This is a genomic window from Lactiplantibacillus sp. C232 (genome assembly GCF_023806725.1).
Classification (GTDB): domain Bacteria; phylum Bacillota; class Bacilli; order Lactobacillales; family Lactobacillaceae; genus Lactiplantibacillus; species Lactiplantibacillus plantarum.
Map to the genome: position 1 here is coordinate 115,343 of NZ_JAMSKZ010000005.1, position 57,671 is coordinate 173,013.

The window sequence follows — 57,671 nt, forward strand, 5'->3', positions numbered from 1 at the left end:
TTTTGATCCAAAGTTAAAAATCTTTGCTTTGAATTCAAATAAACCATTGGCAGAAAAAATCGCGGACGCCGTTGGGGTTAAGTTGGGTAAGACTTCGGTCGATCGCTTTAGTGATGGCGAAATTCGCATTAACATTGAGGAAAGTATTCGTGGTGACCAAGTTTATATCATTCAATCAACTTCCGCTCCCGTTAATGACAATTTGATGGAACTATTGATCATGATTGACGCCCTACGTCGCGCGAGTGCTAAGACCATTAACGTGGTTATTCCTTATTACGGATATGCGCGTCAAGATCGGAAAGCACGTTCTCGCGAACCAATTACCGCTAAGTTAGTTGCAAATATGCTGGAAACAGCCGGTGCAACACGGATTTTGGCACTCGATCTTCATGCTGCCCAAATTCAAGGCTTCTTCGATATTCCGTTGGATCACTTGATGGGTGCGCCGCTGTTAGCTGACTACTTCCTGAACCACCACTTGGATGAAAATGCTGTGGTTGTTTCACCTGACCATGGTGGTGTGACTCGGGCACGTAAATTAGCTGAATTCTTGAAGGCACCAATCGCGATTATTGATAAGCGTCGACCACGGGCCAACGTTGCCGAAGTTATGAATATTATCGGTGATGTCAAGGGTAAGCGGGCCATCATGATCGATGATATGATCGATACGGCTGGGACGATTACTTTAGGTGCACAGGCACTGGTTGATGCGGGCGCAACTGAAGTTTACGCCAGTTGTACGCATCCAGTTCTGTCTGGTCCTGCCATCGAACGGATTGAAAAGTCACCAATTAAGAAATTAGTTGTGACGGATTCAATTGAATTACCAGCTGCTAAGCGAATCGATAAGATCGAACAAGTTTCAGTTGGTCAATTAATGGGTCAAGCAATCAAGTTTATCCATGAAAATAAACCAGTTAGTCCATTATTTAAGAATCGTTTCCATAACGAAGAAAATTAATTGACGAAGCGTCAAATTGGCAATTGCTGATTTGACGCTTTTTAAGTTGCAGTAATTTCTAAAAGTGATAGAGTAAAGGTGTTGTTTGGTGGGCATTGTGACCTAGTCAAAGTTGGACTGGACGCTGTATATCAACGAATCTTTCGTTTTGGCGTGCTTCAACATTAATTAGGTGATGGCGCGGAACGGATAACGGACCAACGTCGGGCTACCGGCGTCCTTTTTTTATCCATAAACACTAGCACGAATCCTTAAAATGATTACAATATAAGTTAAGGGGGTGTTGCGATGACACCGTTTTATTGGGGTAGTTTGGCCCTTGCTAGTGCGTTGACCTTGCAATTGACGGACCGGCGGCATTGGTTAACGGGACATCTTTTTTTGATTGCAGTCATTGGCATTTTGTTAAGCGCTTACCATCGATTCAGTGCGCAGGCAAGTCCTACTTGGCAATTCATGTTGGTCGGTGCAAAAATCTTGGCTTATACGTTGTTGCCAATTGTAATTTTGATTGTGGGCATTAGTTTTGTCAGGTATAGTTACCGATTGATTCGCAAGGAGGGCTGGGCGTTTCATTACAGCTTGCTAGCAATCGTCGGTGGTGTATTAGTCATAATGCTGGTCTTATCAGTAATCAACTTAGGAGTTTGGCATTCGCGACGCTTGTGGCAGTTATTAGGCCTAGCGTTATTATTGACGGCGTATTTTGCGTTCAGCTTTATCGCGTATCTATTAGCTTGCGTCATGACCCGACTAGGACGTCATCGACAGATCGATTATATGATCGTCTTAGGAGCAGGGTTGATGCCAAATGGGCAGCCAACGCGAACACTGGCATATCGGCTTCAGACGGCAGCGAAGTACTACCGGGTGCAACGGGCGCGTTATCATCAACCAATCACGATCGTTGTTTCTGGTGGTCAGGGGCCGGATGAGGTTATGGCGGAGAGTACCGCAATGCGGCAGTACTTAGTGGATCAAGGGGTCCCCCGTGATGCCATTCAAGAAGAAAATCGGTCAACGTCGACAATTGAAAATCTAAAATTTTCGCACGCATTAATTGTGCGGCAACAACCGTTTTATCGCGCCGTGATTGTCACGAGTGGCTATCACGTTTTACGGGCTAATATTTTTGCTCGGCAACTGCACCTGAACCTAACGGGAATCGGGGCGCATACGCCACTGTATTATTTACCGTTTGCTATGTTTCGGGAATACTTGGCCTTAATTGTGATGTATCGCTGGGCCAACTTAGTGGTGGTACTTGGTTTAGCGGCTTATTATGTCGCAGCGTTAGTTAGGTTAATTTAACAAAGCCGCTACTCAGAGCTTTGAAAAAAATGACATTGCGATTAATGGTATAATGGAGAATGATAAAAAGGAGGGGTTTGCCGTGGATCATGCCTATCGATCATCTTGGCCACTGATTGTAATCGTCCTACTCGGATTGATTACACTTTCAGGCTGTGCCAAAAATACCGGAGGCGTAACCGCAAGTTCGGCAACGACCGCAACTGGTAACAGTACAACGGCCGTTTTAACCAAAGCTGATCAGCAAATTTCGCAACAAAAAATTGCCGCTGCCCAGAAGACTTTAGCGGGTGCTTCTGAATCAACTCCAGCGATCAAAAAGTTAGCCCTTGGGTTAAAGTATTATCAGGAAGCTGAAGAAGCACTTGATAATAATCAGCTCAGTCTAGCAAAGGGTTATTTTGACACGTTAAGTAGTTATGATGGCACGACTGACGCCAGTTTTATTGCTGCTCGGCAAAAGCTCGTCAAGCAGTACCAGGCGGTCAAGCTAGCCAATGGTTACTATAACGCTGCCCGTGATGAATTAAGTATTCATGATTTGGCCACTGCGAAGGCCAATATTGATAAGTTGGACGATGTGCAAGCCACACATCCGGTTATCAAAAAATTACAGAAAAAAGCTTTGGCAATGAAACAAGCCATTATGAATTATGAGGCGTCGCAATCAACTAGTTCTGGTAGTGATAGCTCAACGGTTGTCAGTTCGAGTTCTGCGGCTAGTGCGAGTGATAGTAGGACGTCTTCAAGCAGTACGAGTAGTACTAGTGCCGATAGTTCAACGATGACGAGTTCGTCGAATAGCAGCGCGTCTGCCAGCAGTAGTTCTTCAGAGCTGACAACTTCGGCGATCATCAAACAGTTTCAGGATGCGTCCGGTGTTACGTTTACTTCGGATACCGAATTTAATATTACTAAGGAGACCAGTGCTTATTATCAGATTACCGCAATCTATGCGACGAATGAGTCTAGTTCTTCTGCTTCCAAGACAGTAACGGATACTTATCGTTATTATCCGGATAGTGGTAGTGTTACTAAGGAAAATAGTGCAACTGGTAGTTTCGAATAACCAGCATTAAAAAGTGACGATCAGGTAATGACTGATCGTCACTTTTTTGTTTGACTGGATTGTTTAGAAAACGCTGGGTAACGGTCATAACAGTGATAAAAAAGCAACGCTCACGGCACGTTAAAAACGAGCCATTAGCGTTGCTTGAATTAGTTTGAAAAATAGTAGCTTAGGCGAGTGCCCAAGTGTTAATGGCGTGTGCGACCCCGTCTTCAACGTTAGTCTTGGTTTCATAACGGGCAATTTGCTTGGCCTCATCAATGGCGTTACCCATCGCAACACTGTTGGTTGCGTAACGCAGCATACTCAAATCGTTACCTTGATCACCAATCGCCATGACTTCATCAGCAGTTAAGTTCAGATGGTCGGTCAACGTGGCTAGGGCGTTACCCTTGCTAGCGGCGGGATTCATGAATTCTAGGAAATACGCTTCTGAGCGAACAATGGTAAAGCGCTTGGAGAATGACGCTGGTAATTGCTTGATGGCTGCATCCAGTAGTGGGCCGTGATCGATGAACATGCACTTGACGATTGGTAAGTCTGGGCGCATTTCTTCCGGTGTCCGGAACCGAATCGGCATATTGACGAGTGCACTTTCGCCGACCGTATAAGGGCTGATATTTCGATTGGCGGTGTAGATATGGTCTTCACTTTCAACGTGACAATGGATATTGAGTCTTCGGCTGAGCGTTTCAATGTCGATGTAATCGTCATGTGACAGGGTAAGTCCTGTGATGATCTTACCGGTAATTGTCTGAACCATTGAGCCATTAAAAGTAATGACGTAATTATCTTCACCAGCGATTCCAAGTTGCTTTAAAAAGGGCGTGACGCCACTTAATGGCCGTCCCGTACAAATGACGACTTTGATTCCTTGCGCGTTAGCGGCGTTAATCGCTTGAACGGTTGCGGGATTTAGTTCGCTGTGCTCATTGAGTAAGGTGCCGTCCATATCGATGGCGATAAGCTTGACTGACATAATAATAATTCCTCCAAAATTAGTGTGGTACGACCAGACGATCGTTTAAAATATATTGCTGGAATTCTTGGTAAATTGGTTTAAATAAATCGTTTTCGGCGTTTTTGCTGAGCATTTCTTTTGGAAAGAAAAACCGCTGATCGCCAGAGACTTTCCCGGTGATGGCTCGCACTAGGTCACTGACGGTGGATAGTTCTAGTAAGGAACCGTCTTTTTGTTGCAGTTCAATCTGGGTACGCGGCTTCTTCATCTTAGGATCATAGGCGTCGTAAGGAAGATCGTAACTGTCGTTGATGTCAGTGTAGTAGTGCGTATCAAAGCCGGCTTGTTCAATTAATTTTTGTAACGTTGGAATTAGCGGTTGAGTCGTTGCATCGACTCGTGCTGATTTTAAGGGACGCCGGTCTAAGAAACGGGTTGCTAGGTCAGCGAGAATTTGATCACGGCTATCACGCCAATGGCTAAAATAAGTGTTTAAGACGCCATCGTCTAACCGTAAATAATCGTGTAACGTAAAGTTATTATTGAAAAACGGCAATAACATCACTGGTGTGGCTTCAGCGTCGACCGCGTGGCTTTGATAAAGATCGTTAGCCCGCTCCAGTAGGCGATCTAGGATGACTTCCATGGAACGTGATACTGGATGGAAATAGACTTGCATGTACATCTGGAAGCGACTGACAATGTAATCTTCGACCGCGTGCATGCCTTCCATTGCAAATGTAATGCCGCCTTGATACGGCTTCATAACGCGCAAAATACGGGTCAAATCAAAATTGCCGTAATTCGTACCCGTGAAGTACGAATCTCGCAGTAGGTAGTCCATCCGATCGGCATCGATTTGACTAGAAATCATCTGGACGACTTGGGGATTCGGGTACGTTTTTTGAATGACGGCCGCAACTTGGGCCGGGAAGTCAGGTGAGACTTGCTGTAAGACCTGATTGACCTCGGTTTCAGGTGATGTCAAAATCTGAACAGTTAGGGCTTCATGGTCGGTGTGAAAGATGTGCTCGAATGTGTGTGAGTATGGCCCGTGACCGATATCGTGTAACAGGGCGGCGCATAGTGCGACCAATCGCTCGTGATCATCCCAACCACCGTCACCAGGGGCCTGGGTCGGGTAGTTACGTTCGAAGTTATCGCAAATACGGCGTGTAATCTCATAAACACCGAGGCAATGTCCAAAGCGGGAGTGTTCTGCACCGTGGAAGGTCAGCGAGGTCGTACCGAGTTGCTTAATACGGCGCAGTCGTTGAAATTCCGAGGTGTTGATCAAATCGAGAATGACTTGATGTTGGATATAAATGTAATCATGGACCGGGTCACGAAAGACTTTCTCCATGGGTAATAGTTGCTGGCGATAGGCCAAATTAATTCCTTCTTTCAGTGATGCAAGCGTTGTTGTCGGCGTTGCATTTGTTGATAGGCTTGATTTAAGTGTGCTTGAAATTCAGGTTCTTCGGTGACTAACGGCAAACTTGTTGTGTCGACCGTCCCATGTTGAGCTAGGATGGCTATAAAACGAGCTTGTGTAGCGGTAGTGTCAGTCGGCGCTGCCAAAGCGTCAGCAACGGTCGTCATGACTTGTGGATCAACATCTGGAAACCGCGCGTCATGGTGACCGGCTAAGCTGACTTGGTAAAAACGCTGAATGAGTTGACTACGGGCCATCTGATCGCCATCAACGCTGACATACAGCATGATGACCAGCGCTTCGGCAGTGCGCCGTTGCGACATTCCGGCAATTTTACGACCGGCAATACTCAAATCATAATCACCAGGACAATAGGAGCGTGTAATCTCACCAGTCGTGATATTTAATTGTGGCCAAACTGCCTGAACGTAGTCGACCATCAATTGATATGCCGCTGTAATTGAATAGCGTTCGCGAGTTGCTGGAAGAAATAAGGAGACGTTTAGTACACCAGGGTCAGCAACTACGGCTAGCCCACCTGAATTACGGAGCATGACCTGATAACCGGCAGCGTGTAGATGTGCTAAGCCAGCAGTTAGCCGTGGCAAGCGTTGGTCTAATAAGCCGAGAATGACGGTTGGCTGTAACTGCCAGAAATGAACGATTGGTTGCTGACGAGCCGCCGTTAACCACAGCAAGGCGTTCGTATACGCAAAACTATCCAGCATCGCTGCCGGTTCGTATTTTTGACTCAAAGTTGCAATTGTTGATTCCGTCAAGAAAGCCACCCCGTTATCCGCTATTATCGGGCACGAGGGATGTCTCATGATGAAACCGCCACCGTTGTCCGTATCATCACTAATTATACTAGAAAAATGGTACTGTTGCATTGGCTTAGACAAATCAACTTAATCTGTAGCATACCATCATAGGATAATGAAACGTGCAAGTTAGTTGGCTTTTTGTTCGTCAGCAACGTGCGGCCTATTTCGACCTCCGGGGCTGGGGGACAATTGTTGGAACACAGCCGACTCAAAAAGTTTACGCGTGTTCGAACTTTTCCCAGCAGATCTAAGCTGACCGCTTTTAGTCCTATTTTTAGTTATTTTGGCATGAATGGCTTATAATTAAACAGGAAGTTTTACGATGGGCGTGATGGGAGTCGCGCGGTCGTGAACGCTGAAAAGGATATAGCGAGTGTGGTAACACGGTGATCGTAGACGGGCGTTCAGCGTGTGATTTTGAAATATTAGGAGGTCCAAATATGGATGATTTAACAACTGGTGTGCCAGTGGCGATTCATTTAGAGACGCAGGCGCGGCAAGATGACGATACGGCGAACTATGCACTGGATGTCGATGGTCAATTGGTTCAGATGGGTGACGCGTTTTATTTACGGTATAAGGAAGTTAACGATGATGCGCCAGAACCGATTCCAGTGACGATTAAGCTGGCAGCTAATGGGGACGTCGTGTTGACGCGGAGTGCGGAGAACCGACTTCGGTTGCACTTTTCCAATGGTAAACGGGTGCGTGCTCATTATCAAACGCCTATGGGGATGCTACCTGTTGAAACGGTGACGCCGATGTTACGAGTACGGCTACGTGAACGGCCATTTTCAGGTGAGGTGAACGTTGATTACGATTTATACGCGGGTGAGCAGCTACTTGGTAACTACAAGTTGCGATTGCAATTCACGGCCTAATTTGGTATTATGTACTATAAACTGTGGAAAGGACGTGCACCAGTTTGGAACTAAAACAATTTGATGGACAAAAAAAGTCCGAATTATCTTTAATCGAGGTTGCTCACGCGATCTTATCACAACATGGTGATGTGATGGCTTTTGCCGACTTGACCAACGCTGTGCAATCATATTTAGGTAAAAGCGACGAAGAAATTCGGGAGCGTTTATCACAATTTTATACCGATCTTAATATCGATGGTAGTTTCATTTCGCTCGGTGACAATATGTGGGGCCTGCGTGCATGGTACCCATTTGAATCCATTGACGAAGCCGTTATTCATACGGACGATGACGAAGATGAGGATCGGCCAAAGCGCAAGAAGCGTAAGAAGGTTAACGCCTTCTTGGCCGATGCCGGGGATGATGACGACGTGATCGATTACGATGACGATGATCCCGAAGATGACGATAACTACGATGACGATGATGATCAGGACGACGATACTGATGATTCAGCAAGCAGCAAGTACGATGAACTTGCGGGTGTTGATGACACAGACGACGATGTTGCTGATGAAACGTTGCCAGACGGTATCGAGGGTCAATTATCAGAGTTAAATGATGACGATGATGATGACGACTACGATGACGAAGACGACGAATCGAAATAAGCTTTTCAAGATTTTTCCTTGACGAAAAGGGAATCTCCTTGTATTATCTTATTTGGGCTCTCTGGTAGAAATACCTGAGACAAACGATCGTATTAGCTCCCTATTTCTGTTGAAATAGGGAGCTTTCTTTATTTATACCACCCCACGAAATAAATCTTTAAGGAGTTATCACATGACCAAATATATTTTTGTAACTGGTGGCGTTGTGTCATCCATTGGTAAAGGTATCGTCGCTGCTTCGCTAGGGCGTTTATTGAAGAACCGGGGCTTAAAGGTCACGATTCAAAAGTTTGATCCCTATATCAACGTTGATCCTGGTACGATGAGTCCTTATCAACACGGTGAAGTCTTCGTGACCGATGATGGGACCGAAACTGACTTAGACCTTGGACATTATGAACGTTTTATCGACATTAACCTTAATAAATATTCAAATGTTACCACCGGTAAGATTTATTCAGAAGTTCTGCAAAAGGAACGGCGGGGCGATTATTTAGGCGCCACGGTGCAAGTGATTCCGCATATCACGAACGCTATCAAGGAAAAAATCATGCGTGCGGGTACGACGACGGATTCCGATATCGTGATTACTGAAATCGGTGGGACGGTCGGTGATATCGAATCCTTGCCATTTATTGAAGCGCTACGGCAAATGAAGAGTGATTTAGGTTCCGACAATGTTTTCTATATCCATACCACATTGATCCCATATTTACGGGCAGCTGGTGAAATGAAGACGAAGCCAACGCAACATTCTGTTAAGGAATTGCGGAGTTATGGGATTCAGCCGAACATGTTAGTTGTCCGGACTGAACAACCAATTACGCGGGAAATGCGGAATAAGATTGCGTCCTTCTGTGACGTGGAACCAGAAGCAGTCATTGAATCCTTAGACGTTAAGACGATTTATTCAATTCCGTTGAATGTTCAGAAACAAAACATGGACCAAATCGTCCTTGACCATTTTGATGTACAGGCACCTAAGGCCGACATGAGTGAATGGATTGACTTAGAACATCATGTTCAGAACTTATCACGGACCATCAAGATTGCGCTAGTCGGAAAATACGTCGCTTTACAGGATGCTTATATCTCAGTGACGGAAGCATTGAAGCATGCTGGCTATACGGATGATGCCGACATTGATTTGAAGAAGATTTCTGCTGAAGATGTTACGCCAGAAAATGTCGAAGAACTACTCGGCGATGCTGACGGAATCTTAGTTCCTGGTGGCTTTGGTGATCGGGGAATTGAAGGTAAGATTACGGCAATCAAGTATGCCCGTGAAAACGACGTGCCATTCTTAGGTATCTGCTTGGGAATGCAAATGGCCAGTGTCGAATTTGCACGTAACGTACTTGGATTGAAGGATGCTAACTCTGCTGAAATCGATCCGAAGACGCCGGACAATATTATTGATTTGATGGCCGACCAAGAAGACGTTGAAGACATGGGTGGAACGCAACGTTTAGGCGCTTACCCTTGCAAGCTGAAGCCGGGAACTGTGGCGGCTAAAGCCTACCACAATGAAGAAGTTGTGATGGAACGTCATCGCCACCGTTATGAATTCAATAATAAGTATCGTGAAGCAATGGCTGCTAAGGGCATGGTCTTCTCCGGAACTTCGCCTGACAACCGGCTCGTCGAAGTGATTGAATTACCAAAGAAGCGCTTCTTCGTGGCCTCACAATACCATCCAGAATTCTTATCACGGCCTAACCGTCCAGAAGGGTTATTCAAGGCATTCATCGATGCCGCTAACCAGACTGGTAAAGTGAAGGCATAAATTTAGTACGGTAGAATTAAGAGTAAAGCACGCCAGCGAATTGTTGGTGTGCTTTTTTTGTTGGGCGGCCACGGGCTTGATTAGGTCACCGATATTCACAGTGACAACTGGTGTTGCGAAAATACATGGTAACAATAAATGGTTCTCTTGATAATAGAAAAATAAAATGATAATAAAAAACTATTGACAATAATTGGCAGGAGGTCTAGATTATAAGTGTAAATTGAAAGCGCAAACATAATGGGCTAGTAGTTAATCTGATTATTTAGAAAGCCAACGGTTGCTGAAAGTTGGTTGATTGGACTGATGAATCCGCCATTTAGCGTTTGGCCTCGTTTTTAAGAGGTCGCGGTGAGACGATATACTCGTAGAGCAGTAAATTGGGTGGTACCACGTTGGTAAAAAAACGTCCCATAGTCTTTTAGGCGAAGACTATGGGACGTTTTAATTTTAAGGAGGTTTTTCGTATGTTAAATCCAAAGTTTGTTCGTAATAACTCAGAACTTGTTAAGGCTAAGCTCCAGACACGGAAAGTCGATCCGGCTGAGGTTGATGAATACTTACAGTTAGACCAACAAAATCGGGATGCAATTACTAAGGTTGAAGGCTTGAAGAAACAGAAAAACCAGTTGACAGAGCAAATTGGGCAAAGTGATCCGCAATCGGAAGCGGGTCAAGCCCTCATTCAACAAGTCAAACAGCTGAACGGTGATATTAAGAGTACGGAAGCGGCCCAAACGGAAGTAAACGATCGGCTTCATTACTTAGCGATTCGCTTCCCGAACTTACCTGCTGATGATGTACCAGTCGGTCCTGACGAAGATAGCAACGTTGAGATGCGTAAGCACGGTGATATTCCAACGTTTGAGTTTAAACCTAAGGCGCACTGGGAATTGGGTGAGAGCTTAGGAATCTTGGATTTTGACCGGGCAGCAAAAGTCGCGGGCGCGCGCTTTGTTTATTATAAGGATGCGGGTGCACTCTTAGAACGGGCGGTTTACAGCTTTATGCTAGATCTGCACATACAAAAGCAAGGGTACCATGAAATTATTCCGCCATACTTGGTGAACGCTCAGACAATGTATGGAACTGGGCAATTTCCGAAGTTCAAAGAAGACGTCTACACGGTTGAATCTTCAGGAATGACGTTGATCCCGACGGCTGAAGTACCGCTGACCAATTACTATGCGAATGAAATCTTATCTGAAGATCAATTGCCAACGTACTTCACGGCGATGACGCCTTGTTATCGCTCCGAAGCTGGGAGTGCGGGGCGTGATACCCGGGGCTTGATTCGTATGCACCAATTTCACAAAGTCGAGATGGTCAAGTACTGTAAACCTGAGAATTCATACGATGAGCTCGAAAAATTAACGGATAATGCCGAAGAAGTGTTGCGCGAATTAGGGCTTGCATACCATGTTATTAAGCTTTCAACGGGGGATACTGGTTTCTCATCAGCCAAGACCTACGATGTGGAAGTATGGATGCCAGAACAAGGCGTTTATCGGGAAATCAGTTCATGCTCTAACTGCTTGGACTTCCAAGCACGGCGGGCGATGATTCGTTACCGGAAAGCTGATGGGACGGTCGATTACGTCCACACGTTGAATGGTTCTGGACTTGCTGTTGGCCGGACGGTAGCTGCGATTTTGGAAAATTATCAACAAGCCGATGGCACGGTTAAGATTCCTAAGGTGCTCCAACCTTACATGCATGGTATGACAGAGATAAAATAAAATTATTATGAGAATAAATTATCATTCAAATAATTCAGTTGAATGTTAAACTTAATATCACTAGGATTGAGATGGATACAGGCTAGATCTGTTATGATAATCTCAGTCCTTTTTAATTTGGTGTTAAAAATGCTTAATTTTTATAATTGAAATCACATGAACGGTAATTGTCACCATGATAATATTTTATCATGAAGAAAAGGTTTTCACGGCACTAAAGTGATGTTTATCACAAAGTGGCGTTTTACAACGAGTCGAGACGTTAAATCTAATGGGAGGGTTATTCATGCAGGTTATGTTAGCACATTCTCTGGTGTGACCAGAACAACGTTATAAAAAGGAGATTTAAAAATGACAAATATATTTAAGGGTTGGAGAAAAAATGATACTTTTTGGATGCTAAGTTTGTTCGGAACCGCGATTGGGGCCGGCGTGCTATTCTTACCGATTGGAGTTGGCACGGCAGGTATTCTTGGTATCATCATGATACTTATTTTGGCTTTGCCAACCACATTTTTTGCTCACAGGGGCCTGAGTAGGTTTGTCTTGTCGGCTAAAAATGATGGTGATGACATTACTGATGTTGTTGAACAACATTTTGGCTTTAAGATTGGATTGCTTTTTACCATTATTTATTTCTTCTCCATTTATCCAATCTTATTAGTTTATTCTGTTTCTATTACGAATACTGTATCGAAATTTATTAGCGACCAAATGCACATGCAAACACCACCTCGTTGGCTGTTGTCGCTAGTACTTGTTGGGATTCTCATTGGAATTGCTCGCTTTGGTACCTCTTTGATTACCAAAGTTATGAGTGGCCTGGCCTTTCCATTTATTATTGTAATCGTTCTGTTTTCCTTTTATCTTATTCCACATTGGAACGGCGCAATCCTCTCAACATTTTCCAGTTCCGTATCTGGGGGACATTTGGTTGGCACTTTAGGAAACTTGTGGTTACTTATTCCCGTTATGATCTTTTCGTTTAACCATTCTCCGATTATCTCTTCATTTTCCGTTGCCGAACGTAAAGAATATAGTGGGGAAGGTAAGGACAAAGTCGATAAAAAGATTTCGACAATTCTATTGTCGGCCGAAACGTTGATGGTCATTGTCGCAATGTTCTTTGTTATTAGTTGTACATTGGCGTTGACTCCAGACCAAATCCTTGAAGCTAAAAATGAAAATGTTTCAATCCTTGATTACGTTGCGACTGCTTTCAATAATCCAATTATTAAATATGTTTCTCCCGTAATTGCCTTTATTGCAATTGCTAAGTCCTTTTTAGGACATTATCTAGGAACGAGTGAAGGCTTACGTGGGATTATTCGTAAGATGGAAGAAAAATCTAACAAGACGCTTTCAAGTCGAACTGTTTCGACAATTGTTGATCTTGTTCTGCTACTAAGTGCCTGGATAGTTGCCTGGGTCAATCCTTCCATTATGGGAATGATTGAAACCATCATTGGACCAATCATTGCGTTTATCTTGTTCTTGATGCCAATGTATGCCATTCATAAAAGTCCTAAGTTACAGCAATATGCCGGCAAACACAGCAATGTCTTTGTTGTGGTAATTGGATTAATCGCAGTTAGTGGTATCCTGTTCAATATCATCAAATTGTTTATTTAGTAATCTGACTAAAATACGAGATGAATTCACATTGGTTAATATTATTGAAGCCAATTTTTGTCATAAATCTCGTTGCTAGTGCTATTGACGAGATTCGCATGACGGTGTTGGGGTTCGTGAGGGTCGCGAATCGAATGACCATACTGGAGGCTGGATTAATCACAACGGCGGGGTTAATTCAGAAATGAAAGCTTTGATGCAACGGCTTTATGTTTTCTCATCAGTACAACTGTGGTGCTTGCTTGTACCGTAACTTCAAGATTCATAAAGTTTCGAAACGATGTACTAACGATGAATGCGCCAAGAAGCGCTAGTTGCCCGTGCCAAAGCTTAATTTAACGTGATGATTCAAATAGGAGGATGACTAAAATGACGGTGAATTACAAGAGTGTTTTTGATATTATTGGCCCGATTATGATTGGACCTTCCAGTTCCCATACTGCGGGGGCGTGTGCGATTGGTCGAGCAGCGAATAGCATTTTTCAGGAGAAACCGACAGATATTGTCATTCATTACTATGAATCATTTGCGCAAACCCACAAGGGCCACGGAACGGACTATGCGATTATCAGTGGCATTCTTGGTTTTGATCCTGATGATAGCCGGGTTCCATATGCCATTGGTTTGGCCCGAGATCAGGGGATAAATATTACCTTTATCGAAGAGCCTGGTGATAGCCCAATCAACCACCCGAACACTGCCATCATTGACTTAAAAAATGATGATAAGCAAGTGACGGTCGCTGGATGTTCAATCGGGGGTGGAACCATCGAAATTCGTGAAATCAAGATGGATGGTTTTGATGTTAAACCCAAAGGGCCACTTCCTATCTTGTTAGTTCAAGGTGGTGAGAATGACCATCAGCACGTGACCAAACAGTTGGCTGATCTGACTAAAGTAAACGACCAGCAGCAGTACAAGACGGCTTGGGGCAATTTATATGAATATGATTTGGATCGCCGCCTCAAACAGGATGAAATCAAAAAATTAGCACAGGGACACGCAAATTTAGTTTACTTATAATCAGGGAGGTCAGTTATGATGTACATGAGCGTAGCAGAACTGGTAACAGCGGCCAAGGAGACCAAGAAGCCGATCTACGAATTAATGATTGAACAAGAGGTGGAAACATCGCAAACGAGTCGCGAAGAAATCTGGCACACGATGGGCCGGAATCTAGACGTCATGGAAGCAGCTGTTAATAAAGGGGCTGCAGGCGACGGGGTCTATTCAACAACTGGTTTAACTGGTGGTGAAGCTGTTCTCTTGAAAAAGTATCGTCAAAAAGGGCACACTTTATCCGGCGATACGATGATGCAAGCTGTTCAGAACGCAATCTCAACCAATGAAGTTAATGCTTCGATGGGAGTCGTTTGTGCGACACCAACGGCTGGATCGACGGGGACACTACCTGGTGTGATTTTCACGCTGAAGGACCGAATGAACCTCAACCGTGACCAGATGATCCAATTTCTATTTACCGCTGGCGCTTTTGGGATGGTCATAGCTAATAATGCTGGGATTGCTGGTGCGACTGGCGGTTGCCAAGCTGAAGTTGGTAGCGCTTCTGCGATGGGCGCTGCGGCCGCGGTTGAAGTTGCTGGTGGGACGCCTGAACAAAGTGCTGAGGCTTTGGCGATGGCAATCAGTAACTTGATGGGATTAGTGTGTGATCCCGTTGCTGGGTTAGTTGAACTACCGTGTGTTAAACGGAATGCGATTGGGGTCGGTAATGCGTTGATTGCGGCTGACATGGCTTTGGCTGGCTGCACGAACAAGATTCCAGCGGATGAAGTCATTGCAGCGATGGATAAAGTCGGTAAGGGCTTGCCAAAGGCACTTCGGGAAACTGGACTGGGTGGCTTAGCGGCGACGCCAACCGGTATTCGGATGAAGGAAAAGATTTTTGGACGATCGACTAATTCACAAGTTCATGCATAAAAATGTCGCAGAAAGATGATGAGCTGACTAAAGGCGGTATCATCTTTTTTAATTAGATGTTTATATCGTTACATGTATTAACATTTTATCAGTGTGATAAAATAATATTAAGTCATAACGTTGTAAAAAAATAGTGAGGTGAGTGCCGTTATGCAAAAACCATTAACAGCTGAGCAAGAATACGTGCGCGAGTTTATTCCGTTTGTTGATTTTTTAGCAGATATCTTAGGCCCCAGTAGTGAAGTTGTCCTGAACGACTTGTTGGATTTAAACCACTCCGTTGTGGCAATTCGTAATTCCCACATATCACATCGACAAGTTGGCGATCCTGCAACTGACTTAGCGTTGCGAACGATGAAGGCCGGTAAAGCTGAAAAGCGTGATTATCTAGCCAACTACAAGGGTGTTTCGCAAGGAAAGCACTCACTACGATCATCAACTTATTTTTTGCGATTAGATGGTGAAATCGTCGGGATGATTTGTATTAATACGGATGATAGTGCCCTAGACGATCTGCAGGAACAAGTATTGAAGGTAATGGCGAGTTACAAACATTTGAACTCACCAACGATTAATCAACTCAAAGGAACACCAGCTAACGAGAAGGCCCATGACACGCCGGTCGCGCCGGAACATCTAACCACTTCTATCACTGATTTAGCTCGGGAAGTGACCCAGGCTGTCTGTGCTAAGTATGGCGTTTCTGTTGAATATTTAAAGCAAAATGAAAAATTAGAAATCGTTCGTAGCTTATACCACCAAGGTTACTTCCTATTGAAGGATTCAGTTAGTGAAGCCGCCAAAGTGCTCAAAGTCTCTGATCCGAGTGTTTATCGTTATTTGCAGACCGTCAAAGATGAGGATCTCCAGCAGGATTAAACGATGTAATTGTAAGCGATTAACGTCATGAAACCCTGTCAAAATTTAGTTCAGCCATAGTGGCGAAACTGTGAGGAAGCTACTCTGAGTTCCTGGACAGGTAAGAATCATGGTCACCACCGTAAAAATGCGGCAGCCAACACAACCAGTTTGTGTGCGGGCTGCCGCATTTTAAGTAGTTAAATAAACTGAGCAATCAAATCCCCCGTTGTTCAGTGGTGGCTGGTCGCAATTGGTGTGGCGATTAGTGCCAGGGGAGCGTGTGTTTTTATGTGATTCAGGTTGGAACGTAGCCCCTTTTTATGATAATTTGGTTAGAATGACATCTTTGAGGATGTCAGTGGGAATTTTCTAGGTCTTATCAAAAGGGGGATTAAAGATTTTATTAATTTGGTTATCAACTGATTATCATCATAATAAATCTCATGCAATTTTCATTAGCTGACAGCGAGTTGAAAGGCTGATGTAGCGGGGGTCAATTGCGATTATTATCAATTATCAAAGATTATCAAATCGTATCATGGACCGTTGATTGGCGCATTATATGGTATTATGGTGAATAATAAATGGAGGTGATGCCAATGTTGACACCGAACGAAATTCGACGCCGGTTACGACGCGATTTGGTTACAATTGCCGAAGCTTATCAGATTGGCGTTGAGAGCCGTTTATACACGGAAGCCGAGTATGAAAACTTAAAGCAGACGTTATTGCAGTTGCGTGAACTTAATATGAAACCCCAACATATGGAACAGCTACTTGCGATTAACGGGTAACGGAAGGTTATTAATTAAATAAGGAAGTGATTAGTCATGAATACTGATAGTCCATCAGGTTCAATTCAGTCCAGAGAGTGCTAATGCCAGTGAAATTTATCACGCGCATTAGCACTTTTCTATTTTTCTATCGGGCATTGTGCTAATAGTCGTTCTGGGCGGGGCATGATTAAAGTGGAACGTTTAATTGAATTATTATTCGGCATCATCGCGCTCCCAATCATCGTATGGGGTACATAGTATGACAGCAGCAAAATTAGTGAGGAATAGTGACAATAATCATGTGACCATGTTAACTGTTAATATCAGAATAAACTGTGTGATATCGGCGACTTTGACGGCACCTTAAATTGTGCAGATTTAGCTTAATTATCTTACCAAATCATTCATGAAAGCGTTTGAATTAGTCGAGTTGATGATTTTATTGCGTAAAAAGATTACAGTTTCCTGATATTGGTTGTATTTTTGACAGACATTCTTTATTATGGTTAATGATTGTATGATACAGTGTGACACTTATTTAGCGAGGAAAGTTATGTTATGAAAAAAATGATAATCCATGGCGGAAAACGACTTTCTGGGGAATTAACGATCGGTGGCGCAAAAAATAGTACCGTCGCACTGATTCCTGCTGCGATTCTTGCAGACACTCCGGTCCAATTCGATACGGTTCCGCACATCTTAGACGTTCACAACTTACGGCTCATCTTAGAGTCGATGAACGTCCATTCCACTTTTGAAAACGATGTTCTAACAATTGATCCAACAAATATTGAAGAATCTGAATTACCAAGTCATGCCATTAAAAGCTTGCGGGCTTCTTACTACTTTATGGGGGCCTTACTCGGTCGTTTTAACCGTGCAACGGTGACTTTCCCTGGTGGTGATAATATTGGTCCGCGGCCAATTGATCAGCATATCAAGGGTTTTAAGGCGCTCGGCGCTAACGTCGTTGAAGAGAATGACTCTGTCTTTATCTCAACGGGCACAGAGGGCCTTCACGGAGCGCGCATCTTTTTAGACGTGGTTTCCGTTGGGGCGACGATCAACATTATTTTGGCTGCCGTCAAAGCTCATGGTACGACCACGATTGAAAATGCGGCTAAAGAGCCTGAAATCATTGATTTAGCGACTTTTTTGAATAATATGGGCGCTAAAATTCGGGGTGCTGGTACCGACGTAATTCGAATCGAAGGCGTTCCGGCACTGCATTCGCGGGCAACCCATACGATTATTCCTGATCGGATTGAGACGGGAACGTATCTATCCCTGGCTGCTTCGATTGGGGACGGTATTTTGCTAAAGAATGTGATCCCTGAACATATGGAGTCATTCACGGCAAAACTAGTCGAAATGGGTGTCGATTTACAGATTAATGAAGATAGTATTTACGTCCCACGGTCCAATGATTTGGACCCAATTCGGGTTAAAACAATGACTTACCCAGGCTTTGCCACTGATTTGCAACAACCAATCACCCCATTATTATTGCGTGCTAACGGTAGTAGCGTGGTGATTGATACGATTTATCCGCAACGCACGCAACACGTTGAACAGTTACGTAAGATGGGGGCGGACATTCGCGTTCAAGATAACTTGATTGTCGTGGGTCATTCTTCCCACTTACAAGGTGCACATGTCGAGGCCGGTGAGATTCGGTCTGGGGCGGCACTAATGATTGCTGGTCTCGCGGCTAGTGGCGTTACGGAAATTAGTCGCGCTGACAATATTCTACGTGGCTATGATCGGGTCATCGATAAATTGCATACACTTGGTGCGGATGTGGAAATTGCAGCCGACGAAGAAGTTCCCGAAAACTAACGATGTACAGCTAAGAAAGAACAGTGGTTATGGAAAAAATTTTAACAATGCACGATCTCGAGCAGAAAACGTTAAAAGAAATTTATAACTATGCTCGTGAGTATAAAATTTCTTATTATTCGCAAATGAATAAAAAGGAACTCTCATTAGCCGTTCTCCGTGAGCAGGATAAAAAGCGGGGCTTTGTACAAATGGAAGGCGTCTTGGAAATTATTAGCCAAGAGGGCTATGGCTTTTTGCGGCCAATTAATTATGGGCCTTCGCAGGAAGATATTTATATTTCTCAGTCGCAGATTCATCGCTTTGGTCTTCGTAACGGAGACTATGTGGCTGGTCAAGCCCGGCCACCGCGACCTAACGAACGGTATTACGGTTTAATGCGGGTAGGGACGGTTAACGGTAAGGATCCTAATGAGGCCAAGCAACGGCCCCATTTTCCAGCGTTAACACCACTTTATCCACAAAAACAAATTAAGTTATCGACAACGGCCGCCGTTTTAGCGACCCGTTTGATTGATACTTTTGTCCCGATTGGCTTCGGTCAACGGGGCTTAATTGTCGCACCTCCTAAAGCCGGTAAGACGACGCTGTTAAAGAATATTGCAAATGGCATCGTCGCCAATTATCCAGACGCTAAGCTGATTATGTTACTGATTGATGAACGGCCCGAAGAAGTGACTGATTTAGAGCGGTCAATCAAGGGAGAAGTGGTGAGTTCTACTTTTGATCAACAACCACAAAATCACGTGCGTGTTGCGGAATTGGTGCTTGAACGTGCGCGGCGCCTAGTTGAAGACAAACAGGATGTGATTATCTTATTGGATTCGATTACCCGGCTTACGCGGGCATATAATTTGGTCATCCCGTCTAGCGGGCGGACGTTGTCTGGTGGGGTCGATCCCACGGCGTTTTACAAGCCCAAGCGATTCTTCGGTTCCGCGCGCAATATCGAGGAAGGTGGTAGCCTAACGATTTTAGGCACCGCGTTAGTCGATACGGGTAGCCGGATGGACGACATGATTTATGAAGAATTCAAAGGAACTGGCAACTCAGAATTACAGCTATCCCGCGAGTTAGCTGAACGGCGGGTCTTCCCGGCGCTAGACTTGAAGCAATCCAGTACGCGTAAAGAGGAATTGTTGGTTAGTCGTAAGAATTTGGAGCCAGTCTGGCAGATTCGGCGATCAATGACTGGCAACGCGTTAGAGTACACCGAACAGCTTTTACAATTTTTAAAACACACGAAGACCAACACTGAGTTTGTTCGTGATCTAGCTAGCTTAAAGTTCACTGGTCAATCAACCCGGCGGTCGCGTCGTTAATACTGGCAGGCAGGCTACTTTGTAGGTTGACGGGAAGCTGTGATTCGTGATAACATGTTTATCGTTGGTTAAAACTATGATAATCTCTGTTTCAGCAAATGATTCAGGGCAAAGGAGCGAAATACAATGCAAAAAGGAATTCATCCAGATTACCATTTAGTTGTGTTCCAAGACTCAACTACTGGTTTTAAGTTTATCTCTGGTTCAACAGCAACTTCAGCAGAAACTGTTGAATGGGAAGATGGTAATACTTACCCATTGATCCGTGTTGAAATTACGTCAGATTCACATCCATTCTACACTGGTAAGCAAAAGTTTACCAAGGCCGATGGTGCGGTCGATCGTTTCAACAAGAAATACGGTCTCAAATAAGCAGACAATTAAACGGCGTTCCGGCTTCGGCTGGGGCGTCTTTTTTGTATGTGCAAATCATCGACACTCACAAACAAAGCCGCACCAGTTCGAGTAATGAACTGATGCGGCTTTGTCTCACTTACGATATGATTAGTAGCGCATAATCGCGAGAGCAGCGGTTTCTACGGGCATCCGGTCTGCGGGGATGATTCGGATTTGCCCGTTCATGGCAATCACGACATCGACCAGGTCGTCAATTAAATTATCAGGAGCAGCAATTGGATCATTTAATTGAACATCGGCCGCTGGTAAGGAGCCGGCAACATTCGCGTCTGCGGCGACAATCAAGGTGTCGATCCGCCCACTTAATGCTGGCTTGATCATGTCAAAAGGATCGGTCAATGCTAACTGGCGGGACTTAGCCTGATCATAACGTTCTAGTAAAATGTCGGCTAATTGGGTATGCCACATCGTCTGAACGGGTTCTGTGGCTGTTTGCATTGCGCCCACCGTTAAGTTTTTCGGTGACTTATTGATCATGAGGTGTTGTGACAAGTACGGATTCTTGTTGACGGCACGGAAGACTGCCTGGTTATGTGGTAGTCCCATTAAGATCAATGGCCGTCGCGTCTTTTGTGAATGGGCCTGAACGTACTGCGCCACTTGTTGGTAATAATTTCGTTGGTCAATATCGCGTTCTTCGGCCTTCGCATTATGACCATGATAGTTGGCACCGTGAACGGGGCTGGCGTTGAAATTCAGGTCACCGCCACGTTTTTCAGTGCCCAATGCTTCTGTCAGGGTGCGGGGGGCCTCAGCTGGCAAATCAAGTTCGACGAAACTGCCATCACGTTGGACGTAGAGCGCCATGCTATCTTCATTGAGTGCTAGCAAGTCGAAGTCGAATTGATGCTGGCGGTCGGCTAGTACTGGGCGAATAGCTGGCATGCTATTGACGCTGACATGGTTGTCAGTGGGATATTGTAAGTCGAAAATGTGTAGGTCACGACTGTTAGTGATGATGCCTGTCTGAGGGCCAGTGTGCTGTAACCAGAAGGCGTTGTCATTAATTAATTGCTCTAGTTGCGTCGCGTATGGCGCAAATTCGGTTTTCGGAAAGTGGTGGGCCATCTGGGTTTCAGCTTCATTAACTAATTGTTTGAATTGTAAGCGGCGGCGATTGAGGTCGTTGAGCACAACGGCCGTGTTGAGGTAAATTGCAATGTATGGGCCATCCTCACGTTGTTGCATTAGTTGATTGAGATCGTTTTTTACCATCGTTTCCATAGGTCCAACCTGCTTTCTGTTTTTGATACAATTAGCATAACAAGAATCTGATTACGGACGCAAATATAATGATTATGATAAGCTATAGATAATTCTAACGAACTAAACGAATTCGGGGCTTTATTATGCGAACTAATTAAGGTATATTTACCGTAGAACCTTTGATAAAGGGCGTAAACAAATTAGGAGGCGGGATTAATGAAGTCCAAGCAACATCCCGGGTTAAAGTGGTTAGGTCGGGGCGTTTTTGTCCTGCTGGTGCTAGTATCATTGGCATTAATTTTCAATGAACAGATCAAGAGCTGGTTAGTGAGTTCATACTCGCCGACCGTTACGGCTAAGACGGTTAAGCAGAATACGAAGAAGAAGAGCGATTTTAACTTCTCAAAGGTCAAGTCACTTGACTTTCAGACCGTTGCCAAGGCCCGCATGAATAAGAATGCAATCAACGTGATTGGCTCGATTGCGATTCCGTCCGTTGATTTGTACCTGCCAATTGGTAATGGTGTCAGCAATGAAACGTTAGCATTGGCGGCTGGCACGATGAAAGCTAATCAGAAGATGGGGCAGGGTAACTACGCGTTGGCTGGTCACCATATGATCAAGCATGGCGCACTATTCAGTCCGTTGTACTATAAGAGCAAGGTTGGCCAAATGATTTATGTGAGTGATGCCAAAAAGATTTATGCGTATAAGACGAGTCAGCGAACATTCATTAAAGCAACTGATGTCCAAGTAATTGATGATGTTCCTGGTCAGAAGCTGATTACCCTAATTACCTGTGATAAGACCGGGGCGGGTCGCTTAATGATTCGCGGTAAGTACGAACAGCAATGGTCGTTTAAGTCGGCGCCAACTCAGGTTCAGAAGGCCTTTACAAGTCATTTTAATAACAAATATTAACAATTATTACATTCTAGGGGTATCGATATCTTCTAACGGAATTTCACGGTACAATATAACTTAAGGTCACATGTCTCAGATAAGACATAATTTAGAGGGGGTCTATTGATGATAGCTTTAATTATCGTTGCGGTCGTATTGGTTTTGATCGCAATTTACGTGGTAATTTATAACGGTTTAGTTAAGTCACGGATGTATACGCAGGAAGCGTGGAGCCAAATCGATGTTCAGCTAAAACGGCGGACTGATTTGATTCCTAATCTGGTCAATACGGTCAAAGGTTACGCGAAACATGAAAAGAGTACCTTAGCGGAAGTGATTTCATTACGGAATCAATTAACGCAAGTGCCGAGCGGTGATCACCAACAGGCTATGGCAGTTTCTGATCAATTGACAAATTCGTTGAAGAGCATTTTTGCGTTAGCTGAAAGCTACCCTGATTTGAAGGCGAATCAAGAATTCGGTAAGCTGATGGAAGAGTTGACCAATACAGAAAACAAGATTGCTTATTCACGGCAACTGTTCAACTCTAGCGCTGCCAGCTATAACATGAAGTTACAACAATTCCCGTCAAATATTATTGCTGGCATTCATCACTTCAAGAACGTTGAATTCTTAACTGTTCCTGAAGCAGAAAAAGCAGCACCCACGGTTTCATTTGAAGATTAGAGGTTATGCCCATGTTATTTGAGCAAATTGCCCGCAACAAGCGGCACACGTTATACGTGATGGCCGCTTTTGTCATATTACTTGCAGTGATTGGTTTAGCAGTTGGCTACGTGTTTTTTAATAGTGCGATTGCAGGGTTACTAGTAGCCTTGATTGCAGCGGTATTTTATATGGTATTAATGATTAGTCAGTCGACTGACATTGTCATGAGCATGAATCATGGACGTGAGCTGCATCAAGCTGACGATGATCCAGAGCTCTGGCACATTGTGGAAGACATGGCGTTGGTTGCTAAAGTACCGATGCCACGTGTCTTTATTATTGATGATGAGAGCCCCAATGCGTTTGCGACAGGAAATGACCCTGAGCATGCGGCAGTTGCAGTGACAACTGGTATTCAGGCACGATTAACGCGTGAAGAGATGGAAGGCGTCATTGGTCACGAGATGAGTCATGTGCGTAACTATGATATTCGGTTACAGACCATTGCCTTGGCTCTGACAGCGGCCATCAGTTTGTTAGTCAATTGGGGTATGAACGCCTTTTGGTGGGGCGGTGGCCGGCGCAGTCGGGATAATGATCGTGACGGCAACGGTGCCCAGGTCTTACTAATGATCCTAGCGATTGTTGTCATTATTTTAGCGCCGCTAGCAGCTAGTTTAGTGCAGATGGCGCTATCTCGTAATCGCGAATACTTAGCGGATGCCGGCAGTGTGGAACTGACTCGTAATCCGTTGGGCTTAATCAGTGCCCTTGAAAAAATCGATGACAGCCAACCCATGCAAGCGGCGGATCCTAGTAGCGCGGCCCTTTATATTTCTGATCCGTTTAAGGCGAAGAAATCATGGATGCACTTATTCGATACCCACCCACCGATGGCTGATCGCATCACTCGTTTAAAAAACATGTAATAAAAAAATGCGTTTAGGTTAATAACGGATTATAATGAAAACAAATAGAAAGTTGAAAGAGTGAGACGGTTGCAACGCAAATATATTTACGCCAATTTGGAAAAACTGGATAACCTTGTCTTTGCTTACGGGATCGACCAGAGCGACTTTGTGCATGGTATCAAGCGCTTGCCAGCTAACTTGGTCTCGTTAGTCGGTGTTGATGATAACGAGCATGCGGTAAATGCTCACACGGGTCTGAACGTCATTAATGATGAAAATGAAATTCGGCGATATTTGTTACAGAGTCACGCGTTACCCGTTAAGTGGCTTGATTATGATGAGGTTGGCGATTTGGATTTTCTAACCGCGACTGAGATTGCCGAGCTATTGTATCTCGGACATATGGATCGTCCAATTCGATCACCGTTTAATTACAAACTGCGCAACCACTACGTTTTCTTGGAACAACGCAATGGTGGCATCAAAGTGTACTTCTATTATATTTCCGCATTTAGCCATATTTTAAGTGCTGCCATTGTGCGGCACACTTTGGCAGCTTACCGTGGTCGGCGTATGTTTATGCGTTCACTGAGTGTTCCACGAGTACCTGAAGCGATTCTCAAGCAACTCGTTCAATTGATGCCAGATGGTTTGTTCATTTACTTTGATCAGTCAATGGTTCGGCAACGCCAATTATTGGTGCCGGTGCACACGGAGACGACAGGCAATGAAATCGAAGTTTTTGATCCCGCTCGTGGTGGAGAGAATCGGCGAACCCACCATGTCGCGACCCTTACTTTTAACTTGAATTCAGGCGTGTGGGACTTGCAAGTGCAGGACCAGGCTGCGTTCGAAGAACATTTATAGTATTATCATCTTAACGCTTGGCTGATCATTCAGCGGGCGTTTTTAAGTCGTTTGGGGCGGGATTTAGGGGCTAAATTGGTCTAGCCATAGAGTCCCTGGGGTCAAAGTGGTATAATTTTTATGCGCGTAGCTTGAATTGGGCTACGATTCGAGAAAGTGGAACCTTAGTCAGAACTTGGCTGACCGACAAGTGGTCGCCATGAATGGAGAGTTTAATCGATATGAAGATGCAAGTTGCCGAAATTGCTAAGGCCGTTCAAGCGGTCAATGCCGAACAGGCGTGGCCCGATGTTAATGTAACGGGTGTGGCGTTTGATAGCCGAAAGCTCCAAGCAGGGGATCTATTTATTCCGCTGATGGGCGCTAATGATGGTCATCAATATATTCAAAGTGCAATCGAGCACGGGGCCGTTGCTACCTTATGGGCCAGCGACCATGCCGACGACGTTCCAGAAGACTTACCTGTCATTATGGTTGCTGATACATTGACGGCACTACAGCAGCTGGGGCAATACTATTTACAAAAAATTAATCCGAAAGTCGTGGCTGTTACGGGTAGTAATGGTAAAACAACGACGAAGGATATGATTGCGAGTGTTTTGGGCACTCAGTTTAACGTGACAAAGACGCACGCCAACTTTAACAATCAGATTGGTGTGCCAGTGACGTTACTCAGTATGGAACCGAATACAGAAGTGGTCGTCGTTGAAATGGGGATGGACCATTTTGGCGAGTTGGATTTCTTGAGCCGTCTCGTTCAGCCGGACGTTGCGGTGATTACCATGATTGGGGAAGCCCACATTGAGTTCTTTGGTACACGGGATCGAATTGCCGATGCCAAAATGGAAATTGTCCACGGCTTAAAAGAAGATGGCACGTTCATTTTTAATGGTGATGAACCACTGCTACAAGAACGTGCTAAGGAAGTCAGTCAGCATCAACGGACGTTTGGGTTGGATGATACGAACACCTTAGCAGGCAGTGATATCACGACTAGTCGGGCTCAAACGCAATTTAAGACGAGTCTGTGGCCGGACAACACGTACACAATTCCGATGATGGGTGCGTACAATGTCAATAATGCATTGGCGGCGCTCTTGGTAGCTGATACTTTTCACATTCGACCAGCCGCTGCGCAACAAGCAATCGCCAGTTTTGTGCCGACGGAGAACCGGACAGAATGGTTAACTGGTTACCGTGGAGAAGCCATCTTAAGTGATGTTTATAACTCTAATCCAACGGCAGCTCGACGGGTCCTAGCCGCTTTTGCGGCGGTACCTACTAAGGGTCAGCGAATCGCTGTACTCGGTGATATGCTTGAGTTGGGTGACCAGTCGGATGCACTACACATGAGTTTAGCCAGTGAATTGGATCCAGCCACGATTGCCAGCGTCTATTTGAATGGTGAACATATGCGAGCGTTGGCAGAAGTGCTACAAGAAAAGTACCCAGCCGGTGCAGTCCACTATTATCAAACGGATCAACAACCCCAATTGATTGCCGACTTAACGGCGACGGTTAGTGCGGATGATCAGGTCTTATTGAAGGGGAGTCACGGGATTCACCTTGAAAAGGTTCTGACGGCGCTGGAAGCTGCTCCTGAAAAATAAAATTTAAGTGATTCGATTAAGCAGGCCCCTCGCAATGACTGGGTAATGGTGACGCTAACATTAGACTGATAATGTTGTTTCCCTTCCGGTATTGCTAGGGGCTTTGCTTGCTTATTTAGAATAACCGGTGTATGATAATTCAGTTGTACCATATGAAAGTCAGACCGTTGGCTTACATGACAGCGTCTTACGGGAAACGGATTTTTTCCTAGCTGGCAGTAATCCCATGGTGTCATCCTTAGGAGGAAACATATTTGAAGTTTACAGAACTAGGCTTATCCGATAGCCTACTTAAAGCAGTTAATCGGGCCGGATACGAAGAAGCGACCCCGATTCAAGCCGAAACCATTCCAATGGTTCTAGAAGGCAAAGATGTGATTGGTCAAGCACAAACCGGTACTGGGAAGACCGCCGCGTTTGCATTACCAATCTTACAACGCTTGGATTTTGATAACCATAACATTCAAGCATTAGTTGTTTCACCAACGCGTGAATTAGCAATCCAAACTCAGGAAGAAATCTTCCGCTTAGGTAAAGACGAACGGGCGAAAGTCCAAGTCGTTTACGGTGGTGCTGATATTCGGCGCCAAATCAGAAATCTGAAGCAAAACCCACAAGTAATCGTCGGAACTCCCGGTCGGTTGCTTGACCACATTCGCCGGGGCACGGTCAAGTTAGACCACGTCAAGATGTTAGTTCTTGATGAAGCTGACGAAATGTTAAACATGGGTTTCTTGGAAGATATTGAATCAATTATCAAACAAGTGCCGGATGAACGCCAAACTATGTTGTTCTCCGCAACGATGCCACCTGAAATCAAACGCATTGGTGTGCAGTTCATGAAGGAACCGCATCACGTTAAGATCAAATCAAAAGAAATGACTGCTGATACGGTCGATCAATATTACGTTAAAGCCAAAGAATTTGAAAAGTTCGATATTATGACCCGGTTGTTTGATGTTCAGGCACCTGAACTCACAATCGTGTTTGGTCGAACGAAACGTCGAGTTGACGAATTATCAAAGGGTCTCGAAGCACGTGGTTATAATGCCGCTGGGATTCATGGTGATTTGAGCCAACAACGTCGGACGCAAATCATGCGTCAATTCAAGGCTGGTAAATTGGATATTCTGGTTGCAACCGATGTGGCTGCTCGGGGACTTGATGTTTCTGGTGTGACCCACGTTTACAATTATGATATTCCACAGGATCCGGACAGTTATGTTCACCGGATTGGCCGTACTGGCCGTGCCGGACACAAGGGTGTTTCATTAACTTTTGTAACACCAAACGAAATGGAATATTTGCGGGTCATCGAAAAGTTGACCAAGAAGCGGATGTTACCATTGAAGCCACCAACTGAATCTGAAGCTTTTGCTGGCCAATTAGCTGCTGCAGAAGCCAATGTTGATTCGTTAGTTGCTAAGACTTCGACTGAAAAGTATGCTGATCAAGCTGCTGAATTATTACAAAAATACGATGCTACTGATCTAGTTGCTGCCTTGTTAAATGACTTAACTAAGGACGACGCCTCAGCCGTACCCGTTAAGATTACGCCAGAACGCCCATTACCTCGTCACAAAGGTGGCGGCGGTAACAACCGGCGTGGCGGATATCGTGGCGGTAATCGCAACCGCAATAACAGTCATGGCAATGGTCGTGGCGGTTATTCTCACAATGGTCGCAATCGCGACCGTGATCGTAACGGTGGCCGTGGCGATCGGAAGAGCAATGGTTATAAAGGTCGCAGTCGCGATGATAACCGGAGCAGCAACCGCAACCATGATGAAGGTCGCAAGCAAAGCAGCAAGCGGAGCTATACGATCCGCACCAATGATTAAAGTCAACGCACAAATTAAGTTGAATTAAATTAACTTTGCACAAAAGCCGAGCGCATGCTCGGCTTTTTTTATGCCCTACAATGTTAGAATACAAGTAGTCGGCAGATGTTCGTATGAATTATTGTTAAAACGTTCCAATTTAATTGGTTTGTTGTTCGTCAGCACTTGCACGTCTTATTCCGACCTCCGGGGCTGGGTGCCAATTGCTGGAACGCAGCCGACGTCGATTTGAGCTAACGCCCAACCCGCGTCATCTCAAATACGAGTCTTATTCTAAGCCGGAAGCAACCCACTTCCGCCTAAGAATAACTTGGCTACTGAGCATTGTCACCCAGCCCCTCCAGTCTCAAGCCTGTGAGAGGCCACGGGTTGAAGCCGAGCATTGCCTAGCCAACGGATTAATGCGGTTTTGACATTAGTCCGTTGGCGTAGCAAGCACAGGCTTTAGCGGTACCGAACACGTTTCAGGAACCCGCTCGAATGGCAGATGAACGGCCACTTAACTCGGCACAATTGGTCGCTGACTATTTTGACACCGGAACCTTAAACGAAACGTTAGGGTGACATTAACCGCCTTGTTGAGACGTTCGATTATTATAGTGATTCGGGAATAGTGAGCTATCACAATGTCATTTTCTGTCTGACAGTTGATTGACAAAATTATGGTTTATGAAAAACAATGACGAATTTACTAAAAGTTGGGTACACACATGTCCGCCACTCGAACACTGTCCCGACTGGAAGGCGTTTCGGCCAATGCTCAGCGGTGAAATTCCACTTAGCAAGCGTCCTTTGCTTGGTTAGTGGAAGACCAGTATTTAAGACGTGGTCTTCGGCTTAAATCTGTGTCCACCGCGTTCCAGCAATTGGCCGAAATGCCTGGAGGTCGGTGTTAGGACGCGCTAACAAAACATGTTTACACTCACTCGACTTTTTTCCAGCGGTCTAAGCTGGCCGACTTTGACTTGACGCGTTTGGAACGTTTTAACAATAATTCATGCTGACATGAAAAGATTGCGTGTATGGGCCCTTTTATCGCGGCGGTAGCTGTGGTAAATTGGAAACATCAGCCTAAGTTGACGTGATAATAATGAGATAGAGGGGGTCACAGCGTGATTTATGGTACCGGCATTGATTTAACTGAGCTTAGTCGGATTGAAGCGATTCTAGCGAAGGGACTGAGATTGCCTGAAAAGATCTTAACACCGGCTGAGTTGGCGGTGTTTTCACGTTACCCGGTTAAACGCCAGATCGAGTTTATGGCAGGGCGTTTTTCAGCTAAGGAAGCATATAGTAAGGCATATGGCACGGGAATTGGTGCGGCAGTTGGATTTCAAGATATCGAAATTTTAGACAACGCCCAGGGTAAACCGGAAGTTACGCGCCACCCGTTTGATGGTCCAGCGTGGATTTCAATTTCACACACGGATACGTTAGTAATGACACAAGTTATATTGGAAAGAGGCAATTTGTGATGGTTGTAATTGGGGAGCACCGCCACACACAAGTCACAGTCGACTTGCAGGCAATTAAGACAAATATTAGTAATGAAATGGCGCAAAAGGATGAGTTGACCGAGTTATGGGCAGTCGTTAAAGCGAATGGTTATGGACATGGAATTATCCAAGTTGCTCAGGCTGCCAAAGAAGCCGGGGCGACCGGCTTTTGTGTTGCAATCCTGGATGAGGCATTAGCGTTGCGGGCCGCTGGCTTTGCGGAACCCATCCTAGTACTTGGAATTACGGAACCGGAATACGCCCCGCTGGTAGCTGAAAAGGATATTTCACTAGCTGTTGGAACGCAAGATTGGCTGACTACGGCCGCAGCAATTTTAGCGGCTAACCAAGTGACGACACCACTTCACGTTCATCTTGCATTAGATACGGGTATGGGACGAATCGGGTTTCAGACGCCCGAAGAATTGGCAACGGCGGTTACGACTTTGCGTCAACCGCAGTCACCATTTGACTTTGAAGGGATTTTTACGCATTTTGCAACGGCTGACCAGGCAGATGATACGTATTTTACTCATCAATTAAATAATTGGAAACACTTGATTGCAGTGGTGGATGAGCTACCACGCTATGTCCACGTGTCCAATTCGGCCACCAGTCTCTGGCATCAAGCTTGCAATGGCAACATGGTGCGCTTTGGGGTTGCACTCTATGGTCTAAATCCTTCTGGTCGCGAACTCAGCGCACCATACCCCTTGCAACCCGCGTTGTCGCTAACGGCACGCTTGACGTTTGTTAAACGCTTGGCTCGGGGCAAATCGGTCAGCTATGGTGCCACGTATACGGCCGCACAGGATGAATGGATTGGCACGGTGCCGATTGGGTATGCGGACGGCTATGAACGCCGATTACAAGGCTTCCATGTACTTGTTGATGGTGAGTTTTGCGAAATCGTCGGACGGGTCTGCATGGACCAGCTGATGGTTCGTCTGCCACATGAAGTACCGGTTGGAGCTAAGGTAACTTTGGTTGGCACGGACGGTGCTCGTACCATTTCGTTGCAAGATATTGCTGACTATTGTGGGACAATTCATTATGAGATTGCTTGTGGGTTAGCACCACGAGTGCCGAGAGTTTATATAGATTAAGTTTTATCAGACGATAGGTTTGCGAAGATTGTCTCGTACAGGCTATGGTTACATGGTTGGTTATTGAGATTAAGCCAATAAAATGAGTGCCAGAGAAATTCTGGCGCTCATTTTTTAGAGTCTCCTATTTTATTGATGAGGGCTGTTAAGTTTATTTCAGTGATTCGAGTGATTTATCGGCATCTAATTATAAGTTCGTTTATTTTTAAACATTGATGAAATCATCATTGGGCAGTCTTAATTAATCGGTCTGAAGTATTAGTTTTAACGGTGCTTAGCGATTAGTTCTTTGGATTAAATTGGTAAACGGTTGCTAAAAGTGAATGGTTCATGCTATTATGAGTAGCAAGATGGTTATATTGGGGTACTATCAGATACATTGGGTATCGAATAAAGGGAGATGAGGCGATGGCCGCAGCTGACATTAAGCGTGGTGACATCTTTTATGCAGATTTATCACCAGTCGTAGGCTCCGAACAAGGAGGCATGCGTCCAGTACTAATCGTGCAAAATAATGTCGGTAACCATTACAGTCCCACAGTGATTGTCGCGGCAATCACTGCTAAGGTTCAAAAAGCGAAGATGCCAACACATGTTAACATCAACGCTGCCCATACGGGGATTGAAAAAAATTCGGTTGTGTTGTTGGAGCAGATACGAACGATTGATAAGCAACGGCTTAAAGATCGCGTCACTCATTTGGATGATCAGACGATGCGCCGAGTTGATAATGCGTTACAGATTAGTATTGGGTTAGCTGATCGAACACGACGTCGGCCACAACGCACGTTTCAATCATAGTCAATCGATGGGGATTAATTATTTACATAATTGAACTATTTCGGTGCGATGACCGAGTATGGATAATCAGCGGGTTTCAATTCAGTTAATGACTGGATTGAAACCCGCTTTTAGTTTCTAAATTGGCTATCGGTAAATGTTACAGGGCCTGTTGGAGCATTTAGTGATGAGCTAACGTTATTGTGCATTATGATTGTCTTTCTGATGACGATTAGGTAAGCTAGTTGAACCCATTATAACGAGGGACGATTGGCTGTAAATCGTGAATATCGGTGAAAGGATGGGGGCATAATGAGTAAACAGGCTCAGTTCAATAAGCATCGGGTGGCAGGATTGTTAGTCGCGATGGGCGTCGTATATGGTGATATTGGAACCAGTCCGTTATACGTGATGAAGGCCATCATTACCGGTCAAGGTGGGATGCAGGCCGTTGATGAGAAGTTTATGTTGGGGGCCGTCTCGCTAGTTTTTTGGACAATGACGTTGCTCACGACCGTTAAGTACGTTCTGATTGCGTTAAACGCGGATAATCATGGCGAAGGCGGTATCTTTTCACTATTCGCATTGGTGCGTCATCGTGCGCGCTGGTTAGTCATTCCGGCCATGATTGGTGGGGCTGCGTTACTGGCGGATGGGGCGCTAACCCCCGCAGTGACAGTTACGACTGCCATTGAAGGCTTACGCGATGTACCAGCATATGTTCAACTGTTTGGTGCCGGCCAAAATACGATTATACTGATTACACTTGGAATTATCACCCTATTATTTATGCTACAACGTTTTGGAACGAACACGATTGGTAAGTTATTCGGTCCCATCATGTTGGGCTGGTTCACGTTTTTGGGAGTCAGTGGCTTCGTTAATCTGGTGAAGGATTGGACGATCCTGCGTGCACTGAATCCCTATTATGCGTGGTTACTCTTGATCAGCCCGGCGAACAAAGTGGGAATCTTGATTCTAGGGAGCGTCTTTCTGGCAACGACCGGTGCTGAGGCCCTATACAGTGACCTTGGGCACGTCGGCAAAACGAATATTCGGTTGAGCTGGCCGTATGTCAAAGTTTGTCTACTACTCAGCTATTTCGGTCAGGCCGCATGGATTTTAGGTCCCGGCCAAGCGATTCAGGGCCATGTGAATCCCTTTTTTGCAATGTTACCTGCTAGCCTGACGATGGCGGCAGTGATTTTTGCGACGCTCGCGGCCATTATCGCGTCACAGTCGCTGATCAGTGGGTCGTTTACGTTAGTTAGTGAAGCGATTCGACTGAAACTATTCCCCCGATTACTGACTACTTACCCCGGTAAAGCAGTGGGCCAAATGTATTTACCGGTCGTTAACTGGGGGCTGTGGGGCGTGACGAGTATGCTGGTGATTTTCTTTCAAACTAGTGAAAGAATGGAAGCTGCATACGGGTTAGCCATCACACTGACAATGCTGATGACGACCACTTTGATCTACGCGTTTTTACGGCAAAAGCGCTTACCATTAATCGGTGCGGGACTACTGACCGGTTTCTTCGCGACCATCGAAGTAATTTTCCTGATTGCCAGCGCAGCCAAGTTCTGGCACGGCGGCTACGTAGCGGTCGGACTTGCTTTACTAATTTTCCTAGTGATGGCTGTGTGGTATCGTGGCGAACAAATTGTCAGACAACATAACCACCCGCTTAGTTTACGACAATATCAGGACCAGCTTGCTAAGTTACGTAACGATCAGACGGTGGACAAGTTCCAGACGAACGTGGTCTTCCTAACAAGCCGAATGGATGGCGACCAAGTGGAGCGAAAGGTATTATATTCGATTTTAGACAAGTGGCCGAAACGTGCCGACGTCTACTGGTTTGTTAATGTGACAATCACGGATGAACCGTATACCGCGGAGTATACTGTCGACACGTTAGCAACGGACTATTTGGTAACTGTTAAGTTATACCTGGGCTTTCGTGTCCGCCAAGATATTAACCGCTATTTACGGACGATTGTCCGCGACTTAATGGCTACGGGACGTTTAGCGGCGCAAAAGCAGACATATTCAGTCACTTCTGGCCGCGATGTCGGTGACTTCCGCTTCGTTATCATCGAGGAGAAGTTAGAAAATGGTAGTCGGTTATCCCGCTTGGATCGATTAGTGATCGAGACGAAATTAATGATTAAAAAATACGCGACAACGCCTGCCAAATGGTTCGGCCTAGAATTCTCCGAGGTGACTCTTGAAACCGTTCCAATTCTATTCAACGAGATCCCGGCGTTACCGATCACTGAAAGACAGTAATGCCATGCAGATTTCTGGGGGTCAGAATCAGCCAGCTTAGATTTGCTTGAAAAAGTTCAGCGTAGTGTAAACACGCTCTACGACATCTAATTGTAAGGCGCTTCACGTCGGCTACGTTCCAGCAATTGGCAACTAGCCCCGAAATCCGGAATAGGACGAACAAGTGCTGAAAAATAGAAAACTAACTGTCGGCTTGCTTAACAACTCATCTAATTTTAATTTTTGCTTGAGCAACTGATAACTCAAAACTAATTTCAATAGCTGATACTGGACGCAAAACGTTGATTTGACAGCGATAAAAGAACGACTGAATTCAAATCAAAAATTAGAAACATTAAATTTTGTGTTGACAAGTGTGAACTTAGAACTATAATCTAATTATATTCTAATTATTCAAATGCGGTGATGAGATAAGTAAATCAATCGTGGGTTTTTCAGAGAGCCGGGTCAGGTGCAAGCCGGTATTCCCGCATGGTTGAAAATGGTCTTGGAGCATTCAGTGCCGAATGATTAAGCGCTGACGGTGGTCCCCGATAAACGGACAAAGGTATCTCAATTCAGTGAGATTGACGTACCTGCTGAGGACTATTTTGCGAAAAATAGTCGAATTAAAGGTGGTAACACGAGTCATCGTCCTTCTGTCATAACGACAGTGGGGCGATTTTTTATTATATATTTTTGGGGAGGCTTCGCGTATGCGAAAAAAGGAAATTATTTTTGGATTATTAAGTTTTATTGCACTGGGAACAGTATTAGCTGGCTGCGGCAGTAGCAGTGCTAGTAGTAAGGATACATCTAAAACCTATAAGTATGGTGAAGTAACGATACCAGCTAAGGACGGTTCTATTTGTAATGCGCCAAATTATATCGCGTATGAGAAGGGGTTCTTTAAGAAAAATGGTATCAAGGCCAAACTAGTAGCGAACCCGCGGGATATCAGTGACCTAGAAGCGGGTTTTGCGAGTGGCAAATATGACGCGCAAAATGGTGATTTTCAATACTTACCTGCGATTCAAAACGGGGCGCAAATCAAAGCTGTTGGTGGAATCCACCAAGGCTGTATCAAGTTGCTGGTTCCGAAAAACTCAAGCATTAAGAGTGTTAAGGACTTAAAAGGCAAGACGATTGGGATTCCGGCTCAGGGTTCAACACCACAATACGTGACGTCCATTGCACTTCAACATGCGGGTATTGATCCGAAGACGGGAGTAACGTGGAAGGTTTACAGCACTGATTTATTGGCAAAGGCGGCTGAAAAAGGGCAGGTCGATGCAATTGGGACGGTCGATCCGTATGCTTACCAAGCACAAAAGGAATCTGGGTTTAAGACCATTATTGATAATAATAACAATAGTGGCAATGCTAAGATGGCTGCAATGGGAATGAAATCAAAGGGTGCTTGCTGTTACTTGTACGTTTCGAGCAAGTTAGTCAAAGAGAATCCAGCGAAGGCTAAGGCCATTGTCCGTTCATACAAACAAGCCGCTGCTTGGATCAATAACCATCCTGAAGAGACAGCAAAGATTGAATTAAATAAGGGGTATGTCTCCAAGACGAAGTTTATCAATGTGAAGAATGTGACCCAGATCTTGAAAGATGAACATTTTGAACTAAATCTTAAGACAGGTAAAGAAGATTTAAGTTATTATATCAAGCAATTGAAGCAAGCAGGATATTTGAAGAAGAATACGAATAACAAGCAATTGTTGAAGCAAGCTTATTGGTATCCAGATTTATCTAAGAACTAAGTTCAAGGAGGTAGAATAGTATGCAAATAACAGCAGTCCAATTGAGTCGAAAAAAAGCTGTGCAGGCAGCTAAGACAACTGGCCGTTATTGGAAGCCCTGGCACTTAACCTGGAACATTGTTAGTTTAGTCGTATTAGCAATTGCGTATTTTGAAAACCAATTGGTTGTATCACAGGAAACCGTTAATAATCAGACGTATCATTGGTTTTTAGGTGGGTACTTTGCTTATTTATTGATTGTTACGCTGATTGGCGCAGTTACAAATGGTCGAATTCGCCGGTATAATGGACATTTTGCCCAGTTGAACGTTTCGTTAGTTGGCTTGCTGATCGTGCAGGATCTTCTGACCGAAAAGTTTGCCGTTCTAGAACAGCCTTTCTTCGTGAGCTTTGCACAAATCTTGGACCAGATGCGCGAAAATGCCGGCTTGCTCTGGGCTTCGACGTTGTCATCATTAGCGCTTTGGTTGATTAGTTTTGTGATTGGGACCATTCTTGGAATCTTACTTGGTTTGGGCATGGGACGCTATCGTGAGTTTAACTACTGGGCATTCCCCTACTTGAAGGTCATCGGGATTATCCCTGCGGCTGCATGGATGCCGCTGACGATGGTCATCTTTCCGACTAGTTACATGGCCGAAGTCTTCTTGATTGCCTTCTCGGTTTGGTTTCCAGTGGCCTTCATGACGATTGGTGGCGTTCAAGGGATTAGCAAGGAATACTTCGAATCAGCAAAGACCTTAGGATTTAGTGAGTGGCAGATTATCCGCAAAATCGTCCTTCCCGGAGCGTTGCCAAGTATCTTTACTGGCGTTTATACGGCAATGGGATTGTCGTTTACAATGCTGGTAATTTCCGAGATGATTGGTGCTAAGGTCGGACTGGGCTGGTTTATCAACTGGGCAAAGGGTACCGGGAATTATACACAAGTCTATGCGGCAATTGTGATTATGGCGATTCTGTTTTCAGTGTTATTTGCGGTGTTTACCAAAATTCAAGATTACTGCCTACGTTGGCGTGATGGTGCTCACTAGAAAGGAGCTTATAAGATGGGATTACTTGCAGTTCAACATGTTAATCAGCGGCTTCAAGACAATGATGGTCATCAGATCGACGTGCTAGATGATATTGATTTCACCGTCAATCCGGGTGAGTTCGTAGCAATCATTGGGCCGTCTGGTTGTGGTAAGACCACGTTACTACGCCTGATTTCTGGATTAGACCATCCCGCTAGCGGTCAGCTAACGATCGATAATCAGCAGATTAAGCGACCAGATAATTCTCGCGGTTATGTTTTCCAACATGGCAGCCTTTTTCCATGGTCAACAATCAAGGAGAATATTAGTGTCGGCCTGAAAGTGACGCGTGGTCGGCATTATGACCACCAATTGGTCGACCATTATATTGAATTGATGGGGCTAAAAGGCTTTGAAAATGCTTATCCGCATCAGGTTTCTGGTGGGATGGCCCAACGAGCTGCCCTCGCGCGGTCAATTATCATGAACCCGCAGCTCCTACTTTTGGATGAGCCGATGGGGGCTCTTGATGCGTTTACACGTGCGGATATTCAGAATGTCATCGAACAGGTTTGGCAGCAGACACAGACGACGATGATTTTAGTTACTCATGATATCGATGAGGCAGTCTACTTGAGTGACCGAATTATTGTGATGACGCCTCGTCCTGGGAGAATCAAAGAAATTGTGACAAATCCATTACCACATCCACGGTCACGGTTGAGTGTCGATTTTGCTGAATTTCGGCATCGGATTCAAGATAAATTAAACTTTGGCGCTCATGATGGACAGGTTGCTGGGTGATGACTAAAAAATGCTTATCAAGATGATTGGCGAGATACCAGTCTTGATAAGCATTTTTGCTGTGAAAAAACAGGATCGCATGGTGGTGAGCTTGATATGGCCATCCAGGAGACTTCGTTAGTTGGACTAAGTACGAAGAAGCAGGCTTATTCGCTTACCATCGTTGTCGTACTGGCCAATAGGGTCTTAAGCGTATCAATCGCCGTAATCAATGGTTGTCCATGATTCAATGCAGCGATAGCCACGGGATTATCAGGTTGGTCATTAAGCGTGAAACCCACTGCTTTAGTCTTTGCAGGCCAATCAGTCGTGTTAGCGATTGTTGTGACGGTGAGGTGGTTAGCCGCGAACAGTTCCTGGACCGCGGGTTGCGCCACAGTGGCAATATCGGTGATGAGACCATCCACGGTTTGCCAAGTCTCTAAGTGATAACTATCAGCCATGGCGGCATGCCAAGCGGTCGTGAAAGTCGGGCCGATACCAAGAGTCTCACCAGTTGATTTCATCTCAGGACTTAAAACGACTGGTGATTGTGGCAATTTATTGAAAGAGAAGACTGGGGCCTTTATAGCAATTTGTTGTGGAGCGGGTGTCAAGAGTCCGGGGACTAGGCCAAGGGTTGCTAAACTTTGACCGAGAATTAGCCGGGTTGCCAATTGTGCCAGTGGCAAGTGAGTAACCTTGCTCATGTAAGGAACTGTTCGACTTGCCCGCGGATTAACGTCGATTACGTAGACATCATCGGTGACGACGAACTGAATGTTCATCATACCGACACAGTGGAGGTGTTGTGCTAATTTGGTGGCAATGGTGACGATCTTATCTTGAACAGCAGGGCTGAGGTGCTGTGGTGGATAGACTGTAATGGAATCGCCAGAATGAACGCCAGCACCTTCAATATGTTCCATGATTCCTGGAATGAAGCACGACGTTCCGTCGGAGAGAACGTCAACTTCACACTCGGTTCCCGCCAAGTATTGGTCCATTAAGATAGGCGCACCATGGCCAGCTGCCACCGCTGATTTAATAACTGGCGTGAGCTCATGATCGTTATGAACGATTGCCATGGCCCGGCCGCCGAGTACAAAGCTTGGCCGTACGAGTAAGGGGTAACCGATTGCGTGAGCTGCTTGACGGGCACCGGATAACTCAGTTACGGTCGTTCCAGCGGCTTGGGCAATCTTTAGTAGACGTAAACAGTCCGCAAAAGATTGCCGGTCTTCGGTCAAATCGGTAGCGGACACACTGGTTCCTAGGACGGTGACTCCTAATTTAGTGAGCTGATAGGCAAGGTTGATCGCAGTTTGGCCCCCAAATTGAACGATGACGCCCGCGGGTTGCTCCAACGCAATGATTGGCATCAAACGTTCGATTGTTAGTGGCTCGAAATAAAGCTTATCCGAGGTAGAAAAGTCGGTGGAGACCGTCTCGGGGTTGTTATTGACGATGATTGCATGGTAGCCAGCTTGTTGAATGGCCTTGACACAGTGAACGGTGGTGTAGTCGAATTCGATGCCTTGTCCGATTCGAATGGGGCCTGATCCGAGTACTAAAATACTGTGTCCTAGTGGGTGACTCTCGTTAGTTTGTCCAAAAGCAGTGCTGTAAAAATATGGTGTAACACTGGCAAATTCACCAGCACACGTATCGACCATTTTATAAACGAAGGGTAAATCAGCAGTCATGGCAGCAATGGTCGCTACCGAAGTTTGGGCATAATGCGCCATGGTCGCCAGACTCACACCGTACTTTTTCGCCGATAAGAGGTGTTGGGACGTCGGCACTTGCTTGATATTCCGGATGAGTTGGGCGATGTGCTGTAACTTACTCAAGAAAAATGGCGTGATTTGCGTTAGCGTCGCTAATTTTGCTAACGGCCAACCCGCTTGCAGCGCCGCCAATAGATAGAAGAGCCGCTGATCTGTCGGGTGGGTCAATTGGTCGATATATTCAGTCGTGGTGACGTGGTGGTCAGGGGTCAAGGACGCTTGGGTCTTGGGATCGATTTCAAGCGAAGCAATCGCCTTGAGCGTGGCTTCCTCCAAGGTTGACCCAATCGCCATGACCTCCCCCGTGGCTTTCATCTGTGTTCCCAAGTGAGCGTCGGCCGTTGGAAACTTGTCAAACGCAAACCGGGGGATTTTGGCAACCACATAGTCTAAAGCTGGTTCAAAGGCCGCGTAGGTTGTCTGCGTGACTGGATTCTTGATCTCAGATAAATTTAGACCAATTGCGATATCGGCTGCAATTTTGGCAATTGGATATCCCGTCGCTTTAGAAGCTAGCGCCGATGAACGACTGACCCGCGGGTTCACTTCGATGACGTAGTACTGACGACTATTCGGATCTTGAGCGAGTTGAACGTTGCACCCACCTCTAATGTCGAGGGCTTCCACAATCGTCAAAGCCGCCGTTCGTAGCTGCTGATATTCAGTGTCAGTCAAAGTCTGAACGGGGGCATACACGATAGAATCGCCAGTGTGAATACCGACCGGATCGAAGTTTTCCATGGAACAGACGATGATCTTGGTACCCTGATTATCACGCATGACTTCGAATTCAATTTCTTTGAAGCCGGCGATACTTTGTTCAATCAAGCACTCGGTGACGGGGGACATGGTCAACCCCCGCTGTAACGTTTGGGTCAATTCGGCGGCATTATTGGCAATGCCGCCACCTGAACCCCCGAGTGTAAAGGCTGGACGAACAATGACCGGATAACCGATTTTTTCAGCAAACGACAATGCACTGGTCACGTGGTGAACAGTGGTACTTGCTGGAATCGGTTGATGGAGCCGCTTCATAAGTGTTTTAAATGCTGCCCGGTCTTCAGCTTGATTGATGGTGGCTAGGGAAGTCCCTAGCAGTTGGATCTTCAACTCATTAAGAACGCCAGCCTGATCTAACGCCATCGCTAGGTTCAATCCGGTTTGTCCACCAAGTGTCGGGAGCAAAGCATCAGGGTGGGCGGCCCGCAGAATTTTAGTGACACTGGTCAAAGTCAGAGGTTCTAAGTAGACTTCGTCGGCGGTGGCCGTGTCAGTCATGATGGTTGCTGGGTTTGAATTGATCAAAATGACATGATAGCCGGCCGCTTTAAGGCTTAGACAAGCCTGAGTACCGGCATAGTCGAACTCAGCGGCTTGACCGATTTTGATTGGACCAGAACCGATGACAGCAATCGAATGAATGGCATTGTTTTTAGGCATTAACAACCGCCTCCTTTTGAATTGTTAGTAAGAAATCATCGAAAAATTGCCCAGCTTCCTGGGGCCCCGGGTGTGCTTCGGGATGGAATTGCACCGACATTACGGCCTGGTGCGGTAGGCGCAAGCCTTCGATGCTGCCGTCATTTAATTCAGTGTGCGTGACGATCAGCGGGGTGCCCTTGATCGATGCCGGATCGACGGCGTAATCATGATTTTGCGAAGTCATGATAATACGACCGTCAGCGCAGGCTTGTACCGGATGGTTTAGCCCGTGGTGACCAAAGGAAAGCTGGTAAGTCCGAGCACCATAGGCGAGTGCAATCAACTGATGACCAAGGCAAATGCCAGCCAGCGGATAACGTTGTGCGAGTTGGCGAATGGTCGCTAAGTAAGTGTGATAGTCAGTCGGATCACCGGGACCGTTGGATAACAAAATTCCGTCAGGGTGATACGCGGCCACGGCCTTGAGACTAGCTGTAGGTGGAAGGACAACAACGTCCGCGCCCCGGGCTTGCAATTCAGCGGTGATAGCTGCTTTTTCACCAAAGTTGAGAATCGCGACGCGTGGACGGATGGTGGTCGTCGCTACTGGGAGGGGGGTAGCCGTTAGTACTTGGGGTGCGAATGTGGCGAGTTGCGCTTCAAAATCAGTGATGGGATGATTGCTCAAGATTGCCATCTGGGCTCCCGTTTGGCGAATGTGAATCGTTAGGTCACGAGTATCGACGCCTTCAATGCCGGCTACATGGTGGATTGTCAGAAAACTTGCCAGTGATTGGCGACTAGTATAGTGATCATTAAAAGTGGCCAGCTCGTGAACGATGATGGCTTGTGCGCCAATCGTTGGTGCCTGGGCCACGGTCGGATCGATACCATAATTACCAATTAATGGGTAAGTGAAGGCAATCATTTGATTTAGGTAGGATGGATCAGTCAATGTTTCCTGATAACCCGTCATTCCCGTATTGAAGACGATGCGCCCCGCAGCCTCTAGCTGGCAATCCCCAATTGCCGTTCCAATCCACTGTGTGCCATCTGCTAAAGTTAAGTATTTGTTCATCCCAATCGCACCCTTTCTGATAATTTGGTTAAAATTTCATTTTGGTTAATGGGATAAGTAAACATCATTTTATTGTGGATGTCAATTAAAAATACATGTTAAATGCATAAAACACTGAATAAAGCTAAAAATATGCAATCAATAGAATAAAAATGAATATTTTTTCAATAAAGCTTGCAATTTAAAAGCGATGAGAATATAGTGTGAATCATACTTTCTGCATGAACATGCAGCTAATACACTATTTTTGAATATTTGAGGTGATTATATGCAAGTCGCGCTAGTTGGCGTTACGGGGTACAGTGGCATGGTGTTGTACCGGCTCTTGAAACAACATCCCGAGATCGATCGCATCCAATTATACGGGCACGTGGGAGCAACTACGGTGGCATTAAAGACGGTGGCAGCCATGTACCAGAAAGAAACGGCGGTTATTCGACCATTCGATGCGACGGCAATCATGCGCGATAACGCGATTGTGTTCTTTGCGACATCAGCGGGTATCACGCGACAATTGGCATTACCATTCATCGCTGCTCATTTTCCAGTCATCGATTTATCTGGTGACTTCCGCTTGCATGATCCAGAGCAATATCAGCGGTGGTACCAACGTGATCCAGCAGCGGCGACCGCTTTGGCGCAGGCGAGCTACGGCTTAGCTGATATGCCGGCGCCGTTGTCCACCTACATTGCGAATCCCGGCTGCTATGCGACTGCTACGTTATTAGGACTAGCGCCACTTGCTCAGCAGCAGTTGGTCGAACCGACTTCGATTGTTGTGGATGCTAAGTCCGGCTTATCTGGTGCTGGCAAACGAGCGACAGCTGCGAGTCATTACGTCGCTGTGAATGATAATTTGAGTTTATATAAGTTGAATCAACATCAACATATCCCTGAAATGATGCAACAGTTACAGCAGTGGTGGTCCGCGATTTCTGCGATTGAATTTACTACCACTTTGATTCCAGTAACGCGTGGGATTATGACGACGATTTATGCCAAAGCGAAGTCAGCATTGACAACGACGCAGGTCCGCGCTGCTTTTACCGCGACCTATCATGAGCAGCCGTTCGTGCAAGTGCTACCAACGGGGATGCCGACGCTCAAGGACGTTGTTGGGTCTAATAACTGTGCGTTAGGCGTTGATTATAATCCGGTCACGAACACCATCGTGGTTGTGAGCGTCATTGACAATTTGATGAAAGGTGCTGCGGGGCAGGCCGTTCAGAATTTTAATCGCTATTTTGATTTCGCGGTTACGGCCGGATTACCGACGTTACCTGTATTTCCCTGATAAGGTGCAATAAGAGAGGAAGTTATGCAGATGCAAGTTTTAACGAATACGAAGTTTGAAACGGTTGCCTTTCAGTGGCCGGCAGGTTTTTACAGTGATGGCATTCATATTGGTCTTCGTCGTCATAAAAAAGATTTTGGTTGGCTATTTTCAAAAGTGCCTGCCAGTGCGGCTGGAACTTATACGACGAATCAGTTTCAGGCAGCACCAACTAAGTTAACTAAACAGATAATCGACCAGGGCCACCAATTACAGGGACTGCTGCTGAATAGTGCAATCGCCAATTCTTGTACTGGCGAGCAGGGGTGGCAGAATGCGCTGCAAGAACAAGCCTGGTTAGCGAATAAACTAAACGTGGCGCCGAACTTGATTGGCGTTGCTTCGACTGGGCTGATTGGTGCTCAGTTACCCATGGATAAAATCAAAAACGGCTTGCCGCAATTGACACCAACGAAGAGTGACGCGGTGACCTACGCCGTGTTAACGACAGACCAGCATCCAAAAACCGTCTGTGTGCAGTGTGAACTCAGCGGCCAGTTAGTTACCTTGACCGGTTTTGCCAAAGGTTCTGGAATGATTCATCCCAAGATGGCAACCATGCTTGGTTTTGTCACCACCGATGCCCAAATAGACGGGCCAGTTTTACAGGACATGCTAAGTACTAACGTTGATCAGACATTCAATCAAATTACTGTTGACGGTGACACGTCTACTAATGACATGGTGGTCACGTTGGCGAATGGTCTGGCAGATAATCCGAGTTTACAAGCGGGTACCACCGACTATGATATTTTTAATCAGGCGTTGCACTATGTCTTAGGCCAACTTGCCAAGCAAATTGCTGCTGACGGTGAGGGTGCGACCAAGTTAGTCGAATGTAATGTGGTCCACGCCGCTACAACGTTTGACGGTCAGCAAATCGCCAAAGCAATTGTTGGCTCTAACCTCGTTAAGGCGGCCGTTTTCGGTGAAGACCCGAATTGGGGGCGAATCATTAGCACGATTGGCGCCACTGATGCAGACATCGATGTGGCGACGGTCGATATTGAAATGAACGGCGTTTTACTTGTTCAACAAAGTCTGGCCGTTGACTTTGATATGGCAGCGGTGCAGGCGACCTTACGTGATAACCAGATTATGATCGATGTTGATTTACATCACGGTACAGCAAGTGGTCAGGCTTGGGGTTGTGACTTGACTTACAATTACGTCAAAATTAACGCGAGCTATCATACTTAAACGGAGGTGGTGAAAATGACAAAATTAATTGTAATTAAGATTGGGGGCCAGGCGATTAGCCAATTGAGCACCACTTTCTTTGACCAAATCGCACAGTGGTACCAACAGCATTATCAGATTCTGATCGTACACGGTGGGGGGCCAATGATCAATCGACTGACGACTCAGCTTGCTTTGCCCGTGCATAAGGTGAACGGGTTGCGGGTGACGGATGCGGCGACCTTAGTGCTCACCAAGTTGGCCCTGCTAGGAGATGCGCAACCAGCCTTACTTGCAAAATTAACGCAACATCACCTACCTGTGTTGGGGCTCAATGCGGCGGATAATCAGTTACTAACTGGTGAATTGATTGATTATCGACAGCTAGGGTATGTCGGCCGGCTCACCGCTGTCAATCAAGTGCAATTAATGCAATTGTTGGCTCATCATATCGGTATTTTGGCCCCTTTAGCCTTAACCGAGACGGGACAATGGCTCAATGTCAATGCGGATATGGCAGCGACCGTGCTAGCCCAACAACTACATGCTGAAAAATTGGTTTTGCTAACCGATGTCCCGGGAATTATACATCACGGTAATGTGATGACATCACTATCGCCACAACAAGCTCAGCAATTGATTCGAACAGCTGTGATCACCGCGGGAATGCAACCCAAAGTTCAAGCTGCAATTGCCGCGATTCAGACGGGAGTCAAGCAGGCTATTATTACGAATGCAATCGATCAACCAGGAACCGCAATTATTCAGGAGGTGGCCGTATGACCATGCAACACGTGTTTCCAACCTATCAACGTTTTCCATTTGCCATTACGGATGGTCAGGGCGTTCATCTGACTGATAATCATGGCAAGACGTATTTAGATTTTACGGCGGGAATCGGGGTCTGCAACTTTGGGTATCACCAACCACAAATTCAGGCGGCCGTCACCCAGCAGTTGACGCATATCTGGCATACGTCGAATTTATACGAAAATGAATTACAAGATGCCGTTGCCGGCCTGTTAGCGAATGGTGAAGAGCGACTCGTATACTTTGCAAATTCCGGAACCGAAGCTAATGAAGCTGCATTAAAACTCGCACGGAAGTACACAGGTAAAACCGGCATCTTAGCTTTTCAGCATTCATTTCACGGTCGAACCTATGGCGCTATGTCGATGACGGGCAATCCTCATATTCAGGCTGGCTATGCGCCATTAGTGCCTGGCATCACGTTTGCAACCTATAATGACGACGCGGCTTTGGACAAAATCACACCAGAGTTGGCGGCCGTTATTTTAGAAGTCGTTCAAGGTGAAGGCGGCGTCTTTGCGGGACAAACAGCTTGGTTACAAGCGGTTAATGCGAAATGCCAAGCAACGGGTGTTTTGTTGATTATTGATGAGGTGCAGACGGGAATCGGTCGGACTGGTTACCGGATGGCCTATGAAGGTTACGGCCTGGATCCTGATATCTACACGGTCGCCAAGGGCTTAGCGAATGGCTTGCCAGTGGGGGCAATGGTTGGTCGGCGGCAATTAGCCACTGCCTTTGGTCCGGGCAGCCATGGCTCGACGTTCGCCGGTAATGCTGTTGCTATGGCGGCGGCAAAACGTGTCTTGACCCAATTAACACCGGCGCTGTTAACGACGGTTCGAGCCCATGCCAAACTTGTCTGGCAATCCCTAGCGACTCAAGTCGAACCGATACCGGTAGTGAAACAAATCACGGGGAAGGGCCTAATGATTGGAATCCACTTAGATGAACAAATCCCGGTTAATCAAGTCATCACCCGGCTACAAGTAGAAGGCTTATTGACGTTATCAGCTGGCGATAATACGTTACGTTTGTTACCCCCAATTGTGATGCAACCGGCCGATTTATTAGCTGGGATTGCCTTGATTGCAAAGGTACTGACAACTTTGACAACGGAGGTCACGACGAATGAATAATCAATTTGAAGGTCGGTCATTCTTGAAGGAAATCGACTATACACCAACAGAATTAGCTTACTTAATTGACTTTGCTAGTCACTTGAAGACCCTTAAAGCACACCATATCCCACACCCTTATTTACAAGGAAAAAATATTGCGTTGCTGTTTGAAAAAATGTCGACACGGACACGTTCTGCGTTTACTGTGGCGGCTAATGATCTGGGCGCGAATCCAGAGTTTTTGGGTAAGGACGACATCCAATTCGGGACGAAGGAGTCAGTTGTTGATACGGCGAAAGTACTGGGGTCCATGTATGATGGTATTGAATTTCGGGGCTTTAAACAAAGCACGGTCGAAGACTTAGCGACCTATAGTGGTGTACCAGTCTGGAACGGATTGACCGATGAGTGGCACCCGACGCAGATTTTAGCGGATTTTTTAACATTAAAGGAACATTTTGGTCATTTAAAAGGGTTGACGTTAGCGTACGTTGGTGATGGTCGCAATAATATGGCTAATAGTTTACTTGTGGCGGGAGCGATGCTCGGCATCAATATCGCTATCGGGGCCCCGGTAGCGTTACAGCCAGCCCCAGCAGTGGTCGCGTTGGCCCAACAGTATGCGCAGGCAGCTGGGAGCACGGTCGTGATTACGGCTGATCCGCAACAAGCCGTTACTCAGGCTGATGCGCTTTATACGGATGTCTGGGTCTCAATGGGCGAGCAGGTCGACTATGGTGAGCGGATCAAGCAACTATTGCCGTTTCAAATTAATACTGCGTTACTCGCAGCTACTGGCAAGTCATCGACGATTGTCATGCATTGCTTACCAGCACTACACGATCTAAAGACGCAGCTGGGAGCCAAATTAGGCGAACAGTACGGAATGACGGCGTTTGAAATTACGGATGATGTCTTCCAGAGTAAGCAGGCGGTCGTCTTTGAAGAGGCCGGCAACCGGATGCCAGCAATTAAGGCGGTAATGGCGGCTACATTAGGTAACTTATTTATTCCTACCAGCATTTTCAATTAGCAAGCTTGCGGGAACTACTAGAGCGTGCTACGATTATATTCGCTTTGTTTCAATCAATACGTGGTTCGTAACCATCCCACGTTAAAAAAACTAGGAGGAATTAAGCGAATGACACAATCAAAAATTCGACCATGGATTATCAACGCCCTAGTCGCTGCAATGTATGTTGTACTATGCCTAGGCCCCGCAGCTTTTAGCTTAGCATCGGGCGCAATTCAATTCCGCGTTTCTGAAGGGTTGAACCACTTAGCCGTGTTCAATCGCAAGTATATTTGGGGAATTGTTGCTGGCGTTATTTTGTTTGACGCTTTTGGTCCCGGTGCGAGTCTCTTCAACGTTCTCTTTGGTGGCGGCCAATCATTATTAGCCCTGCTGGTATTGACGTGGTTGGCCCCTAAATTGAAGACGGTTTGGCAACGGATGTTACTGAATATCGCGCTATTCACCGTTTCGATGTTTATGATCGCACTGATGATTACCATGATGAGTAGCGGCGTCGCTTTCTGGCCGACGTATCTAACAACTGCTTTATCAGAGTTGATTATCATGAGTATCACCGCGCCAATTATGTACAGCTTGGATCGGGTCTTGCACTTTAGTGACCGGATTCAGTAGGGTGTGATTTTTACAAATCAGACTAAAAACCGTTATTTCGATGAAGGATGAGTCATTGAAATAATGGTTTTTTTGTCGAGTCATTACGATGTCAGTTGAACAAAATAATCTAATCGACTCATAGTGAAGTTGGCGATGAGAGTTCATTATGGGCAGATATAGTGCATAATGACTGGTGTTCATTTCAGAACCCAGACAATTATTTGAAGTAAGCACGCGTATAATCGTTTTCGCCAACCGCATGATAGCTGACACCATTTAAATTAGAATTTACAAGGTGACTTTCAGTCATGTTGTAAAGCGGTACGACTGCTGCTGTTTGGTTGAGACGTTTGGCGGCAGTTCTCATATTTTGCCAGTATGATTGTGTGTTAGTTGCGTTCTGGTTGTGTGCAGCGGTGATTTGTTGATTGAAAACAGTGTCATCATAGTGCCCGTAGTTTTGCGGATTGTTCTTTGTCAGAATGTCGAAAAAGGAAATCGGGTCCGCGTAGTCTGCTAGCCAGAGTGTATAAGTCAAATCGTAATTTCCGTTAGTAACTGCTTCGCCGGAGGCCTTTGAAGGTATCGCTGAAACTGACATTTTGGCATGTTTCAGGTTTTGTGCTACAGCGGCTTGAACAAACTGGTCAATATTCTTAGCGACCGTCGTGTCATCACTAACTAGCTTTAATGTTACAGAAGAACGGTCAAGTTGCTTGAGACCCTTATTCCATAATACTTGTGCTTTAGCAACATTGTGTCGGTAGGTGCTTTGAGTTTCAGTACCAAAATCCTTGCCCGTAGTGGGATCGGTGGTTAAACCTGGTGTGACATAATTGTAAGCAGGTGTTGAACCATCACTCAAAATATTTTTGGTGAGTGTTTTTTTATTAAGCACAAGATTCAAGGCTTGACGTAAATATTGATTGTTTAAAGCCCGATTTTTTTGCATGTTGAGACGTAAATAATAAGTGCCAGCTTTACTGACGTGTTTTAGATGCGAGTCATTTTGAACACCCTGCGCGGTGACGCCGGTGACAGTAGCGTCATCTAATTTATTTTGTGAGAAGAGATTATGGGCAGTTGTGGAGTCTTTGACAACTTGCATTGTTATTTTATTTAACTTGATGTCACTTTTATCGTAATAGTATGTATTTTTTAACAAATTCCAAGAATCATTAGTCCCGTTCCAACCTTTAACGGCGAACGGGCCATTGTAGGCCATTTTTGTACTAGTAGTTCCGTAATCTTTCCCGTATTTGGACACCACTTGATGATCCTGGGGAAAGAAAGCGGGCATGGTGAGCATCTTACTCAAGTATGGCATGGCGTGGCTGAGCGTAACTTTTAAAGTGTGCTTATTCACTGCAGTAACGCCCAATGATTTAACAGATTTATGTCCGGCTGAAATTTGAGCAGCGTTTTTGATACCTTCGTATATGTAACTATAACCAGAGGTAGAAGTGGCACTGACAGAGCGTTGCCAAGCTGTTACGAAATCTTTGGCAGTGACGGTGTGACCATTACTCCACTTTGCATTTCGTCGTAAGTGAAAGGTGTAGGTTTTGCCATGATTTGTTGGTTTAACGACTTTAGTGGCCATTGCACCGACCACTTTATTCTGAGCGTTCATGCGATAGAGGCCTTCCATGGATTGTTGTAAGACGTTCCATTGTGTAAGTGTGGCTGTATTTGAGGTATCCAATGAGGTTAATTCACTATCCTGCATCAAATGCAGGGTTTTCCTGGTGGTTGTGACATTGGCATGTGCTTGCCCACAAGCGGTTAGACTACTTAGTACTAGTAAAAGGCAACTAATAGTTGTCAATTTTTTCATCAACATTAGCGTTCCTCCTCAATTAATATGCTGTAAATTGATTGGTTTCGACATCGGTGAGATAGCGTCTCAAGCTATGGAAGAAAGCGGTGGGATTATCTACACTATGACAATGACCACCATCTGGCGTTAAAGTTAACCGTGCCTTTGGAAGAGTTCGCTGCATACGCCGGGCAACTGATAGCGGCATCGTGTCGTATTCCCCAAAAGTGAGTAAAGTAGGTGTCATGATTTTATGGAGGTTTGCACGTTGATCCCAGCCATTTAATGCCCCAACCATCACGAATTCGTTATTGCCCTGAAAATAATTATAAACAGGGGTAGCTAGTGTTGAGACTAATTGACGAGGCGCATTTTCCGGATGACGACAAACGAAGTGCCGGTTGAGAGTCGTGACAAGGCTTTTGTATTCTGGATCATCAAAGGCCTCCGCGTTTTCAATATCTTGCATATAGCTAACTTGGCTCGCTATTAACGTTTGTTCGCGCAATTTATTGACGTGTGGTGTGTATTCAGCGATGTTATCAATCATACTCATGATAATTAAGCCTTTGAGGTGCTGACCATATTTCAGAGCATATTCTTGAGCCAATAAGCCCCCCCACGAGTGACCAAGTAAGTAAAAGTCTTCGAGTCCGAGCTGCTGGCGGACTTCTTCTAATTCAGACAAATAATAATCCAAAGACAAGAACTGTTGATTTTCAGGCCTTGAAAAGTCAGGTTGATCTGAGTAAAAGGAGCCTAATTGATCATACATGCTGATTTGAAAATTTTCTTCACCTAGCTCAGTGGCAAAGTTTTCAAATTCAGTATGATTACTACCAGGGCCACCGTGAACGCATAATACTTTGACTGGCCCGTGACCAACTGTCCGAGTAAATAAATGAAAACCATTTTTTAGCTGTATTAAATGAGTTCCTGTTAACATAGAAATTCCTCCTTCGATTAGACAATAAAAACGCCCTATACCAATCAAGTAGTTGATTGATATAGGGCGTTTCCGCGGTACCACCTATTATTTGCCAGTAAACTGGCCTCACTTCACGCACGGTAAGTTAAGTGACGATGCGCTAGCATGATAATGGATGCTGCCATTAAGTACTCACAAATAATGATCGCACTTACCGTGATTAGGGGATTTTCACAAGATAGCAATATGAATTCCTTTCACCAACCGGAACCTCTCTGAACAATTGCTTAAGTGCTACTTTCCTAATCGTCGCGTTTAATTATTTTCTAATCTTTATTTAATGTTGACTACTTTATCATTGACTATTATGTTTGTCAAACGATTTTAGATAAATGATATTGGTCGTTAAAATTAGCAGGTAGATTTAAATAGTTTGAAATTAGTCAGCGATAATTTAATGCTTCATCAAGATTCCAGTGTGTGTTCTACTAAGACTTCCGGAGCTGGGTGCCAATTGCTGGAACACAGCTGACCCGAACACGTTTCGTCAATATGGCATTAGGGAGTGAACGGCCAGCATTTGAGACGCGATATTTTGACTCAAATCTGCGCCCACCACGTTCCGACAATTGACAAAAATGCCTGTAAGTCGGTGGTAGGACGCTTCAGTCAGACAGGTTTACGCTAATTCGAACTGTTTTCAGCAGTCTTAAGCTGGTCGCTTTTGATCTGAAAATTCATCTCATTAAAAAAGCCCCAAGGTAACCTTGGGGCAACTGTGATTATTCAGCTTGTAAATCTTCCACTTCGATGACTTTAAATTGTTTGCGATTCAAGTTGTCGATAATTCGTTTGAGCTTTTCACTGTCGACATTTTCTGGCAAGGTAAAGAGCGTCCGATAACCGAGTGTCCCGTTTTGGACGTCTAAGGTCAGGCAGCCGGCGATTGAAGTATATTTCGTGATAATCTTAGCCATGGCTGCAAGATCACCACGTTCACCAACGGAGACAACTGTTAAAACATAGCTACCAACATTAACGTTCCAAGATTGTGAGAGCATGTCGAGCAGACGCGTATGAGTGAGAATGCCATAGAAATAGCCGTGTTCATCGAGCACCGCAATGTATGGCAAATCTTTGATGGAGAAGAAGATGTTGTAGAAGGCGGAGTCGACTTGAATCGTTTTCGTGGCATTTTTAAGCAGGGTCGTCACGGGAAGCGACATGTCGCCGCCCCGTGACTTGTGCCGATAGATGTGCATCTTATAGATGTTGCCGCGGAAGATATGACCGGTTTCATCTAAGATTGGAATACAGCGGAAGCCGGAATCCTCCAAGACTTTTAAGGCGTCCTCTAAGGTCGCGTCCGCCGTAATGGTGACGAGGCGTTCTTTAGGCTTTACGAGTGTTTTTAATAGCATAGCAGTTGGTCCCCCAGATTTATTAGTTTGTTTTAATAAATAATACCATAAAACGACCGCTTACACGTATCATTATGACATCAAACGACGGCTAAAAGGGATGAAAAAGCCGGCCTGATAACATTCAGACCGGCTTGGTTAAATTAGATTTAAATTAGAAAACAATGACTGGTGTTCCGACTGGCACGGCAGCAAAAACTTTTTTCATGACAGAAGGTGGGGTGTTCACACAACCATGCGAGCCGTGCTTCTTGTACCAAGTACCACCATATTGAGTTTGCCATGAAGAATCGTGAATTCCTTCGCCAGTGTCATCGAACGGCATCCAATAAGAAACTGGTTGGGAATAACTTGAGCCATCGTCATTATCACCTTTAAGGGTCGCGTTCTTTTCCTTATTCCAGATGTACCAAACACCCGTTGTTGTAGCGTGTTTACCGGGCTTTCCAGTAACGATGTCCGTTGAAACTTTGAGCTTCCCATCAACGTAGACGTACATATGCTGATTTTCTTTATCAACTTCGACGTAGGTGTTGCCGATGTCGGTGCCCTTGTTGTTATATCCGGAACCACTGGTGATTGGTGAGCGGGTAAAGTCCTTGCCTTTCAAAATTTCAGTAGCAAGGGCTTTGGCCTCTGCTTCGGTCTTAATGGTCCAGCCATAAAACCCACCGCTGACGGATACGGTCCCACGCGCCGTACTCTTGAACTGACGCGTCGTATGATAGGTATGATACTTATCATTCAATTGCTTCACGTAAGTCAGAACAGCGTTTTGGTCTAAACTCACTTTGCCTTGCTTATCGACTTTAATCCAACTGAGAATTAGGTCGTGAGGAATCGTGAATTTATGACCGTTGATATTATAGGTGGCCTTTTCGGTAGCGTATTTCGCTGATTTTACTTTGGCCGTCTTTAAACTAGCACTCGTGCTGGTAACGGTCGGAGTGACGTAGGCGTCTTTAAGGGTGATATGACTGTCACCATTACTAATTGCTTTGGTGACGACCGTCTTAAGTTTAGCTTGATCTAATTCGGTTCCTTGAACTTCTTTCTTAATCTCAACTTGGTTATGTTGATAAACTAACTTGGCGTTTTCAGTTTTTGTTCGTTTGGTTTGATTGGCAGTCGTGGTGATTTTTTGTAGTAGGGTTTTCAAATCAGTGTGATTGATGGTTAGTTGTCCAACCGCTGAGCTATCATCAGCCTGAGCCGATTGCAATAGTGCAAGGGGCCAACGCCAGTAGTTTTGTTTGGTCACTAATTTGGTTAAATCTTTTTTAGTATTGATTGTAATACCGGCTGATTTGCTGGTAAATGAGTACTTTGTTTGGCCGTTTTCAATAATTCGATAAGTGCGATGTTCTAAAGCGCGATTAACTTTCGGTGCTGCTTGAGCGGCGGTTTTACCACTGACGTCAACACCAGCGACCGACGTATTACTGAGGAACGTTTGTTGATGTTGCCAGATTAAGCTCGTGGCAACATATCCGATGACGAGGAGACCGAGGATACTGCCCCCAATCATAAGTCCACGTTTATGTTTCATAATTAAGTTGGTCCTCCATATATTCGTAATATTCTCACCTTATAACAGAAGTGAGATGAGTGCAAACTTCAAGGCCGGTAATCGTGATAAGAAAGTTTTAAAAATAGCCTTTAGTGCGTGTTGCGCTTTAATGAATCGCTAAGGTACCCTCAAGCAAACAAAAAAACGCCCGTCTGCTATAGACGAGCGTTCATCATACACTTAATCGTATGAAATGATTATTTATTTTCTAATTCAGCTAAACCGTCGTTAAGCACTTTTTTCAAAGTTGCGGCGGAATCTTGCATCTTCTTGAGTTCGTCAGCTGAAAGTGGTGATTCGATGATTTGTTTCAAACCAGTTCCACCAATCACAGCCGGAGTCCCGATATAAATGTCGTTTAAGCCGTATTGGCCGTCCATGTAGGCACCTACTGGTAAAACGGCATTTTCATCACGTAAAATGGCTTTGGAAATCCGCATTAAAGCAGTCCCGATACCGTAGAACGTGGCACCCTTCAAGTTGATGATGTCGTAAGCTTTGTTACGAACACCATCTTCTAACTTGGCTAAATCTTCGTCAGAAACGCCTTGTTCCTTAGCGACATCGCGAACTGGACGTGTCCCGATGGTTGCAGTTGAGTAAGCAGCAAATTCAGAATCACCGTGTTCACCCATGATGTAAGCATCAACGGAACGAGGATCAACATTGAATTGTTTGCCTAACGCAACGCGTAAACGTGAAGAGTCTAAGGAAGTCCCTGAACCAATGACACGATCCTTTGGGAAACCTGAGAATTTCCAAGTAGCGTAAGTTAAGATGTCAACAGGGTTAGCAGCAACTAAGAAGATGCCGTCAAAGCCGGAGTCAACAACTGGTTTGACAATGGATGATAGGATATTTAAGTTCTTGTTAACTAAGTCTAAACGTGATTCACCAGGCTTTTGAGGCGCACCGGCTGTAATAACAACTAAGTCAGCGTCCTTACAATCTGAATATTCGCCTGAGTAAATCTTCTTGGGAGCGGTGAATGCTTGGGCGTCTTCAAGATCAAGGGCGTCACCCTTTGTCCGATCTTTAACAACATCGACAATTACAAATTCTTCAGCAATTCCTTGTTGTGCCATGGCAAAAGCGTAACTAGAACCAACAGCGCCGTCGCCGACTAACACAACTTTTTGATGATTTGGCATGCTTGACAAAATAAGTCATCCTCTCGTAGTGAAAATTTAGTTTTTACGGTTAAAGTATACCATGTTTGTGCAAAATAAGTGTTAGATTGAGCATGCTTTTAATACAATTATTAACAATGTCCGCAAAACCCTTTGGCGGGCGTCAATAGGCCCTTTGTGGTATACTTATCGCACTTAATAAACGCTAACTTTTGAACACTTGACTGGCGGGCGCGTCGGTCACGGTGTGAGTAGTGGTGCCAATACGACTTAGGTGGTATCGTTACTCAGAGTTGCCGAATCGGGTCGATTACCGGTTCGGCCTGTTTTGGTATGCAAAGTAATAGGAGAAGATAAAATTATGAAAATGATCGTTGGGTTAGGCAACATTGGGCGGCAATATGCCCAGACACGTCATAATGTTGGTTTTATGATTGTGGACGAATTAGCTAGCAAACTAAACGTTACGTTTCAAACGAGTAAATTTGAAGCACAGGTGGCAACGGCTTTTCAAGACGGTGAGAAGATTTTACTGGTGAAACCCGCCACTTATATGAATGATTCTGGACGAGCGGTGGGACCGTTGATGAGCTATTACAATGTTGATCCTGCTGATTTGCTCGTTATACATGATGATTTAGATTTACCACTAGGAAAAGTACGCCTCAAACAAAAGGGATCGGCGGGTGGTCATAATGGCATCAAGAGCATTATTAGTCATGTTGGTGATCAGCACTTCAAGCGCGTTAAAGTTGGTATTGACCATCCTCAGAAGATGAGTGTTGTTGATTACGTGTTGGGGAAATTTACGCCAGCCGAAGTGGCGAAGTTTGACGATGCTAAGATTACGGCGCTAGCGGCGGTCGAAGCTTGGTTAGCAAATGATGATTTTGCGGCAGTTATGAATCAATATAACTAGCCCGGGAGGAAACGACAGAATGGATATTGAAACGATTGTTGAGCAAACGCCCGACTTTCAAACAATTTTAGCAGGTATCAGCCCGCGTAGTCGGCAACTAATCACCGGGTTGAACGGTTCGGCACGAACGGTTTATTTAAGCGCGCTATTTCACCAATTAACGCATTCATTACTGATCGTGACCGATAACGGTTTTCACGCGAGTCAGCTAGTGGATGATTTAACGAGTCTCTTAGATGAAGACCAAGTTTTTTTATTCCCAGCTGAAGAAATGATTGCGACGGAGGTTGCGACAAGTTCACCAGAGTCACGAGCGCAACGGGTCCAGGCTTTAAACGCCTTATTGCGTGACAGTCCGGCAGTGGTCGTGACCTCGGTTGCAGGTGCCCGGCGGTTCTTGCCGCCCGTCGCACAATTTCAAGCAGCCACGTTACCGGTAGCCGTTGGTCAAGATATTGATTTGGAAGACTTGCAGCGGCAACTACACGACATGGGTTACGTTAAGGAAAAGTTAGTCGCACGCCCAGGAGATTTTGCGGTACGGGGTTCAATCGTGGATATTTACCCGTTAGATGCGGACTACCCTTTACGACTGGACTTCTTTGATACTGAAGTTGATACACTGAAGTATTTTGACCCGGAAACGCAACGTTCGGTGGAAAACTTGGATGAGTATACGATTTTACCAGCTACCGACTTTATCCTAACATCAGCTATGCTGCAGGCCGGGGCACAGCGTCTTAAAACGGCGATTGCGGCTGAAAATAAGAAACTCAAGCCAGCCGAACGCCAGACTTTGGCCGATAATTTAGCACAACCTTTAGCTGACATGGAAAAAGGAATTATCGGAAACGATTTATTATTATATGGCGATTATTTATACGACCGGAAAACGAGTATTTTTGACTATGTGGCCGCTGACGGGCTCGTTATCTTCGAAGAATATTCGCGTTTGCTTGATAGTGAGCAGCAGTTATTAACGCAAGAAGCTGACTGGGTTACGGACCAATTGGCACATCACCGGGTGCTGGCAACTGCGAGTTACGGCAATGATATTCGGGATTTGCTCCGGGATGACCAACATGCACAACTCTTGATTTCGCTGTTTCAAAAGGGCATCGGCAACGTCAAACTAGCGCAAGTAACTAACGTGCGCACACGCCCGATGCAGGAATTCTTTGGGCAGCTCCCAGCGTTGAAGACCGAACTGGATCGGTGGCATAAGCTTAAACAGACGGTGGTCTTGATGGTATCAGAGGCTGAGCGTCTGACAAAGGTCAGTGATACACTTGATGATTTTGAAATCGAAGCGGTCATGACTAAGGCCACTAATTTACAACCGGGGGCGGTTCAAATCGTGCAAGGTAGCTTGCAAAATGGATTTGAGTTTCCGGATGGTAAATTAGTCATCGTAACCGAGCAAGAAATGTTCAAGAAGGTGGCTAAGAAGCGTCCACGTCGTCAGACCTTGGCTAATGCCGAACGGTTGAAGAGCTATACGGATCTCAAACCCGGCGATTACGTCGTGCACGTCAATCACGGGATCGGAAAGTACGTTGGTATGGAGACGCTGGAAGTTGATGGTGTCCATCAAGACTACATTACGATTGCGTATCAAAATAATGCGAAGATCTTTATTCCCGTGACCCAGTTAAACCTAGTTCAAAAGTACGTTTCGTCAGAATCAAAGACGCCACGCATCAATAAGTTGGGTGGTACCGAATGGACGAAAGCGAAGCGCAAAGTTGCGGCGAAAATTGAAGATATCGCGGATGAACTAGTCGACCTGTATGCCAAGCGAGAGGCGGAGAAAGGTTACGCCTTTCCACCGGACGATAGTTATCAAGATGATTTCGATAACGATTTTCCGTACCCAGAG

At 45.3% G+C, this 57,671-nt stretch carries 47 protein-coding genes, 1 riboswitch and 1 other annotated feature (2 of these 49 running past the window's edge); of the genes, 36 read left to right on the top strand and 11 right to left on the bottom strand.

The annotated features are described in order from the left end of the window. The 3 genes from MZO41_RS06865 to MZO41_RS06875 all read left to right on the top strand — a co-directional run. Window positions 1-967 carry the 3' portion of a ribose-phosphate diphosphokinase gene (locus MZO41_RS06865; RefSeq protein ID WP_003643830.1) on the top strand. Its footprint begins 14 nt before the window's first position, so 967 of the gene's 981 nt are visible here — the last part of the coding sequence; its start codon lies beyond the left edge, outside the window; the stop codon is at window positions 965-967. Between the two features lie 288 nt (window positions 968-1,255). After that, window positions 1,256-2,278, top strand: a complete 1,023-nt coding sequence (locus MZO41_RS06870; RefSeq protein ID WP_003642034.1) for a YdcF family protein — start codon at window positions 1,256-1,258, stop codon at window positions 2,276-2,278. A 52-nt stretch (window positions 2,279-2,330) separates the two neighbouring features. After that, a complete protein-coding gene (locus MZO41_RS06875) occupies window positions 2,331-3,347 on the top strand; it encodes a hypothetical protein (protein ID WP_015639959.1) in 1,017 nt (338 codons plus the stop codon). Window positions 3,348-3,516: 169 nt separating this feature from the next. Here MZO41_RS06875 and yidA read toward each other — a convergent pair whose 3' ends face one another. From yidA to MZO41_RS06890, 3 genes are read right to left on the bottom strand one after another with little or no spacing between them, the layout of a single operon-like run. Further along, entirely contained in the window at window positions 3,517-4,326 is an 810-nt protein-coding gene (gene yidA, locus MZO41_RS06880; protein ID WP_003642037.1) for a sugar-phosphatase, read from the bottom strand. 19 nt (window positions 4,327-4,345) lie between these two features. After that, complete coding sequence (locus tag MZO41_RS06885) at window positions 4,346-5,698, bottom strand: HD domain-containing protein (RefSeq protein WP_003643832.1); 1,353 nt, start codon at window positions 5,696-5,698, stop codon at window positions 4,346-4,348. Between the two features lie 14 nt (window positions 5,699-5,712). Next, complete coding sequence (locus MZO41_RS06890) at window positions 5,713-6,645, bottom strand: lipoate--protein ligase family protein (RefSeq protein WP_003643833.1); 933 nt, start codon at window positions 6,643-6,645, stop codon at window positions 5,713-5,715. Between the two features lie 362 nt (window positions 6,646-7,007). On the opposite strand from MZO41_RS06890, the gene MZO41_RS06895 reads away from it, so the two are divergent. The 12 genes from MZO41_RS06895 (at window position 7,008) to MZO41_RS06950 (ending at window position 20,369) form a co-directional block, all read left to right on the top strand. Next, on the top strand, window positions 7,008-7,448 hold the full coding sequence (locus MZO41_RS06895; protein ID WP_003642040.1) for a YwiB family protein: 441 nt from the start codon (window positions 7,008-7,010) through the stop codon (window positions 7,446-7,448). A 44-nt stretch (window positions 7,449-7,492) separates the two neighbouring features. Beyond that, window positions 7,493-8,101: a DNA-directed RNA polymerase subunit delta gene (rpoE, locus tag MZO41_RS06900; RefSeq protein WP_003642041.1), complete on the top strand. Its 609-nt coding sequence runs from the start codon at window positions 7,493-7,495 to the stop codon at window positions 8,099-8,101. A 172-nt stretch (window positions 8,102-8,273) separates the two neighbouring features. Continuing rightward, a complete protein-coding gene (gene pyrG, locus MZO41_RS06905; RefSeq protein WP_003642042.1) occupies window positions 8,274-9,887 on the top strand; it encodes a CTP synthase in 1,614 nt (537 codons plus the stop codon). Between the two features lie 467 nt (window positions 9,888-10,354). Continuing rightward, a complete protein-coding gene (gene serS, locus MZO41_RS06910; RefSeq protein WP_003643835.1) occupies window positions 10,355-11,626 on the top strand; it encodes a serine--tRNA ligase in 1,272 nt (423 codons plus the stop codon). A gap of 351 nt (window positions 11,627-11,977) precedes the next feature. After that, a complete protein-coding gene (locus MZO41_RS06915; RefSeq protein WP_003643836.1) occupies window positions 11,978-13,258 on the top strand; it encodes an aromatic amino acid transport family protein in 1,281 nt (426 codons plus the stop codon). A gap of 369 nt (window positions 13,259-13,627) precedes the next feature. After that, on the top strand, window positions 13,628-14,281 hold the full coding sequence (gene sdaAB, locus MZO41_RS06920) for an L-serine ammonia-lyase, iron-sulfur-dependent subunit beta (protein ID WP_003643837.1): 654 nt from the start codon (window positions 13,628-13,630) through the stop codon (window positions 14,279-14,281). 18 nt (window positions 14,282-14,299) lie between these two features. Next, window positions 14,300-15,199 carry an L-serine ammonia-lyase, iron-sulfur-dependent, subunit alpha gene (sdaAA, locus tag MZO41_RS06925; RefSeq protein WP_013355192.1) on the top strand — a complete coding sequence of 300 codons (900 nt, stop codon included), beginning with the start codon at window positions 14,300-14,302 and terminating at the stop codon, window positions 15,197-15,199. Window positions 15,200-15,349: 150 nt separating this feature from the next. Continuing rightward, window positions 15,350-16,078 (top strand): helix-turn-helix transcriptional regulator, encoded by a 729-nt coding sequence (locus MZO41_RS06930; RefSeq protein ID WP_003643839.1) that lies wholly within the window; start codon window positions 15,350-15,352, stop codon window positions 16,076-16,078. A 581-nt stretch (window positions 16,079-16,659) separates the two neighbouring features. Further along, window positions 16,660-16,854, top strand: coding sequence for a hypothetical protein (locus MZO41_RS06935; protein ID WP_128650876.1), 195 nt, complete (start codon window positions 16,660-16,662; stop codon window positions 16,852-16,854). Between the two features lie 540 nt (window positions 16,855-17,394). After that, window positions 17,395-18,675 (top strand): UDP-N-acetylglucosamine 1-carboxyvinyltransferase, encoded by a 1,281-nt coding sequence (gene murA, locus MZO41_RS06940; RefSeq protein ID WP_003642050.1) that lies wholly within the window; start codon window positions 17,395-17,397, stop codon window positions 18,673-18,675. A gap of 29 nt (window positions 18,676-18,704) precedes the next feature. After that, window positions 18,705-19,997: a transcription termination factor Rho gene (gene rho, locus MZO41_RS06945; RefSeq protein WP_003642051.1), complete on the top strand. Its 1,293-nt coding sequence runs from the start codon at window positions 18,705-18,707 to the stop codon at window positions 19,995-19,997. A 126-nt stretch (window positions 19,998-20,123) separates the two neighbouring features. Then, window positions 20,124-20,369 (top strand): type B 50S ribosomal protein L31, encoded by a 246-nt coding sequence (locus MZO41_RS06950; RefSeq protein WP_003637671.1) that lies wholly within the window; start codon window positions 20,124-20,126, stop codon window positions 20,367-20,369. A gap of 132 nt (window positions 20,370-20,501) precedes the next feature. On the opposite strand, the gene MZO41_RS06955 is transcribed toward MZO41_RS06950, so the two are convergent. After that, window positions 20,502-21,638 carry a baeRF6 domain-containing protein gene (locus MZO41_RS06955; RefSeq protein ID WP_252129654.1) on the bottom strand — a complete coding sequence of 379 codons (1,137 nt, stop codon included), beginning with the start codon at window positions 21,636-21,638 and terminating at the stop codon, window positions 20,502-20,504. A 198-nt stretch (window positions 21,639-21,836) separates the two neighbouring features. Between MZO41_RS06955 and MZO41_RS06960 the strand changes: the two genes are divergently transcribed. From MZO41_RS06960 to MZO41_RS07020, 13 genes are all read left to right on the top strand, one after another. Continuing rightward, the gene (locus MZO41_RS06960; protein WP_003642053.1) at window positions 21,837-22,541 is read left to right on the top strand and encodes a class A sortase; all 705 of its coding nucleotides are present in this window, start codon (window positions 21,837-21,839) and stop codon (window positions 22,539-22,541) included. A 108-nt stretch (window positions 22,542-22,649) separates the two neighbouring features. Continuing rightward, complete coding sequence (locus MZO41_RS06965; RefSeq protein WP_003642054.1) at window positions 22,650-23,210, top strand: LemA family protein; 561 nt, start codon at window positions 22,650-22,652, stop codon at window positions 23,208-23,210. Window positions 23,211-23,221: 11 nt separating this feature from the next. After that, complete coding sequence (gene htpX / locus MZO41_RS06970; RefSeq protein ID WP_003643842.1) at window positions 23,222-24,121, top strand: zinc metalloprotease HtpX; 900 nt, start codon at window positions 23,222-23,224, stop codon at window positions 24,119-24,121. A 60-nt stretch (window positions 24,122-24,181) separates the two neighbouring features. Then, window positions 24,182-24,970, top strand: coding sequence for a hypothetical protein (locus tag MZO41_RS06975; protein ID WP_003642056.1), 789 nt, complete (start codon window positions 24,182-24,184; stop codon window positions 24,968-24,970). 221 nt (window positions 24,971-25,191) lie between these two features. Beyond that, window positions 25,192-26,580 (top strand): UDP-N-acetylmuramoyl-tripeptide--D-alanyl-D-alanine ligase, encoded by a 1,389-nt coding sequence (locus MZO41_RS06980; protein WP_013355193.1) that lies wholly within the window; start codon window positions 25,192-25,194, stop codon window positions 26,578-26,580. A 254-nt stretch (window positions 26,581-26,834) separates the two neighbouring features. After that, a complete protein-coding gene (gene cshA / locus MZO41_RS06985; protein WP_003642058.1) occupies window positions 26,835-28,421 on the top strand; it encodes a degradosome RNA helicase CshA in 1,587 nt (528 codons plus the stop codon). Window positions 28,422-29,533: 1,112 nt separating this feature from the next. Beyond that, window positions 29,534-29,896: a holo-ACP synthase gene (gene acpS / locus MZO41_RS06990; RefSeq protein WP_003642061.1), complete on the top strand. Its 363-nt coding sequence runs from the start codon at window positions 29,534-29,536 to the stop codon at window positions 29,894-29,896. After that, entirely contained in the window at window positions 29,896-31,023 is a 1,128-nt protein-coding gene (alr, locus tag MZO41_RS06995; protein ID WP_003642062.1) for an alanine racemase, read from the top strand. The genes acpS and alr overlap by 1 nt, the downstream gene beginning before the upstream one ends. Window positions 31,024-31,431: 408 nt before the next feature. Beyond that, on the top strand, window positions 31,432-31,824 hold the full coding sequence (locus MZO41_RS07000; RefSeq protein ID WP_003637688.1) for a type II toxin-antitoxin system PemK/MazF family toxin: 393 nt from the start codon (window positions 31,432-31,434) through the stop codon (window positions 31,822-31,824). 291 nt (window positions 31,825-32,115) lie between these two features. After that, window positions 32,116-34,095 carry a KUP/HAK/KT family potassium transporter gene (locus MZO41_RS07005; RefSeq protein WP_024002654.1) on the top strand — a complete coding sequence of 660 codons (1,980 nt, stop codon included), beginning with the start codon at window positions 32,116-32,118 and terminating at the stop codon, window positions 34,093-34,095. Window positions 34,096-34,488: 393 nt separating this feature from the next. Further along, window positions 34,489-34,736 (top strand) — a binding site (T-box leader). Window positions 34,737-34,790: 54 nt separating this feature from the next. Beyond that, window positions 34,791-35,843 (top strand): ABC transporter substrate-binding protein, encoded by a 1,053-nt coding sequence (locus MZO41_RS07010; protein ID WP_003642064.1) that lies wholly within the window; start codon window positions 34,791-34,793, stop codon window positions 35,841-35,843. 20 nt (window positions 35,844-35,863) lie between these two features. Further along, the gene (locus MZO41_RS07015) at window positions 35,864-36,877 is read left to right on the top strand and encodes an ABC transporter permease (protein ID WP_013355197.1); all 1,014 of its coding nucleotides are present in this window, start codon (window positions 35,864-35,866) and stop codon (window positions 36,875-36,877) included. Window positions 36,878-36,892: 15 nt separating this feature from the next. Next, window positions 36,893-37,663 (top strand): ABC transporter ATP-binding protein, encoded by a 771-nt coding sequence (locus tag MZO41_RS07020; RefSeq protein WP_003642066.1) that lies wholly within the window; start codon window positions 36,893-36,895, stop codon window positions 37,661-37,663. Between the two features lie 146 nt (window positions 37,664-37,809). Here the strand turns inward: MZO41_RS07020 and carB are convergent, their stop codons facing one another. Then, window positions 37,810-40,872, bottom strand: coding sequence for a carbamoyl-phosphate synthase large subunit (carB, locus tag MZO41_RS07025; RefSeq protein ID WP_013355198.1), 3,063 nt, complete (start codon window positions 40,870-40,872; stop codon window positions 37,810-37,812). Continuing rightward, entirely contained in the window at window positions 40,865-41,932 is a 1,068-nt protein-coding gene (locus MZO41_RS07030) for a carbamoyl phosphate synthase small subunit (protein WP_013355199.1), read from the bottom strand. The genes carB and MZO41_RS07030 overlap by 8 nt, the downstream gene beginning before the upstream one ends. A 268-nt stretch (window positions 41,933-42,200) precedes the next feature. Here MZO41_RS07030 and argC point away from each other — a divergent pair, with 268 nt between their 5' ends. From argC to MZO41_RS07060, 6 genes are all read left to right on the top strand, one after another. Next, window positions 42,201-43,226, top strand: a complete 1,026-nt coding sequence (gene argC, locus MZO41_RS07035) for an N-acetyl-gamma-glutamyl-phosphate reductase (protein ID WP_013355200.1) — start codon at window positions 42,201-42,203, stop codon at window positions 43,224-43,226. Window positions 43,227-43,256: 30 nt separating this feature from the next. Continuing rightward, window positions 43,257-44,465 (top strand): bifunctional glutamate N-acetyltransferase/amino-acid acetyltransferase ArgJ, encoded by a 1,209-nt coding sequence (gene argJ / locus MZO41_RS07040; protein ID WP_022638509.1) that lies wholly within the window; start codon window positions 43,257-43,259, stop codon window positions 44,463-44,465. 15 nt (window positions 44,466-44,480) lie between these two features. After that, window positions 44,481-45,227, top strand: coding sequence for an acetylglutamate kinase (argB, locus tag MZO41_RS07045; RefSeq protein WP_003642071.1), 747 nt, complete (start codon window positions 44,481-44,483; stop codon window positions 45,225-45,227). Next, window positions 45,224-46,393, top strand: a complete 1,170-nt coding sequence (gene argD / locus MZO41_RS07050; RefSeq protein ID WP_013355202.1) for an acetylornithine transaminase — start codon at window positions 45,224-45,226, stop codon at window positions 46,391-46,393. The genes argB and argD overlap by 4 nt, the downstream gene beginning before the upstream one ends. Next, a complete protein-coding gene (gene argF, locus MZO41_RS07055) occupies window positions 46,386-47,408 on the top strand; it encodes an ornithine carbamoyltransferase (RefSeq protein WP_013355203.1) in 1,023 nt (340 codons plus the stop codon). The genes argD and argF overlap by 8 nt, the downstream gene beginning before the upstream one ends. Window positions 47,409-47,462: 54 nt before the next feature. Next, window positions 47,463-47,508: riboswitch (PreQ1 riboswitch) on the top strand. An 8-nt stretch (window positions 47,509-47,516) separates the two neighbouring features. Further along, the gene (locus MZO41_RS07060) at window positions 47,517-48,023 is read left to right on the top strand and encodes a QueT transporter family protein (RefSeq protein ID WP_013355204.1); all 507 of its coding nucleotides are present in this window, start codon (window positions 47,517-47,519) and stop codon (window positions 48,021-48,023) included. Between the two features lie 199 nt (window positions 48,024-48,222). Here the strand turns inward: MZO41_RS07060 and MZO41_RS07065 are convergent, their stop codons facing one another. The 5 genes from MZO41_RS07065 to MZO41_RS07085 form a co-directional block, all read right to left on the bottom strand. Next, complete coding sequence (locus MZO41_RS07065; protein WP_013355205.1) at window positions 48,223-49,848, bottom strand: peptide ABC transporter substrate-binding protein; 1,626 nt, start codon at window positions 49,846-49,848, stop codon at window positions 48,223-48,225. Window positions 49,849-49,864: 16 nt separating this feature from the next. Further along, window positions 49,865-50,770 carry a proline iminopeptidase-family hydrolase gene (locus MZO41_RS07070; RefSeq protein WP_013355206.1) on the bottom strand — a complete coding sequence of 302 codons (906 nt, stop codon included), beginning with the start codon at window positions 50,768-50,770 and terminating at the stop codon, window positions 49,865-49,867. A 764-nt stretch (window positions 50,771-51,534) separates the two neighbouring features. Further along, window positions 51,535-52,173, bottom strand: coding sequence for a cyclic di-AMP binding protein CbpA (gene cbpA / locus MZO41_RS07075; protein WP_003643849.1), 639 nt, complete (start codon window positions 52,171-52,173; stop codon window positions 51,535-51,537). A 154-nt stretch (window positions 52,174-52,327) separates the two neighbouring features. Next, complete coding sequence (locus tag MZO41_RS07080) at window positions 52,328-53,722, bottom strand: L,D-transpeptidase family protein (RefSeq protein ID WP_022638510.1); 1,395 nt, start codon at window positions 53,720-53,722, stop codon at window positions 52,328-52,330. Window positions 53,723-53,940: 218 nt separating this feature from the next. Continuing rightward, entirely contained in the window at window positions 53,941-54,903 is a 963-nt protein-coding gene (locus tag MZO41_RS07085) for an L-lactate dehydrogenase (protein WP_003642078.1), read from the bottom strand. Between the two features lie 331 nt (window positions 54,904-55,234). Between MZO41_RS07085 and pth the strand changes: the two genes are divergently transcribed. Together pth and mfd are read left to right on the top strand one after the other, a co-directional pair. After that, window positions 55,235-55,792: an aminoacyl-tRNA hydrolase gene (pth, locus tag MZO41_RS07090; protein ID WP_003642079.1), complete on the top strand. Its 558-nt coding sequence runs from the start codon at window positions 55,235-55,237 to the stop codon at window positions 55,790-55,792. Between the two features lie 19 nt (window positions 55,793-55,811). Beyond that, on the top strand, window positions 55,812-57,671 hold the 5' portion of the coding sequence (gene mfd / locus MZO41_RS07095) for a transcription-repair coupling factor (RefSeq protein WP_011101049.1). 1,668 nt of this gene lie beyond the right edge of the window; 1,860 of the gene's 3,528 nt are visible here — the first part of the coding sequence; the start codon lies at window positions 55,812-55,814; the stop codon falls past the right edge of the window.

Bases quoted from the DNA above. Each gene is read 5' to 3' on its own strand.
- murA (WP_003642050.1), top strand. From the start codon at position 17,395: ATGAAAAAAATGATAATCCATGGCGGAAAACGACTTTCTGGGGAATTA.
- MZO41_RS06930 (WP_003643839.1), top strand. From the start codon at position 15,350: ATGCAAAAACCATTAACAGCTGAGCAAGAATACGTGCGCGAGTTTATT.
- MZO41_RS06955 (WP_252129654.1), bottom strand. From the start codon at position 21,638: ATGGAAACGATGGTAAAAAACGATCTCAATCAACTAATGCAACAACGT.
- MZO41_RS07030 (WP_013355199.1), bottom strand. From the start codon at position 41,932: ATGAACAAATACTTAACTTTAGCAGATGGCACACAGTGGATTGGAACG.
- MZO41_RS07070 (WP_013355206.1), bottom strand. From the start codon at position 50,770: ATGTTAACAGGAACTCATTTAATACAGCTAAAAAATGGTTTTCATTTA.
- carB (WP_013355198.1), bottom strand. From the start codon at position 40,872: ATGCCTAAAAACAATGCCATTCATTCGATTGCTGTCATCGGTTCTGGT.
- argB (WP_003642071.1), top strand. From the start codon at position 44,481: ATGACAAAATTAATTGTAATTAAGATTGGGGGCCAGGCGATTAGCCAA.
- MZO41_RS07020 (WP_003642066.1), top strand. From the start codon at position 36,893: ATGGGATTACTTGCAGTTCAACATGTTAATCAGCGGCTTCAAGACAAT.
- MZO41_RS06960 (WP_003642053.1), top strand. From the start codon at position 21,837: ATGAAGTCCAAGCAACATCCCGGGTTAAAGTGGTTAGGTCGGGGCGTT.
- MZO41_RS07080 (WP_022638510.1), bottom strand. From the start codon at position 53,722: ATGAAACATAAACGTGGACTTATGATTGGGGGCAGTATCCTCGGTCTC.
- serS (WP_003643835.1), top strand. From the start codon at position 10,355: ATGTTAAATCCAAAGTTTGTTCGTAATAACTCAGAACTTGTTAAGGCT.
- argJ (WP_022638509.1), top strand. From the start codon at position 43,257: ATGCAAGTTTTAACGAATACGAAGTTTGAAACGGTTGCCTTTCAGTGG.
- MZO41_RS07005 (WP_024002654.1), top strand. From the start codon at position 32,116: ATGAGTAAACAGGCTCAGTTCAATAAGCATCGGGTGGCAGGATTGTTA.
- sdaAB (WP_003643837.1), top strand. From the start codon at position 13,628: ATGACGGTGAATTACAAGAGTGTTTTTGATATTATTGGCCCGATTATG.
- argD (WP_013355202.1), top strand. From the start codon at position 45,224: ATGACCATGCAACACGTGTTTCCAACCTATCAACGTTTTCCATTTGCC.
- MZO41_RS06950 (WP_003637671.1), top strand. From the start codon at position 20,124: ATGCAAAAAGGAATTCATCCAGATTACCATTTAGTTGTGTTCCAAGAC.
- MZO41_RS07000 (WP_003637688.1), top strand. From the start codon at position 31,432: ATGGCCGCAGCTGACATTAAGCGTGGTGACATCTTTTATGCAGATTTA.
- sdaAA (WP_013355192.1), top strand. From the start codon at position 14,300: ATGTACATGAGCGTAGCAGAACTGGTAACAGCGGCCAAGGAGACCAAG.
- MZO41_RS07015 (WP_013355197.1), top strand. From the start codon at position 35,864: ATGCAAATAACAGCAGTCCAATTGAGTCGAAAAAAAGCTGTGCAGGCA.
- alr (WP_003642062.1), top strand. From the start codon at position 29,896: ATGGTTGTAATTGGGGAGCACCGCCACACACAAGTCACAGTCGACTTG.
- htpX (WP_003643842.1), top strand. From the start codon at position 23,222: ATGTTATTTGAGCAAATTGCCCGCAACAAGCGGCACACGTTATACGTG.
- pth (WP_003642079.1), top strand. From the start codon at position 55,235: ATGAAAATGATCGTTGGGTTAGGCAACATTGGGCGGCAATATGCCCAG.
- MZO41_RS06915 (WP_003643836.1), top strand. From the start codon at position 11,978: ATGACAAATATATTTAAGGGTTGGAGAAAAAATGATACTTTTTGGATG.
- argC (WP_013355200.1), top strand. From the start codon at position 42,201: ATGCAAGTCGCGCTAGTTGGCGTTACGGGGTACAGTGGCATGGTGTTG.
- MZO41_RS06870 (WP_003642034.1), top strand. From the start codon at position 1,256: ATGACACCGTTTTATTGGGGTAGTTTGGCCCTTGCTAGTGCGTTGACC.
- MZO41_RS06895 (WP_003642040.1), top strand. From the start codon at position 7,008: ATGGATGATTTAACAACTGGTGTGCCAGTGGCGATTCATTTAGAGACG.
- cbpA (WP_003643849.1), bottom strand. From the start codon at position 52,173: ATGCTATTAAAAACACTCGTAAAGCCTAAAGAACGCCTCGTCACCATT.
- MZO41_RS07065 (WP_013355205.1), bottom strand. From the start codon at position 49,848: ATGTTGATGAAAAAATTGACAACTATTAGTTGCCTTTTACTAGTACTA.
- yidA (WP_003642037.1), bottom strand. From the start codon at position 4,326: ATGTCAGTCAAGCTTATCGCCATCGATATGGACGGCACCTTACTCAAT.
- argF (WP_013355203.1), top strand. From the start codon at position 46,386: ATGAATAATCAATTTGAAGGTCGGTCATTCTTGAAGGAAATCGACTAT.
- MZO41_RS07010 (WP_003642064.1), top strand. From the start codon at position 34,791: ATGCGAAAAAAGGAAATTATTTTTGGATTATTAAGTTTTATTGCACTG.
- MZO41_RS06965 (WP_003642054.1), top strand. From the start codon at position 22,650: ATGATAGCTTTAATTATCGTTGCGGTCGTATTGGTTTTGATCGCAATT.
- MZO41_RS06935 (WP_128650876.1), top strand. From the start codon at position 16,660: ATGTTGACACCGAACGAAATTCGACGCCGGTTACGACGCGATTTGGTT.
- rho (WP_003642051.1), top strand. From the start codon at position 18,705: ATGGAAAAAATTTTAACAATGCACGATCTCGAGCAGAAAACGTTAAAA.
- pyrG (WP_003642042.1), top strand. From the start codon at position 8,274: ATGACCAAATATATTTTTGTAACTGGTGGCGTTGTGTCATCCATTGGT.
- MZO41_RS07060 (WP_013355204.1), top strand. From the start codon at position 47,517: ATGACACAATCAAAAATTCGACCATGGATTATCAACGCCCTAGTCGCT.
- MZO41_RS06875 (WP_015639959.1), top strand. From the start codon at position 2,331: ATGGAGAATGATAAAAAGGAGGGGTTTGCCGTGGATCATGCCTATCGA.
- MZO41_RS06980 (WP_013355193.1), top strand. From the start codon at position 25,192: ATGAAGATGCAAGTTGCCGAAATTGCTAAGGCCGTTCAAGCGGTCAAT.